Here is a 56,703-nt window from a genome sequence, read left to right as displayed (position 1 = left end):
ATCAGCCCCGTCTCTTGGGGAGCGGCCATCAGGTAGGTTCACTCGGGGAGCGGGGAAATCAGTTAACTCGGTGCGGCTGTTTATTTCGTCACAGCCTGTTTTGCGCCGGCTTTGACAGGGGTCGGATTTGTCGGCGCACGACGAAAACCGACGCCTTTCCGGAAGCCTTTCTTGGCGGGCTGGCTCAGGAAATCCTTGAGGTCGAGTTGTTTCTTTTGAGGGGAATAGCCCATGATCGTTCTCCGCGTAGACAGGTGAATTTTGAACCCGCCCGCACATCCTGATCCGCAATGCCGGATGGGTGGTTCTACAGATGTTTCGAACCTGGACTGCGCAAAGGTATTCGAGCAGAGAAGACTCTCGCCCCATGGGCGCGTTCGCGGACCGGAAGACGCCGGTCCGCGAACGGTTTTATCAGGCGAGTTCGAGATCCTTGGCGGATTCCCGACCATCGCGGCCGGTTTCGATCTCGAAGGTCACTTTCTGACCGTCGTCGATCTGGGAAAGGCCCGCCCGTTCGAGCGCGCTGATGTGCAGGAACACGTCCTTGCGACCGTTCTCGGGTTGGATAAAGCCGAAGCCTTTGCCGGGGTTGAACCATTTCACGGTGCCATTGGCCATCGTGTTGTCTCCTCGTTTGGAAATCTGCCCGCAGGATGCGGCAGGTCGGCCGGTCAGATCGAAAAGCAAACTGAGGCCGATGAAGGAGACAGGGTGCGGTCGGAATAACGAAGCTCCCTATAGATGGGGCGGGCGGGTGGCGATACAAGGTGCAACCGAGAAATGAGATGAGAAATGCGTCTCTCAACCCAGATGCGCATTCGGGGGGAGGGCGGGCGGCCTTGCTTGAAATCGAGAAACGCCTCGACCTGCGCGCTTACTTCGGCGGCGGGAGGCCCGCACGGTATCACCAGGGAGCAGGCGCCCGTGCCCTTGCTCCAGACTTTGTCCCCAGTATCCACGATCGGCAGGGTCAGCTTGCGGTGAAGGGAATACGCCGTCGAAAAGTTTCGATCACATAGCCTGCGGCCTTGGCACTTCGCGCGGCGGGCCCCGTTACGGACGGGGTGCCGCAGGGGCGAACCGGTCAGGCCGCAAGGGCACGAGCCGCTGGTTCACATGGCACGAAGCCGGCGGTGCCCGCGGCACCGAGGAAGGCGCTGCGCGCATCGCCCACGGAACCCAGGCAGTCCATCGCGGCCTCGATGCGTCCGATCGCATGGTCTTGCGCGGAGTCGGCGACGGGCCACTTCTTGCGAAGCCAGTAATGCACCTGTTCGATGGTGCTGAAGTTCTTAACGTCGCCTTCGGGCGACACGACGAGAGAGATGGGTTTGCCCCAGTAAATTTCGATCATGTTTCGTATCTTTCCAAGAGTGCGTGAAGGGACCAGTCTGACTGGTCGCGCGATCACGGAGGCACGGTGCGGGCGAGGCCTGCGCCATGCGGTGAATTGGGTCGACGCGCGGTATTGCGCGCCAGATGTCTTTCCGTTCGGATCGTGACGCGTCAGCGTCAACGCGCGCGGTTCACGATCCGGCACTTTCGATGTGCGAAGCTCGCGGCGAACCCGCAAGGGGTGGAATATGTGCTATCGACCAGAGCCCGCGAGGCATGGTTGCTGAGAGGCTGGTCTGCTCGAACGGCGTCACGGCGCTATGGGCCGGGTGAGGCTCCTTTTCCTTATGCCGCCTTCGAAAACGCGCGGCCCGACAAAGCTCAAGATCGTCGCTGAGCCGGAAGGAACAGGGTCCGAGAATTAAGATATGCAAGTTCACAGATAAGCGATCGGCGCCGCGATTGCGAGGAAATTGCAGTGCGCGCCCGCGTTTTCGCACAACAGATTGATTGTGCCCGATATTAATCGGCTTTCGTCAGGGCGAGGCCGGGTAGCGCGATGGAGTGCCGCGCATTTCCTTTGCTTAATGGGTCAAACTGGCGTAGACAGATCGAGCTACGTTATTCCCTTCTGCAACCTGTCTCCCTACTTGGCTTCAGTCTGCCTTTTTGAATTGACTGAGCCGGGCTGTCGCATTCCGCGGACCGCAATATTTGAGGAGACATCACGATGGCCAATGGCACCGTGAAGTGGTTCAACCAGACCAAAGGCTTCGGCTTTATCGAAGCGAAGACCGGTGGGCGTGACATTTTCGTCCACATTTCGGCCCTCGAGCGCGCGGGCCTCTCGCAGCTCGATGACGGACAGGCCGTCACCTATGAGATCGAAACCGGACGCGACGGGCGTGAGTCTGCCTGCGATCTGGCGCTCGGCTGAACGCAAAGGTTCCATATCCGGCCCGGTGGGCCGGATTTCGCAACCAAGGAGGGCATATGCCCCGCAATTACAATGTGGACGGCTTTTTCCGTGATCTGCCCAAGAAAGCCACGACGGCTCAGGACAAGACGGATGCTGCAGTGCGCCTCATCCGTGACGATGACGCCGAGAAAAGAGCGGAGCTGACCGCGACCTTGCGCGCGGCGCGCATGGAGCGGGATGCGGACGAAAGTGCCGCGGCAGAGGCTCCGCGCGGGAAGAAGCCGCGACGCTGACCGGATATTTCGGTCATCCACAGGAATTTCCCGAGTATCTCTCGGGGATTAAATGGAGGGCCGAAATATGGCTGTCGAAGAAATGCCTGCGGGCAAGAAGTCCCAGACGAAGGACCACGCGCATTCCAAGGGCCATGCAGCCCTTGCTTGGCACCACTTCTTCCGGAGTTTGTCCGAAGAAAAGATATCGGACGAGCGCAGCGCCCTGTCGGGCGGTGTTCAGGAATAGTCTTCCCTGGAAATAGGGACCGGAGTTCCTGGCAAGAGGGCTGAGCGATGTGAGGTTTCACAAGAACTTAACGATGCTCGCCTCACGACTTGTCGGGAGGCAAAGTGGCGGGAGGAAACTCCTGCCGCTTCGCTTTCTTAGCGATAGGTTTCTGCCGTCAGAATTCTAATACGAGAACCGGATAGAGCGATCCGACGAGCAGAGCGGCCATCGTGAAATTGAAGACCCGCAAGCGGAACGGGTTCGACAACCAGCGCCGAACGACCGTTCCGCTCAAGAGCGATATCGACTTGCCAAATCCGATCGTCGCGGATCCGCAGTGCCTCGGGCAATTGCTGTCGAACCTGTTGGGCAATGCAGTGACGCATGGCGACCGGAGCCAGCCGATCCAGGTGCGGGGCTTTGAAAGAAGCGGCGAATTGTTCCTCTCGGTCAATAACCGAGGCGCGCCGATCCCAGATGCGGTTCGGGCTTCGCTGTTCCAGCACTTTTCGCGACCCGGAAAGCAGAGCAGCCTGCAGGGATTGGGGCTCGGTCTTTACATCGCGGCCGAAATCGCGCGCGCCCACGATGGAGAGTTGACCGTCGAGTCCAGCGCTTCAGCCGACACGACCTTCAAACTGCGGATGCCGTCTCAGGCGCAATAGAGGATATTGAGAGTTTTTCGTCAGGTGACGGCCGCGGCGAGTTCGCCGGGGCTGATCGGTTTTGACACAAAAGCACTGCGCTTGGGCAGGTCTAATGTTTCGGGCGCTGAATGCCCCGACATGATGATGATCTGGCACGCGGAAAACCTGCGCCGCACCTCATGCGCGAGTCCCACTCCGTCCATTTTGCCTGGCATATCGATATCGGTAATTAGCAGGTCAATCTCATGCCGTGCTTCGAGCAGGTTGAGTGCAGCATCAGCGGAGTTCGCCTCGATCACATCGTAGCCCAGTTCTTCGAGCCCGAGAACGAGATCCATTCTTATGATGGCCTCGTCCTCGACGACGAGCACCTTGATTGCGTCATTGCGCATCGCTTCACCTTGGTGCCTGAGGAAGAGGTGCGCTTTGCCAAGACACAAGGACAACACGCCACAGCGAGAGAGCATCTGGCATACAGAATACGTTGGCCAACGCTGTCGCACATGAGAGGTTCCCTTGCGAATTTAATATTTATCTATTCTCGGTGCGTGTCGCGTCAGTCACGGTCAATACGGCGGAGGCGGTCCGGGACGTCACGGGGCGCTCGGCAACAAATGCGGCAGTCGTGTCGAGATCGGCGCAAATCCGCGAGATGATCCGCGATCAGAGCCCGGTCCGTGGCGCTTGGAGCTTGGCTTCGCCCGTTGGGGATGGCTTTGAAGACTTGCCGCGAAATAGGGTGCTCGCTTTCTAGTATCCGATAAAACGGCTGCTGGTCAGCGCGCGCCCTCGCGAGCGTCTAAAGTGGCCAGACGATCAGTAGCAGCGGCAAGCTTACGGCCACGACGATCATCTCGAGCGGCAGTCCAAGCTTCCAGTAGTCGCCGAAGCGAAAGCCGCCCGACCCGAGGATGAGAGTGTTGTTCTGATGCCCGATCGGCGTGAGGAAAGCACAAGATGCCCCGATCGCCACCGCCATCAGGAAACTGTCGGGGTTCACGTCGAGCGAAGCGGCGATGCCCAGGGCAACTGGGCTCAGCACCGCTGCAGTGGCCGCATTGTTCATCAAATCCGATAGGAACATCGTGGTGACCAGAATTGCCGCCAGAGCCGCGATGGCGTTCCCGCGTGCGATCGTCTCGACCAGAAAACGCGCCAGAACATCTGCCGCACCAGTTGTCTGCATCGCGCCGGCCACCGGGATAAGCGATCCCAGCAGGACGATGACTGGCCAGTCGATGGCTTTGTAGACCTGCCCGGGCGGCACGGTTCGCAGGAGCATCGAGCCCAGAACCCCCAACGTAAAGGCCACGGATGCCGGCAGCAGGCCGAAGGTGGCAATGCCGATAGAGCCAAGCAAGAGCGCGCTGGCGATGATCGCCATTCGCGCGTTGGGAAGATGCAATTCCCGCTCTCCCAGAGGCGCGCAGCCGGTCTCGTTCATGAAATCGGCCATGATCTCGGCGGGCCCCTGCATCATCAGCAGATCGCCGGGCTTCAGCTTCAGCGTCCGCAGCCGCGTCCGCGGGGGGCGTCCTTCCCGTGAGACGGCCAGAAGATTGAGGCCGTAGCGCGTCCGCAGCCGCAGGTCTGTCGCGGACTGCCCGACGATCGTGGAGCCCGGAAGCACCGCGAATTCGCGCAACACGATATCCTCGTCGCGGTCCGAAGGCTTCGTCGCTGCAGCGGTGTCCTCGGCGAAAGTGTTGCTCTCGGCTTCGTCGTTTTCGGTCTGTGGCGTCGTCTCTCCGGCTTTCCTTTCCGCTCGTGCCGACCCGCTCTCTTCCTCTTCCAGCGTGATGCCGAAGGCCGACAATACTTCGCCCAGCTCTTGAGCTTCGGCCTCCAGGATCAGAACGTCGTCCGCCTGTATGCGCCGTCCGCCATGTGGCGCGGTCATCCGCACGTCGTTGCGGATTAGGCCGATGATCTGCGCGCCGCTTTTTTCAATCCCGCGTTCGAACTTGCGCAGGGTCAGTCCCACGGCCTTGCTTTTATCGGGCACCCGAACCTCGGTCAGATAGCTGCCGGTGTCGAAGCCTGCCGTGCTCATCGGTTTGCGCGCAGGCACGATGCGCCATCCGAGAAGCGCGATGAACGCCACGCCGACGACGGCGACCGCCACACCTACGGGGGCATAGTCGAACATACCGAACTGCCCCAATCCGGCTTCGGCGCGAAAACCCGAGACGATCAGGTTGGGCGGTGTGCCGACCAGCGTGGTCATGCCGCCAAGGATCGTGCCAAAGGCCAGGGGCATCAGCATCTGCCCGGGTGTCAGGTCCAGCCGCCCGGCGAGCCGGATCGCGACCGGCATGAGAAGCGCCAGCGCTCCGACGTTGTTCATGAAGCCAGAAAGAACAGCCGAAAGGGCTATGAGCGCCGTCATGCTGGTCAGACGCTTTGCCTCGGAAGGTAGAATTGCCCCCGCAAGCCAGTCTACCGCCCCGGTATTTTGTAACCCCTGACTTAGTATCAGAACGCAGGCCACCGTGATCACGGCAGGATGACCAAATCCTGCAAACGCCGCATCGGCCGGAACCAACCCGGTCAAGACGCAGGCCATCAGCGAAGCCAAGGCAACCAGGTCGTGGCGAAGCCTCCCCCACAAGAACAGCGCGAGGGTTCCGGCCAGAATCGCAAACAAGGTGATTTGTGGCGCTGTCATCATGCGATCCTTGGTCGTGAGGTCCGCTGCTATGATGGCAGGAACCACATACCTTCGATACGCACCAGATGGAATTTCGCACGCATTTATCTTGCCTTGCCAGAGCGAAGGTCGGAGTTCTTTGCTCTTTTTTCGCTGATCGCCAGACGACCTGGTCCCCGGTCCATCCGCTCTGATGAACCTCTAAAGCCAACTCATGGCACGTGTCAGTTCGCACCGCGGATGCCAACTAAGATACCGACTTTCGTTTTTTCGCATCAGCCAGATCTGGCTTTTTTCGCACCGTGCGGATGCGTGGCCCGGCTGAAATTGTTGATGGGTTCCTCGGGTGCCGTGTTCTTCAGGGTGATCTCGAAAAGAGCGCGCGCGACGCTGGGGCAAATTCCGCTCAGAACCGGAAGATCACCGTAGAAAACAAGCGCTACCTATGCGGCACTCTGTGGAGCGATTTCGCGCGCGCAGCTGGCGGCGCCGTTCGATGGCGCGACGGTTGTCGTCACTCATCGTGCCCCGCATCCGGCCGCGCTCCCCCCAGAAGCTCCGCTCCCTTGGTGCTACGCGAGCGATCTCACCGATATCATTCGCCAATATCAGCCGGCCGAGTGGTATTTCGGGCATACGCATTACCCGACGGAAATCATGGTCGGGAAAACGCGTATCGTGAACGTGTCAGCCGGATATCCGTCGTAGAACGTAGGCGGCGCAGTGGATGGCCAAGCCTGTGCGCGCTGCCTACGCCTGTCTCAGTCGAGTGGCGAGAATGCTGCGGGCTGCAGGAAGATGCTTTCCTGATGCACGAGATAGGGGAGGATTTTGGGCACGAAACCTTGCCATTCCGGGTCCGCGCCCAGCTTGGCCCGTTGTGCGCTGCGGTGGCCGTAATCCTCATAGGCCCAGAGGAAAGTGACAGCGTTCAGCACGCCGCTGTCGCTAATCCAGCATCCAGCCAGCTTCGCGTATTGGGTGATGATGTGCAGGCCCTCGGCCTCATAAAGCTTCAGGAACTCGGGCGCTTTCCCGGGCGTGATGCGATAGGTGCGTTGTTCGTAGATCATGTTGGGCTCCGGCATGAAGGGCAGAAAATCGCAGGCGCTGGCGCGACCTGACGGGCCGAAGCTACGACCAAATCCTGGGCTTTCGCAACATATAAGTCGTCAAGTGACGAAAACAGATTTTGCCTTCCTGCGGAATGGGCTAATGTAAAAGGCTCAAGTCATTGCGTCCGGCGCCAGAATGAACAACAAGGGGTGCCAAGGGGAAAAGGTGCAGACCAAGCCGAAAATGACTGAAGGTTCGTCCAAAACGAACGGCGCCGGAAGCAAGCCCGGTTCGCCGCAGGGGACTGTGCGGATGCCGTTCAACGAGCGCCGTGCTCAGATTCTGGACGTCGCTACTGAATTCTTCGCCGAGAATGGGCTGGCGGGGCAAACGCGTCAGCTGGCGGAGAAATGCGGTATCTCCCAGCGCCTTCTCTATCGCTTCTTTCCGACCAAGGAAGACCTGCTCAAAGAGGTCTATAACCGAGAGATTCTTGGCGCCTTCAAGGCCGTCTGGTTCGTGGAGCTTCAGGATCGATCGCAGCCCGTTTCCAAGCGCCTCGATGCGTTCTATCGCGACTATCTTCAGTCCACCTTGACGCGCAAGTGGTTGCGATTGTTCCTTTATGCCTCCCTGGCTGAGGCGAATATGGCGCCTGACTACATCGCAGCGATCGTCATGCAGTTGCTGGAGACGGTGATGCGTGAGGTGGCTCATGAGCGCGGCGTGGAGCTGCCGGAAGATCCCGCATTGCTCCGCGAAATGGCGTGGACGCTGCATGGTGCGATCTCTCACTATGCGATTCGGCGTCATATCTATCAAAGCAGCCTGTCACTCACCGAAGATCAGGTGGTTTCGATGCATGTTCGTGTGTTCCTCGCGGGATTCGAGGACATGGTCGAGGTGTGCAGCGGCCGCTGAGCGCTGCAATTAGCTCCATTTTTGTCGCAATTTCGTCTGCGGAGGGCTCCGCGGGTGCTGAAAACTTGTGCGATTTCCGTTGCGGAAAGGGAATCTTCAACTTTTCGTTTGTCGTCAGTTGACGAATAAATAAATCGCCAATAGCGTCATTCCTCACAAACAAGACCAACAGGGACGGCTTGCTGTGGATCGGGCCTTGATCGGGCTCGGCTGAGGCGGCCACGCATAAGGAATCGAATGATGCTCAAGGATAAGACGCGCCGTCTCGGGCGCCGGGATTTCCTCCGTTACTCGGCAGCTGGCGCCGGCGCGCTCATGGCGCCGGGTCTGGTTCGTCCGGCAAAAGCCGAAACGGCCGCGCTGACGATGCATACGTGGTCGGCCGCGGTTGACACCGTGCAGAGCCACCTCAGCGCCTTCACCAAGGAAACCGGGATTCCCGTCAATTACGGCAATTCGCCCTGGGCCCAATACCGCGAGGGCATGGTCGCGAAATTCGTCGGCGGCGCTCCTCTCGACGCCATGTGGGTCTCGGATTCCTGGCTCCCCGAATGGGCCGAAGCCGGCTGGATCGCCCCGGTCGACGAGTTCGACAGCCTGATGAAATACAATGCCGAGGCCGAGGACTTCTGCACCGACTCGATGACCTACGGCGGTCGCCAATATGGCCTGACCTATTACACCGACTACATGGCGTTTCTCTATGACGAGGCGAAGCTCAAGGAAGCTGGGTTCGACGCCCCGCCGTCGAGCTGGGATGAACTGGTCGAGCAGTCGCTCGTGATGAAAGAGAAGGGCATTGCCGACTACCCGATGATGCTGGCAATGGCGCAGGAAAGCTGGCTGATCGAGTTCATCTCGACGCTGGTCTATTCGCATGGCGGGCGTCTGGTCGACGACAACGGTATGGCCGTGATGCAAGACCCGAAAGAAGGGGCCGTCGAGGCGCTGAGCTGGGTCGTCGATGCGGTCAACAAGCACAAGATCGTCTCGCCCGCCTGTGTCGAGACCGGCGAGCTGGCCGGTCTGAAAGCCTTTGCGGCGGGCAACCATGCTTTCGCGATGGTTGCGAAATACCGTCTGCGGATGCTCAACGACCCTGAACAGTCGCAGATCGCCGGCCACGTGAAGCAGGCGATGATGCCGCAGGGCGCCAACGGCTCTCACGCGACGGTCGGTTGGATGCGTTTCCACGGCATGTCGGCGCAGGCTGCGCAGGACAAGGCCCGCGCCGAGAATGCCGCGAAGCTGATCGAATGGTTCGGCGGCAAGGCGGACGGCGCCTACACGTTCCAGAAGCTCCTGTTCCTCGATATCGGGGCCGGGTTCGGCGTCAAGCCGCTGTTCGAGGATCCCGAGATCCGCGCGGCCTACGATTCCTACGGCGATGTCGACATGATCCAGGCTCAGCAGGCGCTCGCACGCAAGAAGGACACGGTCACCCCGTGGTTCGGCGAGTGGAACGACACCAATGGTTCGGCCTGGCAATCGGCGATCCTCGGCAATGTCGACGCCGCCGGCGCGGTCCAGAAATCCGCCGATCTCTGGAACGAGCTGAAAGACAGCTACTGAACAAGCGTGGCGGGCCTTTTTGAAAGGCCCGCCGACGAGCGGGCAGGGCAACGGGAGAGCATGACGTGGCGAATGCAATGACACAGGCGACACGCCCGAGATGGCGGTTGGGATACGAGGAGCGCAGCGCGATGCTGTTTCTTGCTCCGGTTATGGCCGTGCTGGGCGCGGTCGCGGTCTTCCCGATCGCCTATTCGCTTTACATCAGCTTCTTCAGCATGAAGCTGACGCGTCCGAACCGGACCCCCTTCGTCGGGCTGAAGAACTATACCGATCTCTTGGGCGACGAAGCTTTCTGGGGTGCGGTCTGGCGCACGGTGAGTTTCTCGCTCGTTTCGGTCACCGCGATTGCCCTCATCGCGCTGCTTGTCTCGCTGCTGCTGAACCAGGAATTCCGCGGTCGCCGTATCCTCTCCACGATCCTGCTGGTGCCGTGGGCGATCCCCTATGTCGCGAATGCGCTGATGTGGAAATGGATCTACGATTCCAGCTATGGTGCGCTGAACGGTCTGCTCTACCAGCTCGATTTCATCGACAAATACATGGTCTGGCTGGGGGATCAGGACAAAACGCTGTTCCTGATCGCCAATGCCTTCGTGTGGAAGGAAGTGCCGCTAGCGACAATCCTTCTGCTGGTCTCGCTCAAGTCGATCCCGTCCGATCTCTATGCGGCAGCGCGCGTCGACGGTGCGACGGTCTGGCAGCGCTTCGTGCATGTCACCCTGCCGGCGATGAAGCCCGGCTTCATGCTGGTAATGATCTACGAGACGATGATGGCCATCCGCCATTTCGATCTGTTCTTCATCCTGACCGAGGGCGGGCCCGGCAGCGCCTCGCATGTGCTCTCCTGGCACATCTATGTCGAGACCTTCCGCAACCTGTCCTTCGGGAGCGGTGCTGCGATGTCCTACCTCCTCGCAATCGCGACTTTCGCACTCTCCTACCTCTTCATCCGAACGCTGGGGCGCAAGATCTGACATGAGCGATATGCCTATCACCCCGCCTGTCGACACGATCGACTACCGCCGCCGCCAGAAAATCGGGCGCATCGTCCAGCGCTTGGTGATCTTTGCCTCCGCGATCGTCGTGGCGGCCTACGTGCTCGCGCCCGTGTCCTGGCTTGTCTCTTCGGCCTTCCAGACCGAGACGGAGATCGTCTCGATACCGCCGCACTGGATTCCCGAAGAGCCCACCTTGCGCAATTTCGAGGCGATCTTCACCGCCGGAAACGATGAGCCCGTCACCTACGACACGCGCTCGGGCACCGATCCGGCCGCGGGCGATTTCATCCCCTCGACCGCCGAGAACCTTTTGCCGTCGATGGCCAACAGCCTGATCGTCGCGACCTTGGTGGTGATCCTGAACCTGCTTGTCGGGGTCCCGGCCGCCTATGCCATCGCGAAGATCCGGTTCTGGGGGCGCAACGCTTCGGTCTACTTCATCCTGATCACGCGTGTGATCCCCGATATCGCGCTGGTCGTGCCGTTCTTTCTGGTGATCCGGAAGCTCGGGATGCTCGATACGCTTGGATCGCTGGTGATCACCTATCTCGCGATCACGGTGCCCTTCACGGTCTTCATCCTCATCCAGTATTTCGAGGGCCTTCCAGACGAGTTGGACAAAGCCGCGCGGGTCGATGGCTGTTCGCGGTTCCAGGCGCTGATCAAGGTGTTCCTGCCGCTTTCGATGCCCTCGCTCGTCGCCGTGGTGCTCTTTACCTTCCTCACCAGCTGGAACGAGTTCCTGCTCGCGCTGATGTTCACGCAGACCTCTGCGTCGCAAACGCTGCCGATCCTGCTGGCCTCGTTCACCTCAGATTTCACGGTGAGCTTCTCCTTCCTCAACGCCGCGGGCGTCCTGGCGGTCGTGCCGCCGGTGATCGTCGCCATCGTCTTCGAACGCTACATCGTTTCCGGTCTGACCGCCGGGGCTGTCAAAGGTTAGAAAGGACAAAGTCTTGGCCCGGATCCGCTTCACCAACGTCAACAAGAAATACGCCAACGGCTTCCATGCCGTGCGCGATCTCAACCTCGATATCGAGGATCGCGAGTTCATCGTCCTGCTCGGCCCTTCCGGCTGCGGCAAATCCACGACCCTCAACATGATTGCAGGGCTCGAGGAGGTCTCGGACGGCGATCTGATCTTCGACGAGCAGGTCGTGAACTACGTGCCCCCGCACAAGCGCGACGTCGCGATGGTGTTCCAGAGCTACGCGCTCTACCCGCACAAGACCGTCTACGACAATATCGGCTTCGGGCTGAAGATGCGCAACGCGTCCAAGGAAGAGATCGACGAGCGCGTTCGCGATGCGGCGAAGAAGCTCGAGATTTCGCACCTGCTCGACCGGCGTCCGTCGCAGCTTTCGGGCGGCCAGCGCCAGCGTGTAGCACTCGGCCGCGCGATGGTCCGTGATCCGTCGGTCTTCCTGATGGATGAACCGCTCTCGAACCTCGATGCGGCGCTGCGCATCTCGATGCGGGCGGAGATCAAGGAACTTCACCGCGCGATGGAGACGACCTTCGTCTACGTGACCCACGATCAGGCCGAGGCGCTCACGCTCGCGGATCGTATCGTGGTGATGAATGACGGGGTCGTGCAGCAGATCGGCACGCCTGACGACATTTACGAGCGCCCGGCGAACACCTTCGTGGCGTCGTTCCTCGGCAGCCCGCCTATCAACTACTTCGACGGCGTGCTCGAGGCAGGTCCGGATGGCGAGATGGCTTTCGTCCGCGATGGGCTGCGTCTTGTGTTGCCGGCCGATCAGGCAGCGCGCCTGAAAGGGCAGGAGGGCCGCGCGGTGCGGCTGGGTATCCGGGCCGAGGATGTCGCGGAAGGCTCCGCCGAGCCGGGATACAATGCCCTCAGCGGCACAGTGACTTCGGTGCTTCCGGTTGGCTCGGATCAGTATCTGGGTATGGATTTCGGCGGCGAGGAGCTGTTCTTCCGCGTCGGCAAGGATCTGCGCCATGCGTTCGGTGAGGACATCACCCTCGCGGTGGATCTCAACCGCCTGCATGTCTTCGATCGCGAAACCGGTCAGTCGCTGGTCTGGAACGCAGTTTGAAGCGATGAAACCGGCCCCTTTCACCTACCATCGGCCCGCGAACCTCGCTGAGGCGTTGGCGCTATTGCGCGCGCATGGACCCGCAGCGAAACCGATCGCCGGAGGACAAAGCCTCGGGCCGATGCTGAACATGCGACTGGCGCGTCCGAGCCATCTCGTCGATCTCAACGATCTGATCGAGCTGGACCGCGTCCGGGTGAAGGAGAACATGCTGGAGATCGGTGCGCTGACGCGCCATCACCGACTTGCCAATGCGCCGGAAGTGCAGCGGAGCCTGCCGCTTCTCGGTGCCGCTGCCGCCTCGATCGGGCATTACGCGATCCGCCAGCGCGGCACGATCGGCGGCAGCCTCGCCCATGCGGACCCCGCCGCCCAGTTGCCGTTGATCGCGGTGACGCTGGGGGCGACGCTGGTGATTTCGGGAACCGCAGGCGCGCGCGAAGTTCCCGCTTCCGATTTCCTGCAATCGATCATGACGGTCGATCTGCGCGATGGCGAACTGATCACCGCGCTGCGCTTTCCGCTGCCCGTCGGCGATCTGTGGGCCTTCGAGGCCTTTTCCCGACGTCACGGCGATTTCGCGTTGGTCAGCGTCGCGCTCAGTTTTGCGCGCGACGCTGAGGGGAAGATCATTGCTTTGCGGCTCGGGCTCGGGGGCGTCGATACCGTTCCGCTGCGCCTGCCCGAGATCGAGGCGCGCGCTCAGGGTAGGCCAGCCGACGAGACCACCATCCGTGACCTCGCAGCCGCGAGCGCCGCGGCGATTGCGCCCGAAGACAGCGAGCAGGTGCCCGCGGTCTATCGCCGGGAGCTTGCCGAAACGCTCGTCATTCGCGCCTTCCAGTCCGCGTTGAACCGGGAGAAGGGTGCATGACCGCTCCGACACACGACCCCCTGACGCTTTCGCTGAGCGTGAATGGCGAGACCCACGAAGTTCGGGTGCCCGCGCGCAAGCTCCTGTCGGATGTGCTGCGCGAGGATCTTGCTCTGACCGGCACCCATGTCGGCTGCGAGCACGGCGTCTGCGGTGCCTGCACGATCCTGATCGACGGGCGCCCGGCCCGTGCCTGCCTGACTTTCGCCGCCCAGATGGAGGGCCACGAGGTTACAACGGTCGAGGCCATGGGGCGGCCGGATGCCCTCTCGGTGCTTCAGCAGGCGCTGCACGAGGAACACGGACTGCAATGCGGTTTCTGCACGCCCGGCATCGTGGTGACCTTTGAGCATTATCTGCGCGAGAACCCGCATCCGACCGCAGAGGAGGTGCGCGACGTCCTGTCAGGCAATCTGTGCCGCTGCACGGGCTATCAGAATATCGTCGCCGCCGTGCTGAAGGCTGCGGCCCGGATGCGTGGAGAGGCGGCATGAGCGGTGATTTCACAGAGATCGGTCGCGCTCTGCCGCGCAAGGAGGATCGACGCCTTGTCACGGGTCGCGGGCGCTATCTCGACGATCTTGCTTTTCCCGGCGCGCTGCATGTGAGCTTCGTGCGCTCGCCCCACGCTCATGCGCGCATTCTGGGGATCGACAGCGCAGAAGCCTCCGAGATGCCCGGGGTCGTAGGTGTCTTCACCGGGCGCGATCTCGATCAGATGACGACGCGGCTGCGTCTCGCGCCGCCGATCGAAGGGTTGCAGCCAACCGAAATGACGACGCTGCCGATCGACAAGGTCCGTTTCCACGGCGATCCGGTGGTCTGCGTGGTCGCGACGGATCGTTACCTTGCCGAGGATGCGGCCGAGTGCGTTACTGTCGAATATGAACAGCTTCCGGCCGTAACCTCGATCGCGGAAGCCCTCGCCCCCGATGCGGCGCTGGTCGATGACAGCCTTTCGAGCAATCTGGTCTCGCATCAAAGCCTGAATGTCGGCGATCCCGCCGCGCGCCGGGCCGAGGCGCATCGCGTGGTCGAGGCCCGTTTCGCGCTTCATCGCCACACCCATGTTCCGCTGGAGACGCGCGGCTGCGTCGCCGATTGGGATGAAGGGCGCGCGCATCTGAACATGCATATCGGCAATCAGGTTCCGCACCCGTTGCGCAGCCAGCTTGCTGCGCGGCTGGGCCTGTCGGAAAGCCAGGTCACGGTCATTAGCCCCGATGTGGGCGGCGCGTTCGGTCAGAAGATCGCGCTCTATCGCGAGGAACTCACGGTCGCGGCTCTGTCTCGTCATCTGCGACGCCCGGTTCGGTGGCGCGAGGACCGGATGGAGAATCTGATGGCCGCCGCGCATGCGCGGGAATACGAGTGCCGCACCCGCGCTTCGGTCAGCGAAACCGGACGGATCCTCGGTCTCGAGCTCGAGATCGACGAGGATTTCGGCGGCTACTGCTTCTACCCGGCCAATTACATGGCCCGCGTCATCGCGCTTATCATGACCGGGCCTTACCGGATTCAGGACTACGCCTATGAGGTCCGCGTCGCACTGACGAACAAATGCGGTGCTGGCCCGATGCGCGCGCCGATGGCGATCACGAGCTGGGTGATGGAGGGCACGATCGACGCCATCGCCCGTGAACTCGAACTCGACCCGGTCGAGTTGCGCCGCATCAACGCGCTCGGCCCGGAGGATTTGCCCTACAAGATGCCGACGGGCGAAATCCTCGAGGATGTCAGCCCGCGGGAAACGCTCGAGATCGCCGTGGAAGCGATCGATGTCGCCGCGTTCCGCGAACGGCAAGAGAAGGCGCTCGCCGAGGGGCGGTTTCTCGGGCTCGGGCTTTGCACGGTAATCGAAAGCACGACTTACGGATCGGAATTCTACAAAGCCGCCGGCATCCCCGGATCGGGGCATGAATCGGCCTGGGTGCGTATCGAGCCGAGCGGGGCGGTCAACGCCTCCGTCGGGCTGATGGGCACGGGGCAGGGTTACGAGAGCCCGCTTTCGCAGGCGGTTGCCGAAGGGCTCGGCGTGCGCTCGGAAGATGTCACGGTCCATATGGGCAATACCGATATCGCGCCCTATGGCATGGGCAGCCGCGGTGGACGCGGCGCGACGGCCGGGGGCGGAACGCTCTATCTCTGTGCTCTCAAGGCGCGCGAACGGGTGCTCGCGATTGCGGCTTCGATGCTCGATCTCAACGATGCTGGCGGGCTGCGCATGCGGGCGGGCCAGATCGAACGGATGATTGGCGACGACTGGCAGGAGACGGGGCTTGCGTTGCCGGATGTCGCGCGACGCGCCTATTTCGACCCGCTGGCGCTGCCCGAGGGGATCGCGCCGGGGCTCGACTTCTCGCACAGCTACGACCCGCCCGCGATGACCTATTCCAATTCGACCCATGCCTGCGAGGTCGAGGTCGATCCGCAGACCGGGGCGATTTCGATCGACCGCTATCTCGTCGCGGAGGACGCCGGCACCGTCCTCAACCCGATCGTCGTGCGCGGCCAGCAGCAAGGCGCGATCGCGATGGGGCTGAGCGGCGCGCTGCTGGAACAGGTCGTTTATGACGGCACGGGGCAGAACCTCTCTGCGACGCTCGCCGATTACCTCGTGGCCTCCCCGAACGAACTGCCGGAGTTCGAAATCCTGCATCACCATACGCCGAACCGCCGCACGCCCGCCGGGATCAAGGGCATGGCCGAAGGCGGCGTGATGGGTGCGATCGGCGTGATCGCCAATGCCGTGAGCGACGCGCTCGCGCCGCGCGGCGTGACGATCGAGCGTCTTCCGCTGCCCCCCCAATCCATTCGCGCGCTCCTGCGGGAGGCCGCGCCCAGCTCAACGAAAAGGACCCAGCCGTGACAGAAGAGAAACTCAGCGTCGGCTTCATCGGACTCGGAATCATGGGCCAGCACATGGCGGGGCATATCCTCGCCGCGGGGCATCCGCTCAACATCTACAACCGCACCCGCGCCAAGGGCGATGCCCTCGTCGCGAAGGGGGCGACATGGTGCGACAGCCCCGGCGCCGTTGCCGAGGCCAGCGACATCACGATCACCATCGTGGGCTACCCCGCCGATGTCGAACAGGTCTACCTCGGTGAGGGTGGGATCATCGCCAAGGCGCGCCCGGGCTCGGTGCTGATCGATATGACCACCTCGAGCCCGGCTCTGGCCGCGAAGATCGCGCAGGCGGCTCTTGCACGCAATATCTCCGCGCTCGATGCACCGGTGTCCGGCGGCGATGTCGGCGCGAAAGCGGGCAAGCTCGCGATCATGCTGGGCGGCGACCAGCGGGCGTTCGAGCGGGTTCTGCCGGTGCTGGAGTTGATGGGCGGAAATATCGCGCTGATGGGTAAGGCGGGGGCTGGCCAGCACACCAAGATGGCCAACCAGATCGCCATCGCCTCGACCATGCTCGCCGTCGCGGAAAGCATCAGCTATGCGCGCGCCGCCGGTCTGGAGCCGATGCAGGTTCTCAAGGTCATCGGAACCGGGGCGGCGTCGAGCTTCTTGCTCAACGGGCTCGGACCGAAGATGGTCGATGAGGATTTCGCACCCGGCTTCTTCGTCCATCATTTCGTCAAGGACATGTCGATCGCGCTGAGCGAGGCCGAAAGACTGGGCCTCGATCTGCCGGGCCTGTCTCTGGCGCGCAGCCTCTATGGCAAGCTGGTGGATGACGGTTTCGGCGAAGAGGGCACGCAGGCGCTCTACCGCGCCTATAACGCGATCCATGCGGAGGCCGGGTGATGCGGTTCGAAGGCGATCACCTGATCCCGGCCGATCCCGAAACCGTCTGGCGTGGGCTCAACGATCCCGAGGTGCTGCGCCGCGCGATCCCGGGCTGCGAGGCGATGGAGCAGACGGGTGAGGCCGAATTCACCGCTACGGTCGTGGCGCGGGTGGGCCCGGTCTCGGCCAGCTTTCGCGGCAAGGTGGATCTGAGCGATCTGGTCCCGCCCGTCTCATACCGGATCGCCGGGCGCGGGCAGGGTGGCCCTGCGGGCTTCGCCAAGGGCGGCGCGGAAATCAAGCTCGCGCCCGAAGGCGAGGGCACGCGCTTGTCCTATGTCGCCGATGTCGAGGTTGGCGGCAAACTGGCCGCGGTCGGCGGGCGATTGATCCAGGGCGTCGCGCGCAAGAATGCCGAGGATTTCTTCAATGCCTTCTCGCGGGTCGTGACCGGCGAGGCGGAGGATATAAGTTCGGATAGCGCAGGCGCCGCCCCGACGGGTGCGGTGGCTACTGCGGCGGTGGGGCATATTCCGCTGATCGACCGCGTGGCTTGGCTTCTGGTCGGTCTTGGCCTCGGGTTTGGGATCTGCTGGCTCTTTGGTTGAAAGGACGCGCGATGAACATCACCCCGGCGATCAAGGCGATGGAAGACCAGTTGGTCGAATGGCGGCACGCGCTGCATCGTCGCCCAGAACTGGCCTTCGAAGAACACGAGACCGCTGCCTTCATCGCAGCTGAGTTGCGCAGGTTCGGGCTCGAGGTCCATGAGGGGCTCGCCGGGACCGGAGTGATCGGCGTTCTGCGTAATGGCGAAGGGCCGACGGTCGGTCTGCGCGCCGATATCGACGCGCTGCCGATCTCCGAACTGACCGGGGCGGACTATGCGTCCGAGATCCCCGGCAAGATGCATGCCTGTGGCCATGACGGTCACACCACGATGCTGCTCGGGGCGGCGCAGGCGATGGCGACCGATCCGCCGGGTCCAGGCACGGTGGTGTTCATCTTCCAGCCCGCCGAGGAAAACGAAGGCGGCGCGCGGGTGATGATCGAGGATGGGTTGCTCGACCAGTTCCCGCTCGACAGCACCTTTGCGCTGCATAACTGGCCGGGGCTGGAGGCAGGCAAGATCGCGATGCGCGCGGGCCCCGTCATGGCCGCGTTCGACACGTTCGAACTGAAGGTGATGGGCAAGGGGTCGCATGGCGCGATGCCGCATGAGGGGATCGACCCGATCACGCTGGCCGCGCAGTTGCAGATGGCGTGGCAGACGATTGTGAGCCGCGCGGTGGATCCGACCGATGCGACGGTGATTTCCGTGACGCAAATCCATGCGGGCCACACGCTCAATGTGATCCCCGACGAAGTGATCTTGCGCGGCACCGTGCGCACCCTGCGCCCCGCGACGCGTGACTTTGTGCAGGTCGAGATGACGCGCCGCGCCGAGATGATCGCCGAGGCATTTCACGCGACCGCAGAACTAACCTATCAGCGCCGCTACCCGGCCACGATCAACGACGCGGGGGCCGCCGAAACGGCTCGCCGCGCGGCCGAGACCATTGTGGGCAGCGATGCGGTGCAGGTCGATTACGCACCCAGCATGGCGAGCGAGGATTTCGCGTTCCTTCTGGAGAAGGTGCCCGGCGCCTATGGCTGGATCGGCAACGGATCGGCCGAAGGCGGGCGCAACCTTCACAGCCCGCATTACGATTTCAACGATGCGATCCTGCCGCTCGGCGTGCAGTTCTTCGTCGAGGTCGCGCATCGCGCGCTGGCCGGGTCGAACGATTGAGGGTCCAGCCGTGCCCCATCCCGCCGCGCAAGATCCCTGGTTCGAACTGGCAAGGTCTGACAAACCCGGAGCGATCGCGGTCATCTCCGGCATCGAAGGCCCGGCCTATCGCAATTTCGGCACCGCGATGGCGATCTTGCCGGACGGTCGGCGCTTCGGGGCGCTGAGCTCCGGCTGTATCGAAGAAGATGTGGTCGATCATGCGCTCGCTGCGCTGGCCGATGGGAAGGTGCGCAAGCTGCGCTATGGCGCGGGCTCGCCCTTTTTCGATCTGAAACTGCCCTGCGGAGGCGCACTCGAGGTCACGGTGATCCCCGCGCCGGACCGCGCCTTGTTGACCGAGTTGGCAGACCGGCGCACGCGGCGCGAGGAGACGGCCTTAGGGTTGAGCGCGTCGGGTGGCTTGCGTTTCACGCCCGAGGACGAGGCTCCCGCCGAGACGATTGATCTGCGTATCGCTTTCCTCCCGGAGCCTCGCTTCGTGATTTTTGGGGCTGGCGCCGAGGCGGTCTTCTTCGCCGATCTGGTGCGCGCCACCGGCGCGCCGCATCTTCTTTTGACGCCCGAAGACGACACGTTTGCCAATGCTGAAGGCGCTGGTTGCACGGTGCGAAAATTGGACCGAAGCGCGATCCCTCCAGATCTTGTCATCGACGCCCATACCGCCGTGATCCTTCTGTTTCACGATCACGATTGGGAACTGGATATACTTCAAGAAGCGCTCGCAACCCCCGCGTTCTATATCGGAGCGCAGGGAAGCATGCGCACGCAAAATCGCCGACAGAAAGGTTTGCAGGCCCGTGGTGTCGAGGCGGCGTCCCGCGCGCGGGTTCGCGGGCCGATCGGGGTGATCCAATCCGCGCGCGACCCAAGGCTGCTGGCCGTTTCTGTGCTGGCCGAAGTGTTTGCAGAAGTGCAGCGCGGCCTATGAAATTCGAGGGTGCCGGCCCGAACAAGTCCCTGCGAACCTTATCAAAGCCCAAATGCTCTGAGCGACAAAAGCTCGACCGATGCCTTGAGCGGCGCTTTTCTTTCGGCAGGCGTCACGGCAGAGGCCACCATCGATATCTTTGGTGGTCGAGCCTTCTGGGCTGCCCGGCTTTCGCCCGCAGTTAGGCCTTCCGACTTTTCAAGAAGCGCCGGACGTAGAAGCCGAGGCCTACCAGGATCGCAACCAGCACCACACCGTTGAGGGCGTGCATCGTGTTGCGCAGGGCCGGGCTTTTGTCCCACTCTTCGCCGAGCTTGAGGCCGACATAGGCAAGGACGAGGCACCAGGGCCACGAGCCCATGAAGGTGTAGATCTGGAACTTCCAAAACGGCATCCGTGCGATGCCGGCCGGGAGGGAGATGAAGGTTCTCACCAGCGGCAAGAGCCTCGAGATAAAGACCGCGGCGCTGCCGAAACGGGAGAACCAGCGATCGGCCCGGTCCAGATCCGAGGGGCTGAGCAAGATGTAGCGCCCCCAGCGTTCCACGGCCTTGCGACCGCCATAGGCACCGGCGAGATAGGCGATCGTCGAGCCGATATTGCAGCCGAGCGCACCAACGGTGGCGACAAGGAGCAGCGAGAACTGACCGGTGGACGCGAGATAGCCCGAGAAGGGCATGATCACTTCAGATGGGAGTGGGATGCAGGCGGATTCAATCGCCATCAAAGCAGCAATCCCGGCATAGCCCATGGAGCTGATTGCATGGGTTATGAAGCCCGCGATGGCTGCCATTAGTCCTGAAAACATGTCCTGTTCTTTCCACTGCTAAACGAGGTCGGATCGCCGAGCTGCGCGTTATCGAAGCGACTTTCCAAGGCGCTCGGCACGGAGCCTGTCCTGCGGCTAGGCGCGTTAGAGGAAGGTGTAGCGGCGACGAGGACGGGAAAGAAATCTCGCGAAAGCGTGTCCAAGCCCCGCCTATTCCGCTTCCGTTTTTCCGATCAGCTGCGAGGGCGGGCTTTTTCGCAGGGTGCGGCCGTGCCTTTCGAGCGGGTGATCGACCCGACAACGTCGATACGCGGCCGGGCGGCTTCGATATTTGCACCCCGCGTCGCGCCAAATCTCTCCGCACTTTTCGTCGCTTGTGGGCGATGGCTTGCGGCTGTCGAACGCTCGCATTCTTTTCAGGGTCGCCGGAATCATTGTGTCGAGAGCTTCGCCAAATTGCCTTCGCAAACCTTTTTGGCACGCATTCGCGGATTTCCTTCCAGCGTGGGGAATCTTCCTGATGTTCTGCATGCTTGCCGCCGCTGCGGCGTGATCAGGCAATGGCTGCTCGGGATTTTTGCGTTTTTGAGCATTTTGGCTTCATGTTTTCAAGCTAGAGAGCTTTTTGGGGATTTCTGCTTTTTCGATTTTCGCATGACCTTGCCCTCCCGAGGCGTGCGTTACCCTTGCGTAATCCAGGGGCGAGCCAGCCCAAACTGCCAGGGGTTTCTTCTGAGGCGCGCAGGTCACGACAGGAGCGGCGAGGCGCAGGACGAAACGTGTTCGATTAATTTGAGATGTTTCACACGCCAAAGCGCAAGCACGCGAAGAACGGGAGGCCGTTGCCGGTCGAGTTCGAATGATTGCGGAAACCGAGACAGGAAAGCGTCCCAAAAACGGGGGGCTGTTATATGCATGCACAAAAAAATTGTTGATACCCCCATCGTCCAAACGGCGAGATTGCAGCGCCATTCGTTCGGAATTGCGCTCAATCAATGTGGCGATACGCCATCGCTGTGATGCTGAAGAGCGAACACCGAGGGGGTATGTCATGGTCAAGAAAATTCTCATCGCAACCGACGGTTCGGACGCGTCAAATCGCGCGGTGGAGCTCGGAGCAGATATTGCCGCACGCTTCAGGGTGCCGGCCGTGCTGCTCCATGTTCTTTTGCGCGATCATCTCTCGGAAGGGCTGCGGCACATGGCCGAGGTGGAATACGAACCCGCGGAGGGTGGTCGGAACCTTGTCGAAGCGGTTTCGGCGCTGCCCCATGCCCGTTTCCCCCTCGCGGATCTCATGCCGAGGAGCGCCCAGACCGAGGACGAGTTGCTGCGCGCCGTGGCAAAGCGCATCCTCGACATCGCCGAACGCACGCTGCATGATCATGGCGCGGAGCGCGTGGAATGTCTGACCGCGGATGGCGATGCAGCCCGCCGGATCGTCGAAGCTGCCGAGGACACCGACGCAGACATGATCGTGATGGGCGCGCGGGGGCTATCGGACCTCAAGGCGCTGATCGTTGGAAGCGTTTCTCAAAAAGTCCAGCATCTCTCTCCAGTGACGGTCGTAAGCGTCCGCTGATCTCGAGATATGGCCTGAGCGGAGGAGCCGGCCGTGCTGGGTAGCCCATGGTTATCGTTCGTCGAGGTCCCAAAAGTTCAGAGACACTTCTGATTGGGTGCCGATCTGAGCTTCCAAGTCAGAAGACGATATGCATCGACGCTCTTACTTGTCGGTTATCTGCGGAGGCGAGGTCCGAGTTGAACTGATAACCGACCGGCAAGAACGGCTGCTCTGAGGCCTCGACGCGCGTCAGTATTCCGCAAAGGGGGCGGGACTGGCCCTGATAGATCCGCTATGACATTGAAGCGTTCCGCCGATACCGTGTGTTCAACCATCCCTATTGACGAACCCGGTCCACTTACAGGGTTCTCTGCGATTCAGGGTCATAGGTCCAGGCAACAAACCGGCTTGTCTTCTGCCCCTGTCCCATTTCGACGACCTTGAATTCGGCAACCTTCGCATTCCTCAGCAGTCTGGAGAGTGGCCGCAGGTTGTCTTTCTTGGAGACCAGGGAGGTAAACCATAGACATTGATCGGCGAAATCGATGCTCTGCTCGATCATTCTGGCGATGAAGCCGATCTCGCCACCGGGGCACCAAAGTTCTGCGTTCTGGCCACCGAAATTGAGTTTTTTCGAGTGCGCTTTGCCAAGGTTCCGCCACTTCCGCCGGGTGCCCTTGTCTGCCTGTTCAAGGGACGCGTGAAACGGCGGATTGCACAGGGTGACGTGGAAGATGTCATCGGGCTCTATGACCCCTTTGAAGATATCTTCCGGATTGTTCTGGCGCCTGAGCCTTATGTTCAGGCCGTTTCGCTTGCAGATCTGGCGCGCCGATTTGATTGAGACAGGATCGATGTCGACCCCGGTGAAATCCCAGCCATATTCATGCTGACCAATCAGCGGATATACGAGGCTGGCACCTGTCCCTATGTCCAGAGCCTTGATGTCAGGCCCGTGCGGGATCTTTCGGCCATTACTCTCAGCAAGAAGATCCGCCAGGTAATGGATGTAATCGACCCGCCCGGGGATCGGGGGGCAGAGGTAAGTGGCGGGGATCTCCCAGAACTCAATATCGTAATGCGTTAGCAAAAGCGCCTGGTTGAGCATGCGGACCGCGTCCACGTCCGAAAAATCGATCGTCATCCGGCCGCGGGATTTCTTGTCGTGAAGGCCTCCAGTCCGGGTGACTGCGCGATCAGCCGTTCGAAGTCATACCCCTCCCGGTGTTGATTGCGTGGGTGCAACATCGGTTTGATGGCCATCGAAAAACCTTCATGCATATTGGTGGGGAAAACGCGTCCAACTGGATGCGATCATAGGTTTTCATGGCGGCGTGAGGAACGCCCGAACGGCCATACCAGAACTTCGCAAAGACACCAACCGCTGCGGCGGCGCTCCTCGGGGCCTGCTACAGGGCATCAACCGCCCCGAAAGACGTCGTCCTTGGTAAAGTTCGGGTCGCAAACTGGACTGACAGTTAGCCAAGATCTTTTAAAAATTCTTTGCCGAGGGAGACGGACGCCGAATTTCCCTTTCGGTCCCCGAGAAGGAAAGTGACGACACGGTGAAGAAGCTGGGCCTCGACGCCACCGATATCCGTATCCTGAGTGCCGTTCAGCGCCATGGGCAGTTGAGCAAGACGCGCCTGTCCGAAATCGTGAATATCTCGGCGACGCCTTGCTGGGCACGGCTCGATCGGCTGAAGGCGGCGGGGTATATCAGGGGCTATCACGCCGATATCGCGCTTGAGCGGGTCGTCGACTTTACGCAAGTGGTCGTCACGGTCTCCCTGACCCATCATCGCAAGGCCGATTTCGAAAGGTTCGAAGCGTGGTTGTATCGCCACGACGAGATTACCGAATGCATCGCGACGGGCGGCGGAATGGACTACGTGATGAAAGCTGTTTGCAGGAGCCTCACGGCATTCCAGGTGCTGATGCAGGACATGATGGATTCCGAACTCGGCGTCGATCGTTACATGACCTACATCGCCACTCGCGTGGTCAAAGCCTCCCACCCGAACATCGCAAAAATGGCGGGGCCGGTTCCGGCCGACCGAACGGCCTGAAGCGGGCTGCGATTTCAGTCCGAACGGTCCTGAAAACGCCCGTCATTTGGACCGCTGCGCGCCGATTTCGTCGCTTAAATCCGAGTCATCTACCACCGCGTCCCGGATCGACAGATCGGGCTTCAGCAAAGGCGCAAAACGATGAAGGCAGACGAGTTCGGCTTCGGCACCCAGATCCGCAAATCCCCCTATTTCGACGCCACCGTCCGCTGGGGCGCGAAGGGGTTTTCCGTCTACAATCATATGTATATCCCGCGCGACTTCGGCGACCCCGAGCAGAACTTCTGGAACCTAGTCAACGATGCCATCCTGTGCGACGTGGCCGTCGAGCGGCAGGTCGAGATCACGGGTCCCGATGCGGCGCGCTTCGTTCAGATGCTCACGCCGCGCGACCTGTCCAAGATGGCTGTCGGACAGTGCAAATACATCCTCATTACCAATGCACAGGGCGGTATCCTTAACGACCCGATCTTGCTGCGGCTGGCCGAAAACCACTTCTGGATCTCGCTTGCCGATAGCGACATCCTGCTCTGGGCGCAGGGCGTCGCCGTGCATTCCGGCCTCGACGTGCGGATCTGCGAACCCGACGTGTCGCCGCTGCAGCTTCAGGGACCGAAGTCCGGCCAGATCATGCAGGCGCTCTTCGGCGACGAAATCCTCAGCCTCAAATACTACTGGCTGCGTGAGCTGGAACTCGATGGAATCCCGTTGGTGGTCTCCCGGACCGGATGGTCTAGCGAGCTGGGCTATGAGCTTTATCTCCGCGACGGTTCCAAGGGGGATGCTCTGTGGGAACGGATCATGGCGACGGGCGTGAAGTTCGGGCTGAAGCCGGGCCACACCTCGTCCATTCGGCGCATCGAGGGAGGCATGCTCTCCTACCATGCTGATGCTGACATCAACACCAATCCTTACGAGCTCGGTCTCGACCGACTTGTGAATCTCGATATGGAGGCCGAATTCATCGGCAAGGCAGCGTTGCGAACCATCCGCGACGAGGGTGTGACGCGGATGCAAGTGGGCCTTGTCATCGACGCGGAGCCTCTGGCGGGGCCGAACACGACTTTCTGGCAGATCAACCAGAATGGCGAGGAGATCGGCAAGGTGACGTCCGCCATCTACTCGCCCCGGTTGGAACGCAATATCGCGCTGGCGATGGTCGGTGTGAGCCACGCGCAAATCGGCATGAAAGTCGAAGTGGTTCTGCCATCCGGTCCGACCCTCGCCACCGTGGTTGAGCGACCCTTCTTCGACCCGAAAAAAGCGCTCGCGGCAGCCTGACCCCGAAGCCCTCGCCAAAAGCCCCTTCCAACCTACGGGATTGGTGGGGGAGTTTCATAAATGTGCGCCGGGCCATCAGGCCCAGGTCGTGGGATCAAGACGAAAGTATGTCGTCAGCTGGTCGTAGAGCGCGGGTTCGGCGTGTTTGAGCTCCACCGGTCGCTCGAAGAATACCTCGACCAGAACGGCGAAAAACTCTTCCGGTCCCTCGGCGCCATAAGTGTCGATCACGGTCCGGCGCCCATGGCTCACTTGCTGAACATGGTGCTTGTATGCCTCTGCGAATACCGTCACCCAGCCAGAAAAGCTTTGGTCTTTTTCGAGCGCCGGAATTCCATCAGTGCGTCCCGAAAGATCGTCGAGCTGGTGGGCAAATTCATGAAACACGACGTTATGGCCATCGTGATCGTTGAAGGCCCCCCTCTGGGCGTGCGTCCAAGACAGAACGACCGGACCGCGCGCCCAGCTCTCCCCGGTTCGGATCGTCTCGCGTTCCGTCAAAACATAACCGTTGCGCTGAGCCTGCCGGGACTTGAAGGCTCCGGGATAGATCAGAATAGTGCGAAGGTGGTCATACCAGCTCGGTGAATTGACGATGAGCAGACAGGCCTGGGCGGCGATGGAAAGCCGCATTTCATCGGTCACGTCCAAGCCATCGCAGCCGATGAAGTCGACTTGGTCCAACAACAGACTGATCTTGCCTTCGAGCCGATCTTGCAGGTCGGGCGGTAGTTTCCGGATCAAAGGGACCTGCTGCTGAACGATGACACGCTGAGGCTCCGGAAGCGCGGTATTCAGTAGATGGGAGCGCTTCTGTCGCTTGAACCAGAAGATACATCCAATGCAGCCTGTGGCAAGGATCACGAGGATAAGCAAAGCTGTCATATGAATGGCCCAGTGTATCGTAGATGCTCTCTTTGCTAATCTTGAGGCAAACAGGCCGTGATGTGCAGCACCAAGTTCAACGACGATTTCGAGCGAGATGCGGTCGTGCAGAACACGGAAAAGGGGTTGCTGTGAACAGGCGTGCAATTTTGACCCCGTAGCGGGGTAATCGGCATCCAAAAATGACCCCCCTTTACACTGATGTGGATGATGCTCCCGAGGTCATCGGGGAGCACAGTGTGGGATGTTGGTTGTGGAGACGATTGCGAAGATCCGGCGGGCGTATTTTCAGGACAAGAAGTCGATCAAGCAGATTTGCCGAGAGCTGCGGGTCTCTCGGAATACGGTGCGCAAGGTAATCCGGTCAGGGGCAACCGAACTGACCTACGAGCGCACGATCCAGCCGCTACCGAAGATCGGCCCCTGGACGGATAAGCTCAATGACACGCTGGCGGCTAACGCTCGAAAGCCGAAGCGTGAACGGCTCACCCTCATCCGGATCTTCGAGGAACTACGCGCCCGCGGCTACGACGGCGGCTATGATGCCGTCCGACGCTACGCCGCTTCCTGGAACAGGGAGGAACGGGAGTCGTCGGCTGCCGCGTATGTCCCGCTGACCTTCGCCCCGGGCGAGGCCTACCAGTTTGACTGGAGCCATGAGATTGTGGTGATCGACGGGGTGACGACCACGGTGAAGGTTGCCCACGTTCGCCTGTGTCACAGCCGGATGCTATTCGTCCGAGCCTATCCTCGCGAGACGCAGGAGATGGTCTTCGACGCCCACGACAAGGCCTTCGCCTTCTTCGGCGGGACCTGCACGCGCGGGATCTACGACAGCGGGAATTGTCCGCCATTGGTCCGAGGACAATGGACGCGAAGACGGCGGTGGACACGATCTTCGTCGGCCGCGATCGCGCCTACAATCGACGCTTTCAACAGATGTGCGGGCATTACCTGGTCGATCCAGTTGCCTGCACCCCGGCCTCGGGCTGGGAGAAAGGACAGGTCGAGAACCAGGTCGGGGTCGTGCGGCGGCGGTTCTTCGTCCCACGGCCCAAGTTCAAAAGCTACGCCGAGCTCAATGACGCGCCTTGTTGCGCCATTGGTCCGAGCGACAATGGGGCGTGCTTGAAGATCGCTGCGTGGCCTGGGCAAAGGCCAATCTCCATCAGGAGCTCAGGGACCAGACGAACTGGGACGTATTCCAAGCCGAGCGCGAGAGCCTCGTGCCCTATGTCGGCCCGTTCGACGGCTTTCACGCCGTGCCTGCCGCTCGACCATTGTTCTCGAACCAATGGCGAACAAGGTCTCGCTGTCCAAGACCTGCCTCGTGCGGTTCGACAATAATCGATACTCAGTCGATGCACGCGCCGTCGGACGACCGGTCGAGATCCGCGCCTACGCCGAGCGCATCGAGTTCTGGCAAGACGGCAAGGTCGTTGGCCAGCACGAGCGCGCCTTCGGGCGCAGCAAGGACGTCTACAACCCTCTGCACTACATCCCTGTTCTTGCGCGCAAACCGGGCGCCTTGCGCAACGGCGCGCCCTTCAAGGACTGGGAGCTGCCGCCCGCGATAAAGCGTGTTCAGCGCAAGCTCGGGAAGGTGCCGAACGGTGATCGCCAGATGGTCCAGATCCTGCGCATGATCCCTACCGATGGGTTGGATGCGGTGGAAGCTGCCTGTTCGGACGCGCTGATGGAAGGGGCTCCAGCAGCGGCCGTCGTGCTGAACATCCTGGCCCGGCATCGTGAACCACCACCGCCACTGACAATCACCACACCGGATGCGCTGCGTCTGACCTGCGAACCAGTGGCCGACTGCAAACGCTATGACAGTCTGAGGAGACCAAACCATGGAAAGGTCACAGGTTCTGGACGCGATGGGCCAGCTGAAGCTCTATGGAATGAAGGCCGCTTACGATGAGATCATCACCACGGCCGTGAAGCGGCAGCACGAGACACAGCAGATCGTCGGTGATCTGTTGAACGCCGAAATCAGCGAGGTGAGGCGTGAGCCGCCACTGGTTCGGGGCCACGCCGAACGGCACGCTCGATCAAGTATCAGCTGACCATCGCCCGACTGCCTTTGGCAAAGGAAATCGACGAGTTCACCTTTGAGGACACGCCGGTGAACGAGACGCTGGTGCGCGACCTCGCAACAGGTGACTTCCTCGATCAACAGCGCAACGTCGTGCTGATCGGCGGCACTGGGACCGGAAAATCGCATCTCGCCGTCAGTATTGCACGAGCCTGCATAAGACGTGGCAAGCGCGGCCGGTTCTTCAATGTTGTGGACTTGGTGAACAAGCTCGATGCCGAGGCCCGCGCCGATCGCCAAGGACGCACTGCCGATCTGCTCTGCCGCCTCGACTTCCTGATCCTCGACGAGTTGGGCTACCTACCATTCGCTCAGACCGGCGGGCAGCTCCTCTTCCATCTCATCAGTCGCCTCTACGAGCGCACCTCGATTATCGTGACGACCAACCTCGACTTCGGAGAGTGGCCCTCGGTCTTCGGCGATGCGAAGATGACGACCGCGCTCCTCGACCGACTTACCCACCATTGCGATATCGTCGAAACCGGCAATGAGTACTGGCGCTTCAAGACCCGCGAATGACCGAAGACCCGCTGGCCCGATACGGCTACGCGGTGTGATAGCTACACCGCATCGGGCCAGCTCTCGTCGTGCCAAAGGGGGTCAATTTTGGGCGCCGATTGGGGCCAAGATTGCGTGCCGATTGACAGACGCACTCCCACCCAATGATCGATGCCTTCAAGGCCGAGGCCCAGCTGCTGCGCATTCCGGGCAAGAGCGATCCTACCAAGGCCTTCCGATCGGTCTCAGCCGTTGGTTCTCCTTCGAGCTCTTCCTCGAAGACGGCCGCGTTGGCCTCGACAATAACGCCGCCGAGCGCGCCATGCGCCCGATCGGCATCGAACGGAAAAACTGGCTCTTCGCCGGCTCCGATAGCGGTGGCGAGACGCTGGCCAGAGCGATGACCCTCATCGAAACCGCCAAGATGAACGGGCTGGATCCGTAGGTGCTCTGCCCCCTGAGAACTGGACCGTTTGAAGCTGGAGTTTTCGGCTAATTTTCCCTGGCTGGGAGAGGAGCGGAATCGCATGAAGGCATCGAAGTTCACGGAGGCGCAGAAGGCGTTCATCCTGAAGCAGGGCGAGGAAGGCACGCCGGTCGCAGAGATCTGCCGCAAGGCCGGGATCAGCCAGGCGACCTACTTCAACTGGAAGAAGCGATACGGTGGGTTGCTGCCGGACGAGATGCGGCGGCTGAAGCTGCTTGAGGACGAGAATGCCCGGCTGAAGAAGATCGTGGCCGACCTGACGCTCGACCGCGAGATGTTGCAGGACGTCATCCGCCGAAAGCTCTGAGGCCTGTCCGGAAGCGACAGCTGGTTGACGGGATGTTGGTCGATTGGGGCGTGTCGATCCGCCGGGCCTGCCGGGCTCTGCGGTTCGACACCTCGACCTACCATTACAAATCCCGCCGCACCGGACAGGCCGGTCTCGAACGACGGATCAAGGAGATTTGCGAGACCCGTATTCGCTACGGCTATCGACGGGTGCATGTGCTGCTGCGCCGGGAGGGTTGGCAGGTGAACATCAAGAAGACCCGCAGGATTTACAACGAGTTGGGGCTTCAGCTCCGCAACAAGCGCCCCAAGCGGCGGGTGAAGGCAAAGCTGCGCGAGGACCGTCAGGAAGCCGTCGGCCCGAACGATGTCTGGGCGATGGATTTCGTCCACGACCAACTCGCCATGGGCAAGAAGCTCCGCATCCTGACCATTGTCGACATCCATTCGAGGTTTAGTCCGGCGACCGATCCCCGCTTCGCCTACCGCGGCGAGGACGTCGTCCAGACCCTGGAACGCGTCTGTGCCCGCACCGGCTATCCCAGGACGATCCGGGTCGACAACGGCAGCGAGTTCATCTCCCGCGACCTCGATCTCTGGGCCTATGCCAACGACGTCATTCTGGACTTCTCGCGGCCTGGCAAACCCACCGACAACGGGTTCATCGAGGCATTCAACAGCAAGCTCAGGGCGGAGTGTCTGATCGCCCACTGGTTCATGAGCCTTGCCGACGCCCGCGAAAAGCTGGAGGATTGGCGTCGACACTACAACGAGGACCGACCTCACAGCGCAATCGGATACAACGTCCCGATCGCCATGCATTTTCCCGATGGCGCAGCCAGCCCGCCATCGTGATCAGAGCCGGGAAATTCCAGCTTCCGGTGATCCAACCTTGGGGAGCGGAGCAAAAGCCGGGAAACTCTGCCTAAGGGCGGTAGAGCCCTGGGGTGCGGATCAAACACCAACCGGGCTCCGGTTGTGGCAGGATGAAAGACCCGTGGCAGGTCAGATATCATCGGCGCAATCTCTTGCCTGACCGGGATGGCGATCATCTTGGTCGCCCCTATGCTCCAGAAGTAACCTGCGGTCTCAATCGGGCGGTTACTCTGAGAAACGTAACCTGAGCAGCCATTGCGAAACGCACTCCCACCTTGAGGCCGCGCCGGCGCAGGCAACATGCCGCTCAGACACCGCTTAACGAGCTCTGGCCGGAAATTTCTTTTTTTGTGTGTGAAGACTGCGCAAACTTGCACGACGAAGACGTATATCCCCTATGCGCCACCGAGGATTAGGTGAGCTCCGCACCTTGTATCAAGCCAGTTCGAGATCATTCGATTGTTGGCTGAAAGAAAATCGCTCGTTGAAGGGGGCAGTGTAAAAATACTAACCTCAATCGGCTCGCTTGATCCCACGCATCCATTTCTTAAAGCGTCGGAAGAGAGAATCCTGCCCAGATGTGTTAGACTGCCCATCCCCGATGTGGCGGCACGCTTCTGGAATAAGAAAGGCTACATAGCGGCCCTCAGCACGTAAGAAACGTGATATGTGCCGTTCTTTCTTAAATTGCGAAAATCCACCAAGCTCCTCCCAAAGACTTTTTTTTGCCAAGTGTGGATTGAAGCTGAATCCATACCACTGCTCATGCACCGCCTCCATTCGTTCAATCGATATGTCGCCTCGCAACTCCCTCGTCACCAGTGCACGGTCGGCATCCGAAAGTGGAATGTCCTTTGTCGCTCGAAAGCAGACGCCGGAAATAAGCGGATCTAAGTGAAGAAGCGATAGCGCGTCTTGCAGAAAATCCGTGCGAGAGAAAAGCCAATCATCCTCACCATGAAAAATGTACGGAGTCTTGACTTCAGAATACATCAAGTCCACTGCGCCATGATGGCCGAGATGGCGCCCCGGCTCGATCAAGCGACCATGCGGGCACATTTCTCGAAACACCGCATTGGTTTCTTCATCTCCGAAATCATTCACCGCCAAAACTGGAAGCCGCGGAAGGCGTGCCATACTTTCCAGTGTCCGTTGCAGCAGGTCGGGCCGCCTTCCGATGGTGAGGCAGAGTGTGATTTTTTCATCCAACATGACAAACCATTATTTTCAAGGGATAATTGTAGTACAGCTGTGCTGCGGCGGGGCACACTGCGGCTCCGATTCTGTTTTACTTCATGATACTATGTAAGAAGCAAGAAAACCGATAGTTTGCCGCAAAATTTTTCCAGAATCTATCGTACACTGCACGAGCCTCATCAACCGTAGGACGTTGCCCCAAACCAATATAATCTCGACCTAAAACGACTTCGTCCCCGAGAGGCTCGGACATTACTGCCTTCCCAGCCAAGCAAGCAGACAGAAGGCGCGGCGCCTCACTATATCGGCCATCCACATAATGTAGATTCAAAATCCCAGCCGCCTGTGCAATAATCCTCTGTAAATCTTCGCCGAAAGTTCCATGAGGTACGATCTTCACGGGGACACCTAATCGATCAGATAACAACGCTCGACGTCGATAATTTATTTCTCCAAAGAATAAGAACGCATCATTGTCACCGGGTCTAAAATCTGGTTTTGAGCAAGGAAAAATATAAGGGCCGAAATCGACACGGCGCCGAAGAAAGGAAGGAAGGAAATCATAATGTGGCTTGTTGGCAGGGCTCAGGTCCAAAATACGATGATTTACCAATGTAGCTTTCAGTGTTCGCCAGCGCTTCATTCGGCGCCACATTTTTTTGCCGTTAGCATCAAAATACTGTTCGGTTTGGATAGCCAAACGCTTACCGGACCGGAAAATGTGGGTGCCAAATTTTCGATGCAGCCCCACATAAACTGTAACCTTACTCTTTGGGACGTTCTCAATTTTCAACCCTGCGACTAAGTCTCGCGCGAATTGGTCGAGAACGGGATGGCTGGAAAGAACGGTCAGAGATCCAAGGCGAAGCTCGTTTAACTTTCTCATCAAAAACTAACCCAATGTATTCTTCATGGATTCCACCTTAAAGAATGCGACTTGGATGGTACGGCATCCATATCTGGCTGTGGCTCGGCATTCTCGATGAATCAGTGGTTCGAGAGTGTAGAGACCTTTCTAATACATTTACACCCCTTGATCCACTGATCTTTACCTAATCGGAAGTACTGCCTTTCCACCAACTGCTGCTATCGTTGCGGGCAGACGTAGAGAGAGGAGCATCTGATGGACATCAAGGTTTTGGGCATTGATCTGGGCAAGACTGTCAATCGGCACGCAATCTTGGGTGTGACGAGTATTTGGTGCAGCTGGTTCTTTGCTGCGCTACATTCGGGCAATCTTCGCGGGAGGTTGCCTATGGCATGTGGAATGGATCGACGGGCGTTCCTGCCAGGAGGTTTGAAGGTGGAACGGATGAGCTGGTTGACGATAGGGCGCTGATCCATGTGCGCCCGAAGGGCGGAGCTGCCGCTTGCCCAAGATGCGGAGAGATTTCTCGACGCCTTTGTAGTCACTACCAGCGTCGTCTTGCAGACCTGCCGGCAGACGGGCGGCAAGTCAGACTTGTTCTGTCTGCTCGGCACTTTCGGTGCCGCTCCGCCACGTGCCAGACAAGAATCTTCGCGGAGCGCCCCCCCCCCCCCCCTGGTTGCCTCGGCTCGAGGATGATTGGGCCGCCAGGTGTAGCAATGCCACAGAGCTCTGGCGCCGGCTTCGCGCCTCGGGCTACGGCGGCAGCCCTCGGTCGTCCGCGAATGGGCGACGCGACAGCGACGTGCAGAGAGCGCGATGTTGGCCGGCAACGGGAAATGCCCGCCCGCGCGCAGAAACGCGCAACTCATGACCTCGGCACGCAGTCACCGATCCAGGGCGGACGCCGTGCTCGTTGCTCAAGTCGAAGCCGCGCTGCCAGCCTTAGCGGCCACCCATCTCCTCGCAAATCGGTCCGTCACCATGGTGCGGAACGACACGGCGGGCGACCTGACGGAGTGCCTCGTTGAAGCAGCGACCAGCGAGATCGCCTCATTCCCCCGCGGCCTGGTCGCTGCATCATGAAGCAGGAGATGCACCAAATTTGTTTCAGAGCCAAAATTGCATGCCTGTTCACATTTAGATATAAGCTGGAGTATGTGGACAAGTGGACATAGTGGTGTCCTGCATGCTCCGCGCAGTACAATTGCGCACTTCACCGTGCTTCACCATTACAAAGACCATCGCATGTCGCTCGAAAGGTACTATTCTTTGAGAAGTTGTCTTTTGATATCACGAAAATTTTTAGGCACAAATGCCGAGGCAAAGTAAATGCGAAAACTGGCAGCCACGCTTGAACTCCGTCTTTTTGAGAAGGTTGTCGCTGATATTGAAGCTAACTTTAGTTCAATTTTTCAAAAGTATGACATAGCGTTCGAGGAGCGCCCATAATATGGTAACAATTCGTGGCCTGGGAGTGTATCATGCATAAGCTGTCGATCCGTTGCGTGGCGAGAAGTGAAGATGCGATCACACTTTTTGCCGAAAGAAATGGAGATTTCGCTGATTTTATAATTGGCTGCAGCTCCTACTTTGACGCAATCAACGCAGAAATTGCCAACCCAAAATACGAATATTGTCTTCTGCTTCACGATGACGTTGTCTTGCCTATCAATTTCTCGTCAACCATCCAAGATTTAATTACGAGACTTAACGAGGAATGGCCGAATTGGGCTGTCGCAGGAAATGCTGGCGTAGCAGCCTTTAAGTTCGGGTCGGATGTCGAAAATATAGTTCGTTTTTTGGAGGATCCGCACGGAGGCCCGAATGTGCGGGGGGGTGACGTTCCTTGCGTCACGATCGATGGCAACATGATGCTTCTAAACACCAAGGCAATGCGAGAAAAAAGAATTGAAGTCCCCAAGTGGAAGGGGTTCCAACTCTATGATATTGTTTTGTGCCTTGAAGTATTAAGAGGTGGCCGCGCGGTGATAGCCGTGCCTGAACTGACATGCTTTCATCTAAGTGGCGGGGACCAAAAGAGCTTCGATCAAGCTGTAGAGTCACAGACTTTCAAAGATTACCTCACCAAAACAATCAAGGTCGATTACTTTGTTTCTCTTAACGGTATAATCCGGCGGCAGCTTTGTGATTGGAGGAGCCATTCGGGATCTCTTGACCCTGTGCGTGCTGCTCTTTTTAATGCAGCCATTGGTAGAGAAAAGCAAATGCTGAATATTGTCATCAGTGCACCACCGCCTTCAATGTCTTTTAAGCGGCGTGCGCTTTTGGCTGGAGTATATTTTGTTTTGAGGGACCCCACTAGATATGGCATGCATGCTTCTAGATTGAGTGCGCTAATGAAGTCCGACGGAATCCGAGGGGTGAAAAAGTACTTGCGCAGCAACGGGAATACCAAACTCACATTTCCCAAGTAGTCTGCTGATTTCACTATCCTAGTCTTAATATTTTTTATATGAATGGTGGCGGCGAGGGACGCGTTTCATGGATCGCCCAGAGGGGGCGGGCTTGCAGCGGGCACATTGGGTCGATTACGACCCTCACATGTGGCTGGAATATCGCAGCACGCAGTTCAATTCGGATGACGGGTTGCTGGTGATGGGCGAGCTTGATGACGCGCTCGGGCTGTCCTATCTGGCGATAACAACACTCCGCGCCACCGTTATGCGCATGACCGCGATCTACGAAGAAGCGAAACGAAAGCGGCAGGACAGATTTGACCGCTGCACTGAAAAACACCGCCCCTGGGCCACGACACAGCGGCTTCCCGGACCGATCCGCCCTGTTCCAGCAGCTTGCGCGACTGCGGACGCCGCTCAGGGCGAAAAACGCTTGTCCAGCGGGGTAAATCAGGCGGTCTTGACGTCAGATAGCCGGCCACTTAGGGAATGTCGGATGAAAGATCAATAGAGTATAGATATTTATGCTACCGCCGATGTCTGAACTTTCGGAGATATTTGATGTTGAAGTCAGACCCCCATTGTATCTTCGTGGGCAAGGCCAGTTTCCCGATCAATTCGGCAGCAGAAAACTGACATTGGGTGGCGACGGTGGGAACGTGGACAAGTTCTGGCATCGCGGGGCAGCCCGTCGGTTTATACGCAGTAAGTTCAATCTGTTTCGAAGCGCTGTTCGGAGTCGTTTCAGATCAAGAAAGACACCGGTTTGACGCGGGCGACCATTCTTTTCGTCTGCTTCAATCAAGAGCGATTCGTACGTGCTGCCGTTCGTGACGCACTTGCGCAAGACTATGAAGATCTTGAGATTTACCTGTCCGACGATTGCTCGACGGACAATTCTTTCTTGATTATCCAAGAAGAAGCCAAGCGATACGAAGGTCCTCATAAGGTCATCGTCAATCGGACGCCAGAGAACCTTGGGTTGAACAAACACATTGGCGTCCTTCTCGACATGTCTCAAGATGACATAATCATTCCATTTGCCGGGGACGACCGGTTTCGGCCGGACAGGGCGAGGAAGTTGGTAGAACGTCTTATCGATGATGACGCCCTTCTTGTGCATTCCTATGCCGATTGCATTGGTCTGGATAATGAAGAGATTCCGCCCATCCACTCGGACGCGACGCTTTATGTTACTGATGACTTACGAAAAATCGCCCGGTCGCAGGGGCTTTTCATCGGCGCCACCGCAGCATGGCGGCGTGATCTCTTTACAAAATATGGTCCCTTGCCCGAAGAGGTGGCGTACGAAGATCTGATTCTAGGGTTCAGGGCCGCACTTGAAGGGCGGATATCTCTCGTGGAAGAACCGCTGGTGCGATACCGGGTGGGGACGGGTGCGTCGTTTCAGGCCCGATCCTTGGGTGCGCTCGATTATCGCGCCCGTCGCCTGAAAAACCTGATGGTCTGGCGAAATGTGCTTTTGGCGCGGCGGGCGGATGCAACGACCTATGGGCTTTCTCGCGACCATCCCGTGATGCAGGACATTCAGGACGAACTTTTTGATGTCGAAACGCGCCTGTTTTTCTGTGGGGTTAGTGACGCGGGTGCTGCCTTTCGCAAAGCTCTGGTAAAGCCTAGGCGTTTCCTTCGCACGGCCGCGTCAGAACTCAACCGGCATTTCCGCAAGCGGGTCTGACGATAGCGCGGAGAAGACCTTCCGACCTGCCCTGCCGCTTTGGTCTGACCGGTTTTCTTCCACGTCTTTTCGTTTCTGCCCGGATCCTGCCGGGCCAATGCATATGGAGAAGAGATGGCGACCTGGATTGTGCGGAAATACCGCAAGAAAAAAGACAAGCTGCTAGTGCGGCTGCGCGAGGGGCGCCAGCGCCGGATCGATGTGCCGCTGGTTTCTTATGCCGAGGCCTGCGTCGCGGCACGGCAAATCCTTGGAACAGGGCAAAGCTCGGTCGTTAGCCCAAAGACCGTGACGCAACCATCCCTGAACAGGTGGGCGACTATCCCGCGATCAACGCATGGCAGATGCAACGCGCCGTGACCCATCCTCTGGCCAGCGCGGTCCTAGTGAAGAACCGGTTGGCCGTGCCAGAGTATTACATGAGCCGGAGCGACAGGGTCATTTCGGACGGCGCGTTTCTCAGACACCACGCGCACGGAAAAGGCGCGATCTAGTATCGGAACAAACTAGAGCATATCAAGCGGGGCATCCGCCTGTTGGGAAACGGGTCCATGAACTGGTATCACTGGCTGATCGAAATTCTTCCGGCGGCCTATCTTGCGCGGGATTTGCCAAGTGACTATGCGGATTACCCCCTTCTGGTTCCCGCAGGCCACGCCGACATCCCGGTTTTCGGCAAAAGCCTCGCCCTTTTGGCCGAGGGACGCAAGGTTCTGGCGGTGCCACACAAGGCGGTGGCCCTGGACGATCTCTTGGTGATGGACGAGATCGTCCAGGGCCCGATGAACCTGGTCGAAGGCCGGTGGCCCGTGCTTGAGGACTATGCCCAGAACGTTGCGTTGTTGCTGGCCTAACGGGATGCCCTTGTGTCGCGTGTCCCGGATGGTCCCAGCGGCCTGCCCAGGCGCATCCTGCTGGCGCGCAGCAACAACCGCCGCACCTACAATCAGGACGAAGTTGCGCAGATAGCCGCGCGCTACGGGTTCGAAGCGGTCTATCCCGAGACGATGGATTTTGCGACGCAGGTGGCGCTGTTCCGCGGCGCTGAGGCGATCATCGGACCGTCGGGCGCGGCCTTTGCCAACATGCTGTTCTGTGCCGAAAGTGCGCGGGCCTTGACGTGGCTGGACCAAGAATGCGCGGGGTTTTGCGCCTACAGTAGCCTTGCCCATGCCGTTGGCGTCGATCTGTCCTATCTGTATGTCACGTCGAACTAACCGCTTCGGTCGACCTTTGACGCCTACGGCGCTTCCTATCGAGTTGACCTTCAGGCATTCGAAGCCGCGGTGCGACAGTTGTGTCGATGTGTCTGATTGTCAATCGGCACGCAATCTTGATCCCCAATCGACGCCCATTTGAGGTTCAGTCCGGCGACCGATCCCCGCTTCGCCTACCGCGGAGAGGACGTCGTCCAGACCCTGGAACGCGTCTGTGCCCGCACCGGCTATCCCAGGACGATCCGGGTCGACAACGGCAGCGAGTTCATCTCCCGCGACCTCGATCTCTGGGCCTATGCCAACGACGTCATTCTGGACTTCTCGCGGCCCGGCAAACCCACCGACAACGGGTTCATCGAGGCGTTCAACAGCAAGCTCAGGGCGGAGTGCCTGAATGCCCACTGGTTCATAAGCCTTGCCGACGCCCGCGAAAAGCTGGAGGATTGGCGTCGACACTACAACGAGGACCGACCTCACAGCGCGATCGGATACAACGTCCCGATCGCCATGCATTTTCCCGATGGCGCAGCCAGCCCGCCATCGTGATCAGAGCCGGGAAATTCCAGCTTCCGGTGATCCAACCTTGGGGAGCAGCAACAAACCTGCAGACTCTCGTTATGATCGAGGGACCCAAGGGGCGGCAGGTCATTAGCAATCTTTTCTCGCTGGGCGATGAGCGGATGGCGCGGTTCCGGCCCTTCTTTCTGAAGAGCCATGGTCGACCGCGCGTCGATGAAGAGCGAGTTCTGAATTGCACAATTTCTATCAATAGCAATGGGTTGCGTTGGCCGAAAGACCCTGATGCTACCAGAGAAAGAGTCTTGAAAGCGCTGTGGCCCCGTCTCCCGAAAAACCGCGTAGGTTGCCAAGCTGGTCCCGATCCTCGAAGATTCCGGCCGAATGCGAAGCGGTTCGAAGCAGGGCCCACGCGGCAGCGAAAAGAGGATGCGATGAAACTGAATGTCTATCTGGCGGGCGAAATTCATACCGATTGGCGCGAGGCGGTGAAGTCGGCCTGCGAGGGGTTGGATATCGAATGGTCGGGGCCTGTCACCGATCACGGCGCTTCGGATGATTGCGGGGTCGAGATCTTCGGCGCCGAAGAGGACAAGTTCTGGCATGACCGCAAGGGCGCGTCGCTCAACGCGATCCGGATCCGCACCGGGATCGAGCGCTGCGACGTGCTCGTCGTCTGTTTCGGCGAGAAATACAAGCAGTGGAATGCGGCCTTCGACGCGGGCTATGCGGCGGGGCTCGGCAAACCGATCATCGTGCTTCAGCCGCCCGAGCATGACCATGCGCTCAAGGAGGTAGATGCTGCGGCCAATGCGGTCGCGCGCACGCCCGAACAGGTGGCCCGCGCCCTGCGCTATGTGACGACGGCGGCGCTGTAAGGCTGGACACATCGCGCCGCCCGGGACAGCTGTGTCAGCGGCCCGGGCAGCGCGAGCGAATTTGAGATGAGGGCGGCGCCCGACCTCGGGTGGGCGCTAGCACTAGATGGGTGGTTTGCGCTTTATTAGGCCACATCCGACCAACTGTTGAGCGCGCAGTGCCGCTGCAGAAGCGCCCTCCCGGGGGGAGGTCGGGCGCTGCCCGGGGCTGGTCGCCCCGGGCGTCGGTCTGAGCTGGGACCGGAGTCTCGCTGATCCCCCAAACAAAAACGCCCCCCGCAGGCAGTCCTGCGAGGGGCGCGAATTTTCTCAAGCCAGGCGATCAGGCCAGATCGAAGCGATCGGCGTTCATCACCTTCGTCCAGGCGGCTACGAAGTCTTCCACGAACTTTTCGCTCGCGTCGTCCTGAGCGTAGACCTCGGCATAGGCGCGCAGGATCGCGTTCGAGCCGAAGACCAGATCGACGCGACTTGCGGTCCATTTCACCGCGCCGGTCTTGCGGTCGCGGATCTCGTAGGACCCGTCGCCCACCGGATGCCAGCTATAGCCCATATCGGTCAGGTTGACGAAGAAGTCGGTCGTCAGCTGGCCTTCGCGGTCGGTGAAGACGCCGTGCTTGGTGCCGCCATGGTTGGTGCCGATCGCCCGCATGCCGCCGATCAGGACGGTCATTTCAGGCGCGGTCAGCCCCATCAGCTGGGCACGATCCAGAAGCATCTCCTCGGGCGAGACGACGTAGTCCTGCTTGAGCCAGTTGCGGAAGCCGTCGGCGAGCGGTTCGAGCACGTCGAAGCTGTCGGCATCGGTCATCTCGTCGGTCGCGTCGCCGCGACCCGGTGCGAAGGGCACTGCGATGTCGTGACCAGCCGCCTTGATCGCCTTCTCGACGCCGACATTGCCCGCGAGCACGATCACGTCCGCCACCGAGGCACCTGCTTCCGCCGCGATCGGTTCGAGCACCGAGAGCACCTTCTGCAGACGCGCAGGCTCGTTGCCTTCCCAGTCTTTCTGCGGAGCCAGACGGATGCGCGCGCCATTGGCGCCGCCCCGCATGTCCGAGCCGCGATAGGTGCGTGCGCTGTCCCATGCGGTCGCGACCAGTTCGGCCACCGACAGATCCGAGGTCGTGATCTTCGCCTTCACAGCCTCGACGTCCCAATCGGTCGAACCGGCGGGGACCGGGTCCTGCCAGACCAGATCTTCCGACGGCACCCACGGACCCTTGTAGCGAACCTTCGGGCCCATGTCGCGGTGGGTCAGCTTGAACCAGGCGCGGGCGAAGGTGTCCTTGAAATACTCCGGGTCGGCCATGAATTTCTGGCAGATCTCGTTGTAGATCGGGTCGACCTTCATCGCCATGTCGGCGTCGGTCATCATCGGCATCCGGCGCTTGGTCGGGTCCGACGGGTCCCGCGGCATGTCTTCTTCGGCGATGTCCACCGGCTTCCACTGTTTCGCGCCAGCGGGGCTCTGGGTGACTTCCCATTCGTGACCGAAGAGCATCTCGAAATAGCCCATGTCGAATTCGAGCGGGTTCGTCGTCCACGCGCCTTCCGGCCCGCCGGTGATCGCGTTGCTCGCTTGCCCTTTGAGGTTCGGGTTGAACCAGCCGAGGCCCTGCTGATCGACATCGGCCGCTTCCGGCTCCGCGCCGAGGGCCGACGCGTCACCATTGCCGTGGCATTTGCCGACGGTGTGGCCGCCCGCCGTCAGCGCGGCGGTTTCCTCGTCATTCATCGCCATGCGCGCGAAGGTCTCACGGACTTGCGCCGCGGTCTTCATCGGGTCGGGCTGGCCGTTGACGCCCTCGGGATTCACGTAGATCAGGCCCATTTGCACGGCGGCGAGCGGGTTTTCCATCGTGTCGGGCTTGTCGACATTGGCGTAGCGTTCGTCCGACGGCGCGAGCCATTCCTTCTCGGCGCCCCAGTAGGTGTCCTTCTCGGGATGCCAGATGTCCTCGCGACCAAAGCCGAAGCCGAAAGTCTTCAGCCCCATGCTTTCATAAGCGACGGTGCCAGCAAGGATGATCAGGTCCGCCCAGCTGAGCCGGTTGCCGTATTTCTTCTTGAGCGGCCAGAGCAGTCGACGGGCCTTGTCGAGGCTCGCATTGTCGGGCCACGAGTTGAGCGGTGCGAAGCGGATATTGCCGGTGCCTGCGCCGCCGCGGCCATCGGCGAGACGATAGGAGCCCGCCGAGTGCCAGGCGAGACGGATCATCAGCCCGCCGTAATGGCCCCAGTCAGCCGGCCACCACTCCTGGCTTTCGGTCAGCAGCGCATGCAGATCGGCTTTCAGCGCCTCATAGTCGAGCTTCTCGACCTCTTCGGCATAGTCGAAGCTGCGCCCCAGCGGGTCCGTCTTGGTGTCATGCTGGTGCAGGATGTCGAGATTGAGCGCCTGCGGCCACCAATTCATCACGTTCGAGCCAAGCTCGGTATTTCCGCCATGCATCACCGGGCACTTGCCGCCTGTGTTCACTTCGTTTCCATCCATCTGTGCTTCCTCCTGCTGAGCACGGGGTTGATCGAACAGACCGGTCGAGGTCTGACGTGCCGCAGTTTACTCGAACGGAGCCCGGGCACGTGAATTCACATCTTAGATGATGGTGATAGCAGGCGTTATGATAAATAAAAATTTGTAAATTATAATTATGGACATAACCTAGAGTTATGGCTTCGTGGTGTAGTGGCGAAACCGAAGTTCTCAGGGCGTTTTTCGCTCGTCGCCGTAAGGCTCTCGGTCTTTCCTGGTTTGGAGATTGCCAAGGAAGGCTGCCCTGCGGAACGCTTCTATGCGAGGGAACCGCCCCGGTGATCTCTCCCGACGAACCTGCGGACTCCTCTTTTCGGATGACAGTCGTGGCGAGAGGAAAGCTCGAGGCAGAGCGCAGCCGTCGCGACGCGGATGGCCTTGTCCCGGGCTTGCCTCAGAGCGCGGTCCAGACGCCTCCCGCCTGCGAGGATCGCAAGGCCGCCGAGATGAAGCGCATCCCGGCTAGGCCATCCGCCACGCCAGGCAGCAATCCAAGCGGTCTGGGTTCGCCGCGCTCGTGGGCCAGAATCGCGTCAGCTGCGGCGCTATAGATATTGCCGAAAGCCTCGAGGAACCCTTCCGGATGGCCAGCCGGAACACGGCCCATCTCGGCCACCTCGGGCGTGAGCCCCGGCCCGCCCCGGGACAGCAGATACGGGGGCTCTCCGAAGGGGGAGACGCGTAAGCTATCGGGCGCGGTTTGCAGCCATTCAAGCCCCGAGGTCTCGCCGTAAACACGCAGTTTCAGCCCATTCTCATTGCCAGGGGAGACCTGGCTGGCCCAGAGCATGCCCTTCGCCCCGCTCTCATAACGGATCAACATCTGCACGTCGTCATCGACCGCGCGTCCGGCCACGAAACTGGTGAGCTCGGCGCAGACTTCGCGCGGCTCGAGCCCCGACACGAAGCTCGCGAGGTTCATTGCGTGGGTGCCGATATCACCGAGCGAACCCGCTGCACCCGCGCGCGCGGGATCTGTCCTCCAGACCGCCTGTTTCGTGCCATCCGTATCCACCGGTTCGGTGAGCCAGTCCTGCGGATACTCGACCTGAACGACCCGGATGCGCCCGAGCTGTCCGGCTTCCACCATAGCGCGGGCCTGTCGCACCATCGCGTAGCCGGTGTAGTTATGTGTAAGCACAAAGAGCGCGTTTGAGGCGCGCACCTCTTCGGCCAATGCCTCCGCCTCCTCGAGCGTGCGCGTCATGGGCTTGTCGCAGATCACGTGGATGCCCGCGCGCAGGAAGGCGGTTGCGACGGGCGCATGCATATGGTTGGGGGTTACGATCGACACCGCCTCGATCCCGTCGGGCCGCGCCGCTTCTTCTCGCGCCATCACTTCGAAATCCGCGTAGCTGCGCGCGGGGTCCAGCCCCAGCGCCGCAGCAGAGCGATGCGCGCGCGCGGCCTCGGAAGCAAGCGCCCCCGCGACCAGCTCGAACCGGTCGTCGAGCCGCGCCGCGATGCGGTGAACGCCCCCGATGAAGGCTCCCTCGCCGCCGCCGACCATGCCGAGGCGCAGTTTGCGATGTCCGTTCGTCTCGCTCATGTCTTGCCCTCCAGCCCGAGAATACGCCGATTGGCGCCTTCGTCGGTGCCCGCGCCTGCGAAGTCGTCGAATGCGTGATCGGTCACGCGGATGATGTGGCGGGCGATGAACTCCGCCCCTTCGCGCGCGCCGTCCTCAGGATGCTTGAGCGCGCATTCCCATTCAAGCACGGCCCAGCCGTCGAAGTCATGCGCCGCCATCTGCGAGAAGATGCGCCGGAAATCCACCTGCCCGTCGCCAAGCGACCGGAACCGTCCGGCGCGGTCCACCCAGGACTGGTAGCCGCCGTAGATGCCTTGGCGCCCCGAGGATACGAATTCCGCATCCCTGAAATGGAAGGCCCGGATACGGTTGTGGCGGCGCGCTTGCCCCTTACCGACTTCCTCAGCAAATACTTCCTCCGTGGGCTGGACGGGCAGATGTGGTGTGAAAAAAAAGCCGGGAAGCTTTCGTCGATTTTGTCTTGGCGGATCGCGGGTCGGCGTGGTTGGCGCGCCGGAAAAGGTTGACCGGGCGAGGCCCCGGCAATACCAACGATCGAAGGGCGAGATGGCGTCTCGCCCCGATCCCGTTTTTGTCCTGAACGCCCGGACCTGTCGCGCGCGCCTACCGATACCTCGGACGGCGCCGAGGAGGCATCATGGCATTATCCGCAACTCCCAGCACCGCCACCTTCGAGCACAAGCGTATCGGAATGGCGTCGATGGCGCTCGCAATGGCGCTCCTGCCGGTGGGGGACGCGATCTCGAAATTGCTCACCACGGTCATTGCGCCTTTCGAGGTCACCTTGCTGCGCTCATTGGCACAGGCCGCGTTCTTCCTGCCGGTTGCGTGGGTCATGCGTCGTCACCTCGCGGGTCCGATCCTCTCGGGGGCGTCCCTCATCTCGGCCGGGCTGATCGTGACCGTGCTCTATTCGCTCATCACCGCTTTCGAGGTCATGCCCATCGCCACGGCGATCGCGATCTTCTTCGTCGAGCCGCTGCTTCTCACCTTGCTTGCCGGGCCGTTCCTTGGGGAGGTTCCGGGCCCGCGTCGCTTCGCTGCCGTCGGGGTCGGGCTCGTCGGCGCGCTGATCGTGATCCGGCCGAACTTTGCTGTGTTCGGTCCGGTCGCGTTGCTGCCGCTGCTGGCCGCCCTGTGCTATGCGCTCAACATGATCGTCCTTCGCAAGGCGCGTGGCGGGCAATCCCCCCTGAGCTTCCAATTGGGCGCCTCGCTCTGCGCCGCGGGCCTCCTGCTGTTTATCGAGATACTCCGCCAACTCAGCGGGCTCGCTCCGGAGCTGCCTCTCTTGCCCGGTTGGACGGGCTATGCGGTGCTCGCCGCCGGGGCGCTGTCGACAGTGACGTTCCTGATGATCACTTTTGCGTTCTCTCGCGTCGAGGCGAGCCTGCTGGCCCCGTTCCAGTATCTCGAGATCGTTGGTGCGACAGTCCTCGGGTTTCTGGTCTTCGGCGACATTCCCGACGCGCTCACGTTCCTCGGCACCGGGATCATCCTGGCATCCGGAATCTATGTCTTCCATCGCGAAAGGGTGCAGGACGGGCCTGACGAAAAGGAATTTCGCGCGCGCTCCTGAGGCGGCGGCGTCTTTCTCCGCGCCAAGAATTCGGAGACGGCTATCTCCTCCTTGCTGGCGCATCACATTCATCCAATGGCTCGCCATTATCCCACGGAAGTGGCTTCCATCAGGGGGAGATGGCCTTGCCCGAAGGCTTGCATTCGGGGGTGGTATGGCGTTTTGCTGCCGTTATCCGCAACAGCCGAAAGGCAGAACCGTTGAAAACCCGTAGCTTCGCCGTAATCGGCCTTGGGACGTTTGGAAGCACTGTGGCGAGCGAACTCGCCCGCTTCGGCAATCCTGTCCTGGGGATCGACATCGAAGGGCGAAATGTTACGAGGCTCGCAGAAACCCTGACAGAGGCCATAATCGCCGATGGCAAGGACGAGGCGGCGTTGCGTGAGGCGGGAGTCGGTAATTACGACGTCGCTGTCGTTGCGATTGGTGAAGACCTCGAGGCCAATGTGCTTTGCACGATGAACGTCAAAATGCTCGGTGTCGAGACGATCTGGGTCAAGGCACTCAATCGCACGCATCACCGCATTCTTACCAAGTTGGGTGCGGATCGTGTGATCCTGCCAGAGCAGGAAGTCGGTCAGCACATCGCGCAGATGCTCCACAATCCCTTGGTGCGGGACTATGTGAGCCTCGGGAACGGTTATCACGTGGTCGACCTGAACGTTCCGGCGAAGCTCGATGGCAAAGTCGTCGGCAGCGCCGCAATTCTCGAGAAATACAACCTCAGGGCCCTCGGTGCCATGCGCGAGAACCAGTATCTGTCTTGCGATAGTGACGAGCTCACGCTGCGTGAAGGTGACAAGCTTCTGCTGCTCGGCAAGCGGTCCGATCTGCGGCATTTCGGAGACGACTTGCGTGACGGTAAATGACCGATGGCGCGCATTTATTCCAAGCGTCAGGCTCCGCATCTCGCACCACCTCTTGTCCTGATCCTCATTTATGCTGGACTCATCGTGCTTGGCTGCGCTGCGCTGAAGCTGCCCTTTGCGACGACCACCCCGATCACGTGGTCTGATGCGGCCTTTACTGCCACGTCCGCCGTAACCGTGACCGGTCTGGCGGTTGTCGATACCGGAAGCGCCTTCACTCTGTTTGGTCAGGCCGTGGTGATGCTGCTGATCCAGCTCGGCGGTCTCGGGCTGATGACTTTTGCCGTGCTGATCCTGTCGATGTTCGGGCTGCCAGTGGGGTTCACCCATCGGCTCTATCTGAGAGAGGACCTGAATCAGACGTCCGCGACGGATTTGCTGGCACTGACCCGGATGATCCTCAAGGTCGTTTTCATTTGCGAATTCGTTGGCGCCGCGCTCCTCGCATCGGTTTTCGTGCCTGAGGCAGGGTGGGGCGAGGGGCTCTGGCAAGCGCTCTTCCACTCGGTCTCCGCTTTTAACAACGCTGGATTTGCGCTTTTTCCGGACAGTTTGAGCAAATGGGTTGGAAACCCGATCATCAATCTTACCATTCCAGCGCTTTACATACTTGGCGGCCTCGGCTTCACGGTCGCCTCCGATATCTGGCGGGTAAGACGTTGGCATCGCTTTTCGTTGCACTCCAAGCTGATGCTTGTCGGCACGATAGCGTTGCTCATTTGGTCCGCACTGGCATTCGGGATTATGGAATGGACAAATCCGGGCACGCTGGGGAGCCTCTCGTGGTCCGATCGGCTCTGGGCCAGTTGGTTCCAGGGAGCCACGACGAGAACGGCGGGCTTCAACACCGTCGAGATCGGCAATCTCACAGACGGCACTTCGCTCATGTTCATGACGCTGATGGTCATCGGCGCGGGCAGCACGTCGACCGGCGGCGGCATAAAAGTCACGACCTTCATCGTCCTGCTGCTCGCCACGGTCGCCTTCTTCCGGCAGCGTTCGAGTATCCAGGTCTTCGGGCGCGAGCTCGGTCTCGATCAGGTCATGAAAGTTCTCGCCCTCTCGATTATCAGCGTTCTGCTGATCCTTTGCGCGCTCTTCGCACTGCTGCTCTGCCATGAAGGCGATTTTCTCGATCTTGCCTTCGAGACCACCTCTGCCTTCGGCACCGTCGGCTTGTCGCGTGGCATCACTGGCGATTTTGATGGCGCCGGACGCGCTATCATCATGGCGGTGATGTTCGTGGGCCGCGTAGGTCCTCTCACCCTCGGTTTCCTGCTTGCCACACGGCGGCCCCGACGGATCGGCTATCCGGCCGGAACGGTGTATCTCGGCTAGGACCAATCATGAATTTCGTATCTTTCATCAACGGTCTTACACTGGTTTTCTTCGCCGCCTTGATGGGCCTCGATGCGCTTCTTTTTTCGGATACAGCCAAGGTTTTTGCGCTCTCCGGCGCACTGGTGGGCGCTTTGGGGGCGACGATCAGCGTCGCCTCCCGCTCGTCCTTTCTCGGTTTGGGGCGGCTTCACGCTTTCCTGCTCACGTCGTCGGTTTGGCTTACCGCCGCAATTGCCGGCGCCGTTCCGCTCGCAATGTGGTCGCTCACTCCCGTGGATGCTCTGTTCGAGGCGATGTCGGGGATTACGACGACGGGCTCTACGGTGATGAGCGGTCTCGATACCACACCGCGCGGCATCATCATGTGGCGAGCGCTGCTTCAGGCTGTCGGTGGCGTCGGGTTCATCGTCACCGGCATCGCCTTGTTGCCGATCCTGAAGGTCGGCGGCATGCAGCTCTTCCGCACCGAGAGCTCGGACAAAGGAGACAAAGAACTGAGCAACACTGCGAAGTTCGCCTCAGTGACGCTGCAGATTTATGTAGCTCTCATCGGGCTTTGTACGCTTGCCTACCTTGCTGGTGGCATGAACTTCTTCGACGCGGTGACCCACGCCATGACCACGTTGTCGACCGGTGGATATTCGGGCTATGACGCGTCCTTCGGCCATTTCGACAGCCCATTCCTGCAATGGACTGCGACGCTTTTCATGCTGCTTGGGGCCTTTCCGTTCGCATGGTATATCCGCGGCATCTATCGGCGGACGGTTCGAAGCGAGCAGGTCGAAGCCATGCTGCTCACCTTGGGGGTCGTCATCATCGGGCTGACGGTTTGGCTCGTCTGGACAAGTGGAACGCCGCCGCTGACCGCTCTTCGCATGGTCGCCTTCAACGTCGTCTCTGTCGTGACGACCACAGGCTACGCCACGACCGACTACACTGTCTGGGGGCCGTTCGCGGTTGTTGCCTTTTTCATTCTCTCTGCAGTAGGGGGCTGCACCGGATCGACCGCGGGTGGCGCCAAGGCGATGCGTTGGATCGTATTTTCCAAGGCGGCGCGCGCACAGATGAAAGTGATTAGATTACCGCGTCGGGTTGTCTCCATAAAATACGAAGGGCGCGTGATTGAGAATGACGTCCTCGCGGGCGTTATCGCCTTTTTCGTTATCTATATGGCGACTTTCCTAGGGCTCACCACGCTTCTGGGCTTTTTCGGTCTCGACTTTGCGACGGCGACCAGCGGAGCTTTGACGGCTTTGGCAAATGTCGGACCAGGGGTCGGACCAATCATCGGTCCGGCTGGTAATTTCTCCTCTCTCAGCGATCCCGTGAAGATAATTTTGACCTTCGGGATGTATCTCGGACGTCTGGAAATTCTCACCGTTTTGGTGCTCTTCAAGCCCGAATTTTGGCGTGAGATCGCGGTTTTGGGGGAACGGGCGTGATCTCCAAGGGGGGCATCCGTCACTCTGAGCAAAGCTGAGAAGCTCGCCGCACTTGTTCAAGGAGCCGGGCGTTCGGGCGATCGAGGTGTGCCCGCGACGTCGCCAGCCAAGCACGCGGGGGTGCTCTGGCGGCTTCCGAAAGTTAGATGAACGTCACATAGGTGCTGAAACCGGGGACCGCCTCTCCCGAAGCATCAGCCCGCGGGGGGCGTCGGTCGCGCGGCGGCGAAGGCCGGAAGCGTCTCGAGATGCGCGGCGATCCGCGAGATATTCGGCATCGGCGCAAGGTCGATCCCCCAGCGCCGCGCATTGTAGATCTGTGGCACGAGGCACAGATCCGCGAGCGTCAGCTGGTCGCGCCAGCAGAATCGCTCGCCCGATATCATTTGCTCGACCGCGGCGAGGCCGGGGGCGATGAAGGTCTGCATCCAGCTTTCCATCGTGATCGCACAGTTTGAGGCCGCCACGGCGTGTTTCGCGACGCGCAGATTGCAAACCGGATGGATATCGACCGCGATAGCCTGGGCGAGAGCGCGGACATGGGCGCGGTCGGCCGGAGCTTCGGGCAGCAGGCCGAGCGCGCGGGTCTCGTTGAGATATTCGACGATCGCAAGGGATTGGGTAAACCGATCGCCATCGATCTCAAGCGTCGGCACGAGCCCCTGCGGATTGACGGCGAGATAGTCGGGATCGCGCTGTGCGCCGGTCGTCAGATCGACCGGAGCGGCCTGCCACTCAATCCCGGCGAGCGCGAGCGCGATACGGACACGGTAGCTTGCCGAAGACCGCCAGTAATCATGAAGTCGTGTCATTCGATCGGCGTCCCCAGCAGTTTGTCCATTGCGCGCTGCAAGCCGGCGAGATCGGATCCGAGCACCGCCTCCAGCTGCCGCTGATAGGCGATCGCGCGCGGCAACAGCTCTGCCATCAGTCGTCGTCCCTCGCGGGTCAGACTCAGCGCGACTAGCCGGGCGTCCACGTCGTCGGCCCGTTTCTCGACCAGACCTTTCGCCTCGAGGTGGCTCGCCGCGCGGCTGACCTTTGGGCGCTCCAGCGAGGTGCGTCGTTCTATATCGCGCACCGAGACCCGGCCCGCATGGGAAAGATGCACCATCACCCGCCATTGCGGCATCGTCAGCCCGGCGTCGCGATAGCCCGCCGCCAGTTCCTGGCTCAGCTTCACCGAGAGCTCCGCGACCAAATAGGGCAGGAAACGCTCGAGATCGAACCCCGGGAGGGGGATCTCTTCATCAGCGGTTTCACGAACTTTTTGTTCAACGGTCATGGGATTCGATGCGACTTCAAGTTGTTGCGACTGCAACGAATGAGCACGAAATACGTTGCGATTGCAACGAAAATCGTGCGCCGTCCGGAAATCTGGATGTGTAACCATCAGTAAATAATTGATTTTTCACCAAGTCTCCCTCGCTCTTCGTTGCGAATGCAATAAAATCCTTGACTTCGTTGCGAATGAAACGAAACTTGGGCGGAGTTCGACGCCGGCATTTTTGCAAGAGGCCGGCGAACAGGGAGTGGAGGATCTCATGACCGAGCAAGCTCTGCCGAGCGGCATGGTGCGGGCAACCGGCACGTCGGGGCCGCATGAAGGCTACATGCCGGGTTTCGGCAATGATTTCGAAACCGAGGCGCTGCCGGGTGCGCTGCCGCAGGGCCAGAACAGCCCGCAGAAATGCGAATACGGCCTTTATGCCGAGCAGCTTTCCGGCACCGCCTTCACCGCGCCGCGCGGCCAGAACGAGCGGACCTGGTGCTATCGGATCCGGCCCTCGGTCAAGCATGTCGGTCGCTTCACCAAGATCGACGTGCCCTATTGGAAATCCGCGCCGAATGTCGATCCGGACGTGATCTCGCTTGGCCAGTATCGTTGGAACCCGGTGCCCCATTCCGATGAGCCGCTGACCTGGGTCACCGGCATGCGCACGATGACCACCGCGGGCGACGTGAACACGCAGGTCGGCATGGCGAGCCATATCTATCTCGTGACGCAGTCGATGGAGGACGAGTATTTCTTCTCGGCCGACAGCGAGTTGCTCGTCGTGCCGCAAGAGGGGCGGCTGCGCTTCTGCACGGAGCTCGGGATTATCGACCTCGAGCCCAAGGAGATCGCCATCCTGCCGCGCGGTCTGGTCTATCGGGTCGAAGTGCTCGAAGGGCCGGCGCGGGGCTTCGTCTGCGAAAATTACGGCCAGAAGTTCGATCTTCCGGGCCGTGGCCCGATCGGTGCAAACTGCCTCGCCAATCCGCGCGACTTCAAATGCCCCGTCGCGGCTTTCGAGGATCGCGACGCGAAAAGCCGGGTCGTCATCAAGTGGTGCGGCCAGTTCCACGAGACGTTCATCGACCACAGCCCGCTCGACGTGGTGGCGTGGCACGGCAATTATTGCGCCTATAAATACGATCTGCGCACCTACAGCCCGGTCGGCGCGATCCTGTTCGATCACCCCGATCCGTCGATCTTCACCGTGCTCACCGCGCCTTCGGGTCAGGAAGGCACTGCGAACATCGATTTCGTGCTGTTCCGCGAGCGCTGGATGGTGGCCGAGCACACGTTCCGCCCGCCGTGGTATCACAAGAACATCATGTCCGAACTGATGGGCAACATCTACGGCATCTACGACGCCAAGCCGCAAGGCTTCATGCCGGGCGGGACCAGCCTGCACAACATGATGCTGCCGCACGGCCCTGACCGTAACGCCTTCGAGCATGCCTCGAACGAGCCGATGGAGCCCGCGTTCCAAGGCAACACGATGCAGTTCATGTTCGAGACGCGCTTCCCGCAGCACCTCACCGAATTCGCCGCGAAGGAGGCGCCGTTGCAGGACGATTACATCGATTGCTGGGACAGCATCGAGAAGAAATTCGACGGAAAACCGGGGACCAAATGACCGACCAGACCAGCTGGGTGGCGTCCGCTCAGGGCGACACCGACTTCCCGATCCAGAACCTGCCCTACGGCGTCTTCGACGACGGCAATGGGGCGCGGATGGGCGTCGCCATCGGGGATATGATCCTCGACGTCGCCAAGGTGGATCACGGGCTTTCGGCAGATCTGTTCGCCGAGCCCGCGTGGAACCGCGTCATGGAGGCGGGCCCGGAGATCTGGGCCAAGCTGCGCGCGCGTCTGACCGAGCTTCTCTCCGACGAAGGGCACAAGTCCGCGGTCGAGCCGCATCTGGTGTCGCAAGCCGGGGCGAAAATGCTGATGCCGTTCCGCGTGACCGAATACACCGATTTCTACGCCGGCAAGAACCACGCGACCAATGTCGGCACGATCTTCCGTGGCCCCGAAAACGCGTTGCCCGCGAACTGGCTGTCGATCCCGATCGGCTATAACGGCCGGGCCTCGTCGGTGGTCGTTTCCGGCACGCCGGTCATCCGTCCCAACGGGCAGGTCAAAGGCCCGAACGAGGAGCTGCCGCGTTTCGCCCCTTCGGCGCGTTTCGACATCGAACTGGAATTCGGCGCCATCGTCGGCCAGCCCTCCGAGGGTATGATCTCGGTCAGTCAGGCCGATGAGATGATCTTCGGCTACGTGCTGCTCAATGACTGGTCAGCGCGCGACATCCAGGCGTGGGAATACGTGCCTCTCGGCCCGTTCCAGTCCAAGGCGACGGCGACGACGATCAGCCCCTGGATCGTGACGAAAGCGGCGCTGGAGCCGTTCCGCGTCAACACGCCCGAGCGTGAGCGCGAATTGCTGCCCTATCTGCGCGAGCCGGGGCCGATGAATTACGATATCAAGCTGGAAGTCACGCTGCGCCCGGAGGGCGGCGAGGAGGCGGTGATTTCGCGCACCAATACCTCGATGCTCTACTACTCCGCCGCGCAGCAGCTGGCCCATCACACGACCTCGGGCTGTCCGATGCGCGCGGGCGATCTGTTGGGCTCGGGCACGATCTCGGGCACCGAAAAAGACAGCCGGGGCTCGCTGCTCGAACTGAGCTGGTCGGGCAAGGAGCCGCTGGAGCTTCCCGATGGCACGACCCGCAGCTTCATCGAGGATGGCGACACGCTGACCCTGCGCGGTGCTGCGCAGGGCAAGGGATACCGCATCGGGTTCGGAGATTGCACGGGGCAGGTGCTCCCTGCGCGCGCTCTGCCCGACTGGGCTAAGGAATAAGGAGGCATCTGATGGCCAAGGCATTCGCGTCGCAAGGCGACATGGAAGAGAAGAAGATCAGCTTCACGGAAGTGGGCGAGGGCCTCTACGCCTTCACCGCGGAGGGCGACCCGAACACCGGCGTCATCATCGGCGACGACAGCGTGATGATCGTCGAGGCGCAGGCCACCCCGCGTCTTGCGCGCAAGGTGATCGAATGCGTCCGCTCGGTAACCGACAAGCCGATCAGCCACCTGGTGCTGACGCACTACCACGCGGTTCGCGTGCTGGGCGCCAGCGCCTATGGCGCGCGCGAGATCATCATGTCCGACACCACCCGCGCGCAGGTCGCAGAACGTGGGCAGGAGGACTGGGACAGCGAATTCGGCCGCTTCCCGCGCCTGTTCCAGGGCCATGAGGAAATCCCCGGTCTGACCTGGCCGACCACGACCTTCAGCGACCAGATGACGGTTTACCTCGGCAATCGCCGCGTCGACATCATGCATCTGGGCCGCGCTCATACCGCAGGCGATGCAGTGATCTGGGTGCCCGATCATGAGGTGATGTTCACCGGCGATATCGTGGAATACCACTCGGCCTGCTATTGCGGCGACGGTCATTTCGGCGACTGGCCCGAGACGCTGGCCAATATCGCAGCCTTCGAGCCGCGCGCGATCGCGCCGGGTCGTGGCGATGCGCTGGTGGGCGAAAAGATGGTCACCGAAGCGCTGGAGAACACCGCCGATTTCGTCCGCTCCACCTTCAAGCCGGTGGAACGCGTCGTTGCCCGTGGCGGCACCCTGAAAGAGGCGTGGGACGCGGTGCGCGAAGCCTGCGATCCGAAATTCGCCGATTACGCGATCTACGAACATTGCCTGCCGTTCAACGTGGCGCGCGCCTATGACGAGGCCCGCGGGATCGACACCCCGCGTGTCTGGACGGCAGAGCGCGACCGCGAGATGTGGGACGCGCTTCAGGGCTGAGGCGCGCCGGCAGGGGAGGAGGAACCGATGCCATATGATTACAAGCCGTTCGACTATGTTGCGCCGAAGGGGCTGAGCGCCCCGGAGCCGCGTCACAAGGTCATCGTCGTTGGGGCCGGGCCGATCGGTCTCGCCGCCGCGCTGGAGCTTGCGAATTACGGCGTGGCGTCGGTCGTGCTCGACGACAACAACGTGGTGTCGGTGGGCAGCCGCGCGATCTGCTGGTCGAAACGCTCGCTCGAGATACTCGACCGGCTGGGCGTGGGCGATGCCTGCGTGCAGAAGGGTGTGACCTGGAAGGTCGGACGCACCCATCATGGCGCGCGCGAAGTGTTCAACTTCGACCTGCTGCCCGAGGACGGCCACAAGATGCCCGCCTTCGTGAATCTGCAGCAATATTACGTCGAGGAGTATCTCGTCGCCGCTGCTCAGGCGAACCCGCTTGTCGACCTGCGCTTCAAGAACAAGGTCACCTCGCTCGAGCAGGCGGCGGATCACGCGACGGTCTCGATCGAGACGCCGGATGGGGAATATACGCTCGAAGGTGAGTATCTGCTGGCCTGCGACGGGGCGCGCTCGCCGATCCGGCAGATGATGGGGCTCGAATTCGAGGGCGTTCTGTTCGAGGAACGCTTCCTGATCGCCGATATCGAGATGCAGGCCGATTTCCCGTCGGAGCGCTGGTTCTGGTTCGAGCCGGATTTCCACGAGGGCCAGTCGGCACTGCTGCACAAACAGCCTGACAATATCTACCGCATCGATCTGCAACTGGGCTGGGACACCGATCCGGAGGAAGAGCGCAAGCCCGAGCGCATCATCCCGCGGATCGAGAAGGCGGTGGGCCATTCGAATTTCAAGCTCGACTGGACCTCGATCTACACGTTCCAGTGCCGTCGGCTGAAGAACTTCTTCCATGACCGGGTGATCTTCGTGGGCGATAGCGCGCATGTCGTCTCGCCCTTCGGCGCGCGTGGCGGCAATGGCGGGCTGCAGGATGTCGACGCGCTGGGCTGGCGTCTGGCGCGGGTCGTGAAGGGAGAGAGCACGCCCGCGCTGCTCGCCCGCTACGACGCCGAGCGGACCTTCGGCTCTGACGAGAACATTGCCAATTCCAGCCGCACCACGCGGTTCATGTCGCCGCGCCCGGGGGCGGAGCGGTGGTTCCGCGATGCGGTTCTGGCGCTGTCTGAGCATGCGGATTTCGCCCGCCCGATGGTGAACTCGGGACGCTTGAGCCTGCCGTGCCGCTACCCGCTGGACCAAGCGCCCGATGATGCGGCCTTGCCGAGTGGCACCCGTCCCGGCGCGGTCGCCCCCGATGCTCCGCTTGGCAACGAATGGCTGCTCGATCGGCTTGCGGGCGGCTTCACGCTTCTGGGCCTCGGTGCCGAGGCGCCCGAGGTCGCGGGGCTGCGCAGAATGACGCTCGATCCGACGCCGGAGCTGCGCGCCCGCTATCTCGGCGATGCGCCCTCGGCGCTCTACCTGATCCGGCCCGATCAGGTCGTCGCGGCGCGTTGGCAAAAAGCGGGGGCCGAGCAGATCGCCGCGCAACTGGCTGCAATCGAGGAGGGCAGCGCATGAGCCTGATCACCGACCTGAACCTTGCCGATCACGACGCGCTCTACGAGCGGCTTATCGCTGCCCATGAGGGGCTGAACGAGGCGGAAAGCGCTGCGTTCAACGCGCGGCTGATCCTGATCCTGATGAACCATATCGGCGACCGCCGCGTGCTCGAGGAGGCGTTCGAGCTCGCCGCGCGTGCCGGGCGTCCCGATGCCAGCCCGAAAACCGGGCAGATGCGCGCCGATAGCTGATGCCTTTACCGAACGCGGGAGCTCCGCGTTCGTCGTCATTCTTGGGAGGAAACAATGACGCATAAACTGACGAAACGTGCTTTCCTGGGCTCCGCCGCCGCAGTGGGGGCGACCCTTGCGATGCCTGCGATCCCGGCACGGGCCGAGGGCGTGGACCTCGTCCTGTCGAGCTGGTTGCCGCCGCGCCACCCGATCGTGGTGGACGCGATCAAGCCCTGGGCGAAGGACATCGAGAAAGCGACCGAGGGCCGCGTGCGCATCCGCGTGCTCGCCAAGCCGCTGGGCTCGCCGCCCGCGCATTTCGACATGGCGCGCGATGGCGTGGCCGACATCACCTACGGTCTGCACAGCTTCACGCAGGATGACCGCTTCAAGAATTCGCGCGTTGGCCAGTTCAGCTTCCTCGGCAATGATGCCGTGTCGATGTCGGAAGCCTTCTGGACCGTCTATACCGAGAAGCTCGGCGCCGAGAAGGAACATGCCGGCACCCATCTGCTGGGCCTGTTCAACCATGGCCCCGGGATGGTCCACAACAACAAGCGTCCGATCAACAAGATCGAAGACCTGCAGGGTCTGAAGATGCGTGTGCCCGGCGGCTACATCGCCGATCTGATGAGCCATTTCGGCGTCGAGACGATCTTCACCCCCTCGGGCGAAGTCTATGAAAAGCTCTCGCGCGGCGTCGTCGATGGCGTGACCTTCCCCTATGACGCGATCGCCTCGTTCAACCTCGCGGACTACCTGAAATACACCACCACGATCCCGGGCGGCATCTACAACACCACCTGGTTCCTGGTGATGAATTCCGGCAAGTGGGACGCGATTTCCCCGGCCGATCAGGA

The 56,703-nt window shown here is 60.8% G+C and carries 51 protein-coding genes and 10 pseudogenes (1 of these 61 cut by a window edge); 44 read left to right on the top strand and 17 right to left on the bottom strand.

Translation table 11 applies throughout. The features are described from left to right. Positions 1-80: 80 nt before the first annotated feature. The 3 genes from B6V76_RS19900 to B6V76_RS08425 form a co-directional block, all read right to left on the bottom strand. Positions 81-233 (bottom strand): hypothetical protein, encoded by a 153-nt coding sequence (locus B6V76_RS19900; protein ID WP_157771556.1) that lies wholly within the window; start codon positions 231-233, stop codon positions 81-83. Between the two features lie 181 nt (positions 234-414). Further along, positions 415-621, bottom strand: coding sequence for a cold-shock protein (locus tag B6V76_RS08430; protein ID WP_075777126.1), 207 nt, complete (start codon positions 619-621; stop codon positions 415-417). Between the two features lie 466 nt (positions 622-1,087). Further along, a complete protein-coding gene (locus B6V76_RS08425) occupies positions 1,088-1,357 on the bottom strand; it encodes a DUF982 domain-containing protein (protein WP_088727174.1) in 270 nt (89 codons plus the stop codon). Positions 1,358-2,068: 711 nt separating this feature from the next. Here B6V76_RS08425 and B6V76_RS08420 point away from each other — a divergent pair. The 3 genes from B6V76_RS08420 to B6V76_RS19895 all read left to right on the top strand — a co-directional run bounded on the left by B6V76_RS08420 (position 2,069) and on the right by B6V76_RS19895 (position 2,779). Continuing rightward, positions 2,069-2,275 (top strand): cold-shock protein, encoded by a 207-nt coding sequence (locus B6V76_RS08420; protein WP_075777127.1) that lies wholly within the window; start codon positions 2,069-2,071, stop codon positions 2,273-2,275. Between the two features lie 56 nt (positions 2,276-2,331). Then, the gene (locus B6V76_RS08415) at positions 2,332-2,550 is read left to right on the top strand and encodes a hypothetical protein (protein WP_075777128.1); all 219 of its coding nucleotides are present in this window, start codon (positions 2,332-2,334) and stop codon (positions 2,548-2,550) included. A 67-nt stretch (positions 2,551-2,617) separates the two neighbouring features. Beyond that, a complete protein-coding gene (locus B6V76_RS19895; RefSeq protein WP_166504569.1) occupies positions 2,618-2,779 on the top strand; it encodes a hypothetical protein in 162 nt (53 codons plus the stop codon). A 157-nt stretch (positions 2,780-2,936) separates the two neighbouring features. Here the strand turns inward: B6V76_RS19895 and B6V76_RS20150 are convergent. Next, positions 2,937-3,050, bottom strand: a pseudogene (locus tag B6V76_RS20150) (LysE family translocator); the annotation flags it as partial. Here B6V76_RS20150 and B6V76_RS08410 point away from each other — a divergent pair. Continuing rightward, positions 2,998-3,426, top strand: coding sequence for an ATP-binding protein (locus tag B6V76_RS08410; RefSeq protein ID WP_276206134.1), 429 nt, complete (start codon positions 2,998-3,000; stop codon positions 3,424-3,426). The pseudogene B6V76_RS20150 and the gene B6V76_RS08410 overlap by 53 nt on opposite strands. A gap of 20 nt (positions 3,427-3,446) precedes the next feature. Here the strand turns inward: B6V76_RS08410 and B6V76_RS08405 are convergent, their stop codons facing one another. From B6V76_RS08405 to B6V76_RS08395, 3 genes are all read right to left on the bottom strand, one after another. Continuing rightward, a complete protein-coding gene (locus B6V76_RS08405) occupies positions 3,447-3,800 on the bottom strand; it encodes a response regulator (protein ID WP_088722197.1) in 354 nt (117 codons plus the stop codon). Positions 3,801-4,207: 407 nt separating this feature from the next. Beyond that, the gene (locus B6V76_RS08400; RefSeq protein ID WP_240497828.1) at positions 4,208-6,124 is read right to left on the bottom strand and encodes an SLC13 family permease; all 1,917 of its coding nucleotides are present in this window, start codon (positions 6,122-6,124) and stop codon (positions 4,208-4,210) included. Between the two features lie 695 nt (positions 6,125-6,819). Continuing rightward, positions 6,820-7,131 carry an NIPSNAP family protein gene (locus B6V76_RS08395; RefSeq protein ID WP_075777132.1) on the bottom strand — a complete coding sequence of 104 codons (312 nt, stop codon included), beginning with the start codon at positions 7,129-7,131 and terminating at the stop codon, positions 6,820-6,822. A gap of 178 nt (positions 7,132-7,309) precedes the next feature. On the opposite strand from B6V76_RS08395, the gene B6V76_RS08390 reads away from it, so the two are divergent. From B6V76_RS08390 to B6V76_RS08335, 12 genes are all read left to right on the top strand, one after another. Continuing rightward, positions 7,310-8,035 carry a TetR/AcrR family transcriptional regulator gene (locus B6V76_RS08390; protein WP_206184191.1) on the top strand — a complete coding sequence of 242 codons (726 nt, stop codon included), beginning with the start codon at positions 7,310-7,312 and terminating at the stop codon, positions 8,033-8,035. A 237-nt stretch (positions 8,036-8,272) separates the two neighbouring features. Next, the gene (locus tag B6V76_RS08385) at positions 8,273-9,607 is read left to right on the top strand and encodes an extracellular solute-binding protein (RefSeq protein WP_206184190.1); all 1,335 of its coding nucleotides are present in this window, start codon (positions 8,273-8,275) and stop codon (positions 9,605-9,607) included. Positions 9,608-9,738: 131 nt separating this feature from the next. Beyond that, positions 9,739-10,584, top strand: a complete 846-nt coding sequence (locus B6V76_RS08380; RefSeq protein ID WP_206184189.1) for a sugar ABC transporter permease — start codon at positions 9,739-9,741, stop codon at positions 10,582-10,584. Position 10,585: 1 nt separating this feature from the next. Next, positions 10,586-11,551 (top strand): carbohydrate ABC transporter permease, encoded by a 966-nt coding sequence (locus tag B6V76_RS08375; RefSeq protein ID WP_206184188.1) that lies wholly within the window; start codon positions 10,586-10,588, stop codon positions 11,549-11,551. A 13-nt stretch (positions 11,552-11,564) separates the two neighbouring features. Then, positions 11,565-12,674: a sn-glycerol-3-phosphate ABC transporter ATP-binding protein UgpC gene (gene ugpC, locus B6V76_RS08370; protein ID WP_088727170.1), complete on the top strand. Its 1,110-nt coding sequence runs from the start codon at positions 11,565-11,567 to the stop codon at positions 12,672-12,674. A 4-nt stretch (positions 12,675-12,678) separates the two neighbouring features. After that, positions 12,679-13,548 (top strand): FAD binding domain-containing protein, encoded by an 870-nt coding sequence (locus B6V76_RS08365; RefSeq protein WP_088727169.1) that lies wholly within the window; start codon positions 12,679-12,681, stop codon positions 13,546-13,548. After that, complete coding sequence (locus B6V76_RS08360) at positions 13,545-14,042, top strand: (2Fe-2S)-binding protein (RefSeq protein WP_088727168.1); 498 nt, start codon at positions 13,545-13,547, stop codon at positions 14,040-14,042. Before B6V76_RS08365 ends, B6V76_RS08360 begins: the two co-directional genes overlap by 4 nt. Further along, positions 14,039-16,417 carry a xanthine dehydrogenase family protein molybdopterin-binding subunit gene (locus B6V76_RS08355; RefSeq protein ID WP_088727167.1) on the top strand — a complete coding sequence of 793 codons (2,379 nt, stop codon included), beginning with the start codon at positions 14,039-14,041 and terminating at the stop codon, positions 16,415-16,417. The genes B6V76_RS08360 and B6V76_RS08355 overlap by 4 nt, the downstream gene beginning before the upstream one ends. Continuing rightward, on the top strand, positions 16,414-17,307 hold the full coding sequence (locus B6V76_RS08350) for an NAD(P)-dependent oxidoreductase (protein ID WP_088727166.1): 894 nt from the start codon (positions 16,414-16,416) through the stop codon (positions 17,305-17,307). The genes B6V76_RS08355 and B6V76_RS08350 overlap by 4 nt, the downstream gene beginning before the upstream one ends. Continuing rightward, positions 17,307-17,897, top strand: a complete 591-nt coding sequence (locus B6V76_RS08345) for a carbon monoxide dehydrogenase subunit G (RefSeq protein WP_088727165.1) — start codon at positions 17,307-17,309, stop codon at positions 17,895-17,897. Before B6V76_RS08350 ends, B6V76_RS08345 begins: the two co-directional genes overlap by 1 nt. A gap of 11 nt (positions 17,898-17,908) precedes the next feature. Continuing rightward, a complete protein-coding gene (locus B6V76_RS08340; protein WP_088727164.1) occupies positions 17,909-19,081 on the top strand; it encodes a M20 aminoacylase family protein in 1,173 nt (390 codons plus the stop codon). Between the two features lie 10 nt (positions 19,082-19,091). After that, positions 19,092-20,012: an XdhC family protein gene (locus tag B6V76_RS08335; protein WP_166504568.1), complete on the top strand. Its 921-nt coding sequence runs from the start codon at positions 19,092-19,094 to the stop codon at positions 20,010-20,012. Between the two features lie 181 nt (positions 20,013-20,193). Here the strand turns inward: B6V76_RS08335 and B6V76_RS08330 are convergent, their stop codons facing one another. Further along, on the bottom strand, positions 20,194-20,805 hold the full coding sequence (locus tag B6V76_RS08330) for a DedA family protein (protein WP_206184187.1): 612 nt from the start codon (positions 20,803-20,805) through the stop codon (positions 20,194-20,196). Between the two features lie 719 nt (positions 20,806-21,524). On the opposite strand from B6V76_RS08330, the pseudogene B6V76_RS20145 reads away from it, so the two are divergent. Together B6V76_RS20145 and B6V76_RS08325 are read left to right on the top strand one after the other, a co-directional pair. Further along, positions 21,525-21,644 (top strand): annotated as a pseudogene (locus tag B6V76_RS20145) (IS3 family transposase); the annotation flags it as partial. A gap of 188 nt (positions 21,645-21,832) precedes the next feature. Beyond that, a complete protein-coding gene (locus B6V76_RS08325) occupies positions 21,833-22,363 on the top strand; it encodes a universal stress protein (RefSeq protein WP_075777143.1) in 531 nt (176 codons plus the stop codon). Between the two features lie 340 nt (positions 22,364-22,703). On the opposite strand, the pseudogene rlmF reads toward B6V76_RS08325, so the two are convergent. Next, positions 22,704-23,608 (bottom strand): annotated as a pseudogene (rlmF, locus tag B6V76_RS08320) (23S rRNA (adenine(1618)-N(6))-methyltransferase RlmF). Positions 23,609-23,910: 302 nt separating this feature from the next. On the opposite strand from rlmF, the gene B6V76_RS08315 reads away from it, so the two are divergent. Further along, on the top strand, positions 23,911-24,414 hold the full coding sequence (locus B6V76_RS08315; protein ID WP_088727162.1) for an Lrp/AsnC family transcriptional regulator: 504 nt from the start codon (positions 23,911-23,913) through the stop codon (positions 24,412-24,414). 141 nt (positions 24,415-24,555) lie between these two features. Next, positions 24,556-25,695 carry a glycine cleavage T C-terminal barrel domain-containing protein gene (locus B6V76_RS08310; protein ID WP_088727161.1) on the top strand — a complete coding sequence of 380 codons (1,140 nt, stop codon included), beginning with the start codon at positions 24,556-24,558 and terminating at the stop codon, positions 25,693-25,695. Between the two features lie 75 nt (positions 25,696-25,770). On the opposite strand, the gene B6V76_RS08305 is transcribed toward B6V76_RS08310, so the two are convergent. Further along, a complete protein-coding gene (locus tag B6V76_RS08305; RefSeq protein WP_240497827.1) occupies positions 25,771-26,760 on the bottom strand; it encodes a M90 family metallopeptidase in 990 nt (329 codons plus the stop codon). A gap of 64 nt (positions 26,761-26,824) precedes the next feature. On the opposite strand from B6V76_RS08305, the pseudogene istA reads away from it, so the two are divergent. From istA to B6V76_RS08285, 4 genes and pseudogenes are all read left to right on the top strand, one after another. Further along, positions 26,825-28,504: pseudogene (gene istA / locus B6V76_RS08300) on the top strand (IS21 family transposase). After that, positions 28,434-29,197 (top strand): annotated as a pseudogene (istB, locus tag B6V76_RS08295) (IS21-like element helper ATPase IstB). The pseudogenes istA and istB overlap by 71 nt, the downstream one beginning before the upstream one ends. 223 nt (positions 29,198-29,420) lie before the next feature. Continuing rightward, a pseudogene (locus tag B6V76_RS08290) lies at positions 29,421-29,618 on the top strand (transposase); the annotation flags it as partial. Positions 29,619-29,703: 85 nt separating this feature from the next. Continuing rightward, positions 29,704-30,806 (top strand): IS3 family transposase gene (locus B6V76_RS08285; RefSeq protein ID WP_088727159.1). Its coding sequence is split into 2 segments (ribosomal slippage): positions 29,704-29,965 and positions 29,965-30,806, totalling 1,104 coding nucleotides; the frame shifts between segments, so codons are not numbered across the junction. Between the two features lie 534 nt (positions 30,807-31,340). Here the strand turns inward: B6V76_RS08285 and B6V76_RS19680 are convergent. Together B6V76_RS19680 and B6V76_RS19675 are read right to left on the bottom strand one after the other, a co-directional pair. Next, complete coding sequence (locus B6V76_RS19680; protein ID WP_141104903.1) at positions 31,341-32,039, bottom strand: hypothetical protein; 699 nt, start codon at positions 32,037-32,039, stop codon at positions 31,341-31,343. A 76-nt stretch (positions 32,040-32,115) separates the two neighbouring features. Beyond that, a complete protein-coding gene (locus tag B6V76_RS19675; RefSeq protein ID WP_141104902.1) occupies positions 32,116-32,910 on the bottom strand; it encodes a hypothetical protein in 795 nt (264 codons plus the stop codon). 237 nt (positions 32,911-33,147) lie between these two features. Between B6V76_RS19675 and B6V76_RS08280 the strand changes: the two genes are divergently transcribed. The 10 genes and pseudogenes from B6V76_RS08280 (at position 33,148) to B6V76_RS08245 (ending at position 39,622) form a co-directional block, all read left to right on the top strand. Further along, positions 33,148-33,363, top strand: coding sequence for a hypothetical protein (locus tag B6V76_RS08280; protein WP_088727158.1), 216 nt, complete (start codon positions 33,148-33,150; stop codon positions 33,361-33,363). A gap of 1,013 nt (positions 33,364-34,376) precedes the next feature. Further along, positions 34,377-35,330: a hypothetical protein gene (locus tag B6V76_RS19670; protein WP_141104901.1), complete on the top strand. Its 954-nt coding sequence runs from the start codon at positions 34,377-34,379 to the stop codon at positions 35,328-35,330. Positions 35,331-35,397: 67 nt separating this feature from the next. After that, positions 35,398-35,553, top strand: a pseudogene (locus B6V76_RS19665) (IS1380 family transposase); the annotation flags it as partial. 525 nt (positions 35,554-36,078) lie between these two features. Beyond that, entirely contained in the window at positions 36,079-37,011 is a 933-nt protein-coding gene (locus tag B6V76_RS08265) for a glycosyltransferase (protein WP_166504567.1), read from the top strand. A gap of 114 nt (positions 37,012-37,125) precedes the next feature. After that, the gene (locus B6V76_RS19660; protein WP_141104900.1) at positions 37,126-37,371 is read left to right on the top strand and encodes a hypothetical protein; all 246 of its coding nucleotides are present in this window, start codon (positions 37,126-37,128) and stop codon (positions 37,369-37,371) included. A 191-nt stretch (positions 37,372-37,562) separates the two neighbouring features. Then, entirely contained in the window at positions 37,563-37,865 is a 303-nt protein-coding gene (locus B6V76_RS08260; RefSeq protein WP_088727154.1) for a hypothetical protein, read from the top strand. Between the two features lie 12 nt (positions 37,866-37,877). Continuing rightward, on the top strand, positions 37,878-38,228 hold the full coding sequence (locus tag B6V76_RS08255; RefSeq protein ID WP_088727153.1) for a glycosyltransferase family 61 protein: 351 nt from the start codon (positions 37,878-37,880) through the stop codon (positions 38,226-38,228). Between the two features lie 141 nt (positions 38,229-38,369). Next, positions 38,370-38,774 (top strand): annotated as a pseudogene (locus B6V76_RS08250) (integrase core domain-containing protein); the annotation flags it as partial. Between the two features lie 101 nt (positions 38,775-38,875). Then, positions 38,876-39,016: pseudogene (locus B6V76_RS20140) on the top strand (IS5/IS1182 family transposase); the annotation flags it as partial. 162 nt (positions 39,017-39,178) lie between these two features. Further along, entirely contained in the window at positions 39,179-39,622 is a 444-nt protein-coding gene (locus B6V76_RS08245) for a YtoQ family protein (protein ID WP_088727152.1), read from the top strand. Between the two features lie 322 nt (positions 39,623-39,944). Here B6V76_RS08245 and katG read toward each other — a convergent pair whose 3' ends face one another. From katG to B6V76_RS20060, 3 genes and pseudogenes are all read right to left on the bottom strand, one after another. Further along, a complete protein-coding gene (gene katG / locus B6V76_RS08240; protein ID WP_088727151.1) occupies positions 39,945-42,119 on the bottom strand; it encodes a catalase/peroxidase HPI in 2,175 nt (724 codons plus the stop codon). A 433-nt stretch (positions 42,120-42,552) separates the two neighbouring features. Next, the gene (locus B6V76_RS08235; protein ID WP_088727150.1) at positions 42,553-43,707 is read right to left on the bottom strand and encodes a Gfo/Idh/MocA family oxidoreductase; all 1,155 of its coding nucleotides are present in this window, start codon (positions 43,705-43,707) and stop codon (positions 42,553-42,555) included. Beyond that, positions 43,704-44,111: pseudogene (locus tag B6V76_RS20060) on the bottom strand (TIM barrel protein); the annotation flags it as partial. The gene B6V76_RS08235 and the pseudogene B6V76_RS20060, both read right to left, overlap by 4 nt. A 236-nt stretch (positions 44,112-44,347) precedes the next feature. Here B6V76_RS20060 and B6V76_RS08225 point away from each other — a divergent pair. The 4 genes from B6V76_RS08225 to B6V76_RS08210 all read left to right on the top strand — a co-directional run bounded on the left by B6V76_RS08225 (position 44,348) and on the right by B6V76_RS08210 (position 48,941). Then, positions 44,348-45,289 (top strand): DMT family transporter, encoded by a 942-nt coding sequence (locus B6V76_RS08225; RefSeq protein ID WP_240497826.1) that lies wholly within the window; start codon positions 44,348-44,350, stop codon positions 45,287-45,289. A 173-nt stretch (positions 45,290-45,462) separates the two neighbouring features. Further along, on the top strand, positions 45,463-46,158 hold the full coding sequence (locus tag B6V76_RS08220) for a TrkA family potassium uptake protein (RefSeq protein ID WP_240496939.1): 696 nt from the start codon (positions 45,463-45,465) through the stop codon (positions 46,156-46,158). A gap of 3 nt (positions 46,159-46,161) precedes the next feature. Next, on the top strand, positions 46,162-47,496 hold the full coding sequence (locus B6V76_RS08215; protein ID WP_088727148.1) for a TrkH family potassium uptake protein: 1,335 nt from the start codon (positions 46,162-46,164) through the stop codon (positions 47,494-47,496). A gap of 8 nt (positions 47,497-47,504) precedes the next feature. Further along, positions 47,505-48,941: a TrkH family potassium uptake protein gene (locus B6V76_RS08210; protein WP_075777552.1), complete on the top strand. Its 1,437-nt coding sequence runs from the start codon at positions 47,505-47,507 to the stop codon at positions 48,939-48,941. Positions 48,942-49,135: 194 nt separating this feature from the next. On the opposite strand, the gene maiA is transcribed toward B6V76_RS08210, so the two are convergent. Further along, entirely contained in the window at positions 49,136-49,753 is a 618-nt protein-coding gene (maiA, locus tag B6V76_RS08205) for a maleylacetoacetate isomerase (RefSeq protein ID WP_088727147.1), read from the bottom strand. Then, positions 49,750-50,226 carry a MarR family winged helix-turn-helix transcriptional regulator gene (locus B6V76_RS08200; RefSeq protein ID WP_088722076.1) on the bottom strand — a complete coding sequence of 159 codons (477 nt, stop codon included), beginning with the start codon at positions 50,224-50,226 and terminating at the stop codon, positions 49,750-49,752. The genes maiA and B6V76_RS08200 overlap by 4 nt, the downstream gene beginning before the upstream one ends. Positions 50,227-50,485: 259 nt before the next feature. Here B6V76_RS08200 and hmgA point away from each other — a divergent pair, with 259 nt between their 5' ends. The 6 genes in view from hmgA to B6V76_RS08170 are tightly spaced (at most 54 nt apart) and all read left to right on the top strand, a layout consistent with a single transcriptional unit that may run on beyond the window. Next, positions 50,486-51,847: a homogentisate 1,2-dioxygenase gene (gene hmgA / locus B6V76_RS08195; protein WP_088719250.1), complete on the top strand. Its 1,362-nt coding sequence runs from the start codon at positions 50,486-50,488 to the stop codon at positions 51,845-51,847. Further along, the gene (gene fahA, locus B6V76_RS08190) at positions 51,844-53,082 is read left to right on the top strand and encodes a fumarylacetoacetase (RefSeq protein WP_088727146.1); all 1,239 of its coding nucleotides are present in this window, start codon (positions 51,844-51,846) and stop codon (positions 53,080-53,082) included. Before hmgA ends, fahA begins: the two co-directional genes overlap by 4 nt. 11 nt (positions 53,083-53,093) lie before the next feature. After that, positions 53,094-54,044: an MBL fold metallo-hydrolase gene (locus B6V76_RS08185; protein WP_088727145.1), complete on the top strand. Its 951-nt coding sequence runs from the start codon at positions 53,094-53,096 to the stop codon at positions 54,042-54,044. Positions 54,045-54,071: 27 nt separating this feature from the next. Next, a complete protein-coding gene (locus tag B6V76_RS08180; RefSeq protein ID WP_088727144.1) occupies positions 54,072-55,628 on the top strand; it encodes an FAD-dependent oxidoreductase in 1,557 nt (518 codons plus the stop codon). Continuing rightward, a complete protein-coding gene (locus tag B6V76_RS08175) occupies positions 55,625-55,861 on the top strand; it encodes a DUF2783 domain-containing protein (protein WP_075777559.1) in 237 nt (78 codons plus the stop codon). Before B6V76_RS08180 ends, B6V76_RS08175 begins: the two co-directional genes overlap by 4 nt. A 54-nt stretch (positions 55,862-55,915) precedes the next feature. Further along, positions 55,916-56,703, top strand: the 5' portion of a protein-coding gene (locus B6V76_RS08170) for a TRAP transporter substrate-binding protein (protein WP_075777560.1). It continues 253 nt past the right edge of the window; only the first 788 of its 1,041 coding nucleotides appear in the window; its start codon is at positions 55,916-55,918; the stop codon falls past the right edge of the window.

This window comes from Thioclava sp. IC9 (assembly GCF_002213225.1).
In the GTDB taxonomy this organism is placed as follows: domain Bacteria; phylum Pseudomonadota; class Alphaproteobacteria; order Rhodobacterales; family Rhodobacteraceae; genus Thioclava; species Thioclava nitratireducens.
This window is presented reverse-complemented; position numbering and strand designations above follow the sequence as displayed.

What these genes read in the sequence shown, in the direction of transcription:
- B6V76_RS08325 (WP_075777143.1), top strand. Translation starts at nt 21,833, where the DNA reads ATGGTCAAGAAAATTCTCATCGCAACCGACGGTTCGGACGCGTCAAAT.
- B6V76_RS08260 (WP_088727154.1), top strand. Translation starts at nt 37,563, where the DNA reads ATGAACTGGTATCACTGGCTGATCGAAATTCTTCCGGCGGCCTATCTT.
- B6V76_RS08340 (WP_088727164.1), top strand. Translation starts at nt 17,909, where the DNA reads ATGAACATCACCCCGGCGATCAAGGCGATGGAAGACCAGTTGGTCGAA.
- B6V76_RS19660 (WP_141104900.1), top strand. Translation starts at nt 37,126, where the DNA reads ATGGCGACCTGGATTGTGCGGAAATACCGCAAGAAAAAAGACAAGCTG.
- B6V76_RS19895 (WP_166504569.1), top strand. Translation starts at nt 2,618, where the DNA reads ATGGCTGTCGAAGAAATGCCTGCGGGCAAGAAGTCCCAGACGAAGGAC.
- B6V76_RS08360 (WP_088727168.1), top strand. Translation starts at nt 13,545, where the DNA reads ATGACCGCTCCGACACACGACCCCCTGACGCTTTCGCTGAGCGTGAAT.
- B6V76_RS08245 (WP_088727152.1), top strand. Translation starts at nt 39,179, where the DNA reads ATGAAACTGAATGTCTATCTGGCGGGCGAAATTCATACCGATTGGCGC.
- B6V76_RS08430 (WP_075777126.1), bottom strand. Translation starts at nt 621, where the DNA reads ATGGCCAATGGCACCGTGAAATGGTTCAACCCCGGCAAAGGCTTCGGC.
- fahA (WP_088727146.1), top strand. Translation starts at nt 51,844, where the DNA reads ATGACCGACCAGACCAGCTGGGTGGCGTCCGCTCAGGGCGACACCGAC.
- maiA (WP_088727147.1), bottom strand. Translation starts at nt 49,753, where the DNA reads ATGACACGACTTCATGATTACTGGCGGTCTTCGGCAAGCTACCGTGTC.
- B6V76_RS08200 (WP_088722076.1), bottom strand. Translation starts at nt 50,226, where the DNA reads ATGACCGTTGAACAAAAAGTTCGTGAAACCGCTGATGAAGAGATCCCC.
- hmgA (WP_088719250.1), top strand. Translation starts at nt 50,486, where the DNA reads ATGACCGAGCAAGCTCTGCCGAGCGGCATGGTGCGGGCAACCGGCACG.
- B6V76_RS08425 (WP_088727174.1), bottom strand. Translation starts at nt 1,357, where the DNA reads ATGATCGAAATTTACTGGGGCAAACCCATCTCTCTCGTCGTGTCGCCC.
- B6V76_RS19675 (WP_141104902.1), bottom strand. Translation starts at nt 32,910, where the DNA reads ATGAGAAAGTTAAACGAGCTTCGCCTTGGATCTCTGACCGTTCTTTCC.
- B6V76_RS08365 (WP_088727169.1), top strand. Translation starts at nt 12,679, where the DNA reads ATGAAACCGGCCCCTTTCACCTACCATCGGCCCGCGAACCTCGCTGAG.
- B6V76_RS08375 (WP_206184188.1), top strand. Translation starts at nt 10,586, where the DNA reads ATGAGCGATATGCCTATCACCCCGCCTGTCGACACGATCGACTACCGC.
- B6V76_RS08215 (WP_088727148.1), top strand. Translation starts at nt 46,162, where the DNA reads ATGGCGCGCATTTATTCCAAGCGTCAGGCTCCGCATCTCGCACCACCT.
- B6V76_RS08380 (WP_206184189.1), top strand. Translation starts at nt 9,739, where the DNA reads ATGCTGTTTCTTGCTCCGGTTATGGCCGTGCTGGGCGCGGTCGCGGTC.
- B6V76_RS19900 (WP_157771556.1), bottom strand. Translation starts at nt 233, where the DNA reads ATGGGCTATTCCCCTCAAAAGAAACAACTCGACCTCAAGGATTTCCTG.
- B6V76_RS08225 (WP_240497826.1), top strand. Translation starts at nt 44,348, where the DNA reads ATGGCATTATCCGCAACTCCCAGCACCGCCACCTTCGAGCACAAGCGT.
- B6V76_RS08180 (WP_088727144.1), top strand. Translation starts at nt 54,072, where the DNA reads ATGCCATATGATTACAAGCCGTTCGACTATGTTGCGCCGAAGGGGCTG.
- B6V76_RS19670 (WP_141104901.1), top strand. Translation starts at nt 34,377, where the DNA reads ATGCATAAGCTGTCGATCCGTTGCGTGGCGAGAAGTGAAGATGCGATC.
- B6V76_RS08420 (WP_075777127.1), top strand. Translation starts at nt 2,069, where the DNA reads ATGGCCAATGGCACCGTGAAGTGGTTCAACCAGACCAAAGGCTTCGGC.
- B6V76_RS19680 (WP_141104903.1), bottom strand. Translation starts at nt 32,039, where the DNA reads ATGTTGGATGAAAAAATCACACTCTGCCTCACCATCGGAAGGCGGCCC.
- B6V76_RS08345 (WP_088727165.1), top strand. Translation starts at nt 17,307, where the DNA reads ATGCGGTTCGAAGGCGATCACCTGATCCCGGCCGATCCCGAAACCGTC.
- B6V76_RS08210 (WP_075777552.1), top strand. Translation starts at nt 47,505, where the DNA reads ATGAATTTCGTATCTTTCATCAACGGTCTTACACTGGTTTTCTTCGCC.
- B6V76_RS08390 (WP_206184191.1), top strand. Translation starts at nt 7,310, where the DNA reads ATGAACAACAAGGGGTGCCAAGGGGAAAAGGTGCAGACCAAGCCGAAA.
- B6V76_RS08395 (WP_075777132.1), bottom strand. Translation starts at nt 7,131, where the DNA reads ATGATCTACGAACAACGCACCTATCGCATCACGCCCGGGAAAGCGCCC.
- B6V76_RS08175 (WP_075777559.1), top strand. Translation starts at nt 55,625, where the DNA reads ATGAGCCTGATCACCGACCTGAACCTTGCCGATCACGACGCGCTCTAC.
- B6V76_RS08355 (WP_088727167.1), top strand. Translation starts at nt 14,039, where the DNA reads ATGAGCGGTGATTTCACAGAGATCGGTCGCGCTCTGCCGCGCAAGGAG.
- katG (WP_088727151.1), bottom strand. Translation starts at nt 42,119, where the DNA reads ATGGATGGAAACGAAGTGAACACAGGCGGCAAGTGCCCGGTGATGCAT.
- B6V76_RS08185 (WP_088727145.1), top strand. Translation starts at nt 53,094, where the DNA reads ATGGCCAAGGCATTCGCGTCGCAAGGCGACATGGAAGAGAAGAAGATC.
- B6V76_RS08405 (WP_088722197.1), bottom strand. Translation starts at nt 3,800, where the DNA reads ATGCGCAATGACGCAATCAAGGTGCTCGTCGTCGAGGACGAGGCCATC.
- B6V76_RS08280 (WP_088727158.1), top strand. Translation starts at nt 33,148, where the DNA reads ATGGACATCAAGGTTTTGGGCATTGATCTGGGCAAGACTGTCAATCGG.
- B6V76_RS08235 (WP_088727150.1), bottom strand. Translation starts at nt 43,707, where the DNA reads ATGAGCGAGACGAACGGACATCGCAAACTGCGCCTCGGCATGGTCGGC.
- B6V76_RS08385 (WP_206184190.1), top strand. Translation starts at nt 8,273, where the DNA reads ATGATGCTCAAGGATAAGACGCGCCGTCTCGGGCGCCGGGATTTCCTC.
- B6V76_RS08415 (WP_075777128.1), top strand. Translation starts at nt 2,332, where the DNA reads ATGCCCCGCAATTACAATGTGGACGGCTTTTTCCGTGATCTGCCCAAG.
- B6V76_RS08330 (WP_206184187.1), bottom strand. Translation starts at nt 20,805, where the DNA reads ATGGCAGCCATCGCGGGCTTCATAACCCATGCAATCAGCTCCATGGGC.
- B6V76_RS08310 (WP_088727161.1), top strand. Translation starts at nt 24,556, where the DNA reads ATGAAGGCAGACGAGTTCGGCTTCGGCACCCAGATCCGCAAATCCCCC.